Annotated in this window: 58 protein-coding genes and 1 pseudogene (2 of these 59 only partly in view); 40 read left to right on the top strand and 19 right to left on the bottom strand. The window is 41.7% G+C overall.

What is annotated here, in order from left to right; translation table 11 throughout:
- The 5 genes from B5D59_RS10365 to B5D59_RS10345 all read left to right on the top strand — a co-directional run.
- Positions 1-1,579: the 3' portion of a sensor domain-containing protein gene (locus B5D59_RS10365; protein ID WP_078817854.1), read on the top strand. 440 nt of this gene lie to the left of the window's left edge; only the last 1,579 of its 2,019 coding nucleotides appear in the window; its start codon lies beyond the left edge, outside the window; the stop codon is at positions 1,577-1,579.
- A gap of 76 nt (positions 1,580-1,655) precedes the next feature.
- A complete protein-coding gene (locus B5D59_RS10360) occupies positions 1,656-1,883 on the top strand; it encodes a hypothetical protein (RefSeq protein WP_009765674.1) in 228 nt (75 codons plus the stop codon).
- Between the two features lie 143 nt (positions 1,884-2,026).
- Positions 2,027-2,470, top strand: a complete 444-nt coding sequence (cbpB, locus tag B5D59_RS10355; RefSeq protein WP_009765673.1) for a cyclic-di-AMP-binding protein CbpB — start codon at positions 2,027-2,029, stop codon at positions 2,468-2,470.
- A 122-nt stretch (positions 2,471-2,592) separates the two neighbouring features.
- On the top strand, positions 2,593-4,032 hold the full coding sequence (locus tag B5D59_RS10350) for an MDR family MFS transporter (protein WP_139365998.1): 1,440 nt from the start codon (positions 2,593-2,595) through the stop codon (positions 4,030-4,032).
- On the top strand, positions 4,019-4,906 hold the full coding sequence (locus tag B5D59_RS10345) for a transcriptional regulator CcpC (protein WP_078817853.1): 888 nt from the start codon (positions 4,019-4,021) through the stop codon (positions 4,904-4,906). The genes B5D59_RS10350 and B5D59_RS10345 overlap by 14 nt, the downstream gene beginning before the upstream one ends.
- A gap of 315 nt (positions 4,907-5,221) precedes the next feature.
- On the opposite strand, the pseudogene B5D59_RS10340 reads toward B5D59_RS10345, so the two are convergent.
- The 4 genes and pseudogenes from B5D59_RS10340 to B5D59_RS10325 all read right to left on the bottom strand — a co-directional run bounded on the left by B5D59_RS10340 (position 5,222) and on the right by B5D59_RS10325 (position 8,130).
- Positions 5,222-6,411: pseudogene (locus B5D59_RS10340) on the bottom strand (MFS transporter).
- A 138-nt stretch (positions 6,412-6,549) separates the two neighbouring features.
- Positions 6,550-7,005 carry a TlpA family protein disulfide reductase gene (locus B5D59_RS10335; RefSeq protein WP_078817852.1) on the bottom strand — a complete coding sequence of 152 codons (456 nt, stop codon included), beginning with the start codon at positions 7,003-7,005 and terminating at the stop codon, positions 6,550-6,552.
- Positions 7,006-7,109: 104 nt separating this feature from the next.
- A complete protein-coding gene (locus tag B5D59_RS10330; protein WP_078817851.1) occupies positions 7,110-7,652 on the bottom strand; it encodes a peroxiredoxin in 543 nt (180 codons plus the stop codon).
- 175 nt (positions 7,653-7,827) lie between these two features.
- On the bottom strand, positions 7,828-8,130 hold the full coding sequence (locus B5D59_RS10325) for a hypothetical protein (RefSeq protein ID WP_078817850.1): 303 nt from the start codon (positions 8,128-8,130) through the stop codon (positions 7,828-7,830).
- Positions 8,131-8,332: 202 nt separating this feature from the next.
- Between B5D59_RS10325 and B5D59_RS10320 the strand changes: the two genes are divergently transcribed.
- The 5 genes from B5D59_RS10320 to B5D59_RS10300 are packed head-to-tail and all read left to right on the top strand — an operon-like array spanning position 8,333 to position 12,812.
- Positions 8,333-9,439: an ABC transporter ATP-binding protein gene (locus B5D59_RS10320; protein ID WP_009765664.1), complete on the top strand. Its 1,107-nt coding sequence runs from the start codon at positions 8,333-8,335 to the stop codon at positions 9,437-9,439.
- Positions 9,429-10,253 carry an ABC transporter permease gene (locus tag B5D59_RS10315; protein WP_078817849.1) on the top strand — a complete coding sequence of 275 codons (825 nt, stop codon included), beginning with the start codon at positions 9,429-9,431 and terminating at the stop codon, positions 10,251-10,253. Before B5D59_RS10320 ends, B5D59_RS10315 begins: the two co-directional genes overlap by 11 nt.
- Positions 10,237-11,037, top strand: coding sequence for an ABC transporter permease (locus B5D59_RS10310; protein ID WP_078817848.1), 801 nt, complete (start codon positions 10,237-10,239; stop codon positions 11,035-11,037). Before B5D59_RS10315 ends, B5D59_RS10310 begins: the two co-directional genes overlap by 17 nt.
- Positions 11,034-12,107 (top strand): ABC transporter substrate-binding protein, encoded by a 1,074-nt coding sequence (locus B5D59_RS10305; protein ID WP_078817847.1) that lies wholly within the window; start codon positions 11,034-11,036, stop codon positions 12,105-12,107. The genes B5D59_RS10310 and B5D59_RS10305 overlap by 4 nt, the downstream gene beginning before the upstream one ends.
- Before the next feature lie 45 nt (positions 12,108-12,152).
- A complete protein-coding gene (locus B5D59_RS10300) occupies positions 12,153-12,812 on the top strand; it encodes a potassium channel family protein (protein ID WP_078817846.1) in 660 nt (219 codons plus the stop codon).
- 54 nt (positions 12,813-12,866) lie between these two features.
- Here B5D59_RS10300 and rnjA read toward each other — a convergent pair whose 3' ends face one another.
- The 3 genes from rnjA to def form a co-directional block, all read right to left on the bottom strand.
- Complete coding sequence (rnjA, locus tag B5D59_RS10295) at positions 12,867-14,534, bottom strand: ribonuclease J1 (protein WP_009765658.1); 1,668 nt, start codon at positions 14,532-14,534, stop codon at positions 12,867-12,869.
- A 4-nt stretch (positions 14,535-14,538) separates the two neighbouring features.
- On the bottom strand, positions 14,539-14,748 hold the full coding sequence (locus B5D59_RS10290; RefSeq protein ID WP_040758295.1) for a DNA-dependent RNA polymerase subunit epsilon: 210 nt from the start codon (positions 14,746-14,748) through the stop codon (positions 14,539-14,541).
- A 241-nt stretch (positions 14,749-14,989) separates the two neighbouring features.
- Positions 14,990-15,547, bottom strand: coding sequence for a peptide deformylase (def, locus tag B5D59_RS10285; RefSeq protein ID WP_009765656.1), 558 nt, complete (start codon positions 15,545-15,547; stop codon positions 14,990-14,992).
- A gap of 98 nt (positions 15,548-15,645) precedes the next feature.
- Between def and B5D59_RS10280 the strand changes: the two genes are divergently transcribed.
- The 7 genes from B5D59_RS10280 (at position 15,646) to B5D59_RS10250 (ending at position 22,798) form a co-directional block, all read left to right on the top strand.
- Positions 15,646-16,281: a YkyA family protein gene (locus tag B5D59_RS10280; RefSeq protein WP_078817845.1), complete on the top strand. Its 636-nt coding sequence runs from the start codon at positions 15,646-15,648 to the stop codon at positions 16,279-16,281.
- A gap of 280 nt (positions 16,282-16,561) precedes the next feature.
- Entirely contained in the window at positions 16,562-17,677 is a 1,116-nt protein-coding gene (gene pdhA, locus B5D59_RS10275; protein ID WP_009765654.1) for a pyruvate dehydrogenase (acetyl-transferring) E1 component subunit alpha, read from the top strand.
- A gap of 3 nt (positions 17,678-17,680) precedes the next feature.
- Positions 17,681-18,658, top strand: coding sequence for an alpha-ketoacid dehydrogenase subunit beta (locus tag B5D59_RS10270; RefSeq protein WP_009765653.1), 978 nt, complete (start codon positions 17,681-17,683; stop codon positions 18,656-18,658).
- A 39-nt stretch (positions 18,659-18,697) separates the two neighbouring features.
- Positions 18,698-20,056 (top strand): dihydrolipoamide acetyltransferase family protein, encoded by a 1,359-nt coding sequence (locus tag B5D59_RS10265; protein WP_078817844.1) that lies wholly within the window; start codon positions 18,698-18,700, stop codon positions 20,054-20,056.
- Between the two features lie 5 nt (positions 20,057-20,061).
- Positions 20,062-21,474: a dihydrolipoyl dehydrogenase gene (lpdA, locus tag B5D59_RS10260; protein ID WP_078817843.1), complete on the top strand. Its 1,413-nt coding sequence runs from the start codon at positions 20,062-20,064 to the stop codon at positions 21,472-21,474.
- 76 nt (positions 21,475-21,550) lie between these two features.
- On the top strand, positions 21,551-22,513 hold the full coding sequence (locus B5D59_RS10255) for an NAD(P)H-dependent flavin oxidoreductase (protein WP_078817842.1): 963 nt from the start codon (positions 21,551-21,553) through the stop codon (positions 22,511-22,513).
- Positions 22,514-22,525: 12 nt separating this feature from the next.
- Complete coding sequence (locus tag B5D59_RS10250; RefSeq protein WP_078817841.1) at positions 22,526-22,798, top strand: UPF0223 family protein; 273 nt, start codon at positions 22,526-22,528, stop codon at positions 22,796-22,798.
- Positions 22,799-22,895: 97 nt separating this feature from the next.
- Here B5D59_RS10250 and B5D59_RS10245 read toward each other — a convergent pair whose 3' ends face one another.
- Entirely contained in the window at positions 22,896-23,528 is a 633-nt protein-coding gene (locus B5D59_RS10245) for a YktB family protein (protein WP_176132552.1), read from the bottom strand.
- Positions 23,529-23,687: 159 nt separating this feature from the next.
- Between B5D59_RS10245 and B5D59_RS10240 the strand changes: the two genes are divergently transcribed.
- Both B5D59_RS10240 and B5D59_RS10235 read left to right on the top strand, forming a co-directional pair.
- Positions 23,688-23,888, top strand: a complete 201-nt coding sequence (locus B5D59_RS10240) for a hypothetical protein (protein WP_009765647.1) — start codon at positions 23,688-23,690, stop codon at positions 23,886-23,888.
- 151 nt (positions 23,889-24,039) lie between these two features.
- Positions 24,040-24,831 (top strand): inositol monophosphatase family protein, encoded by a 792-nt coding sequence (locus B5D59_RS10235; RefSeq protein WP_078817840.1) that lies wholly within the window; start codon positions 24,040-24,042, stop codon positions 24,829-24,831.
- A gap of 67 nt (positions 24,832-24,898) precedes the next feature.
- On the opposite strand, the gene B5D59_RS10230 is transcribed toward B5D59_RS10235, so the two are convergent.
- Entirely contained in the window at positions 24,899-25,084 is a 186-nt protein-coding gene (locus B5D59_RS10230; RefSeq protein ID WP_009765645.1) for a YlaF family protein, read from the bottom strand.
- Between the two features lie 298 nt (positions 25,085-25,382).
- On the opposite strand from B5D59_RS10230, the gene typA reads away from it, so the two are divergent.
- On the top strand, positions 25,383-27,224 hold the full coding sequence (typA, locus tag B5D59_RS10225; protein WP_009765644.1) for a translational GTPase TypA: 1,842 nt from the start codon (positions 25,383-25,385) through the stop codon (positions 27,222-27,224).
- Between the two features lie 24 nt (positions 27,225-27,248).
- Positions 27,249-27,584, top strand: coding sequence for a YlaH-like family protein (locus tag B5D59_RS10220; RefSeq protein ID WP_245799498.1), 336 nt, complete (start codon positions 27,249-27,251; stop codon positions 27,582-27,584).
- Positions 27,585-28,443: 859 nt separating this feature from the next.
- On the opposite strand, the gene B5D59_RS10215 is transcribed toward B5D59_RS10220, so the two are convergent.
- Positions 28,444-28,647 (bottom strand): YlaI family protein, encoded by a 204-nt coding sequence (locus B5D59_RS10215; RefSeq protein WP_078817839.1) that lies wholly within the window; start codon positions 28,645-28,647, stop codon positions 28,444-28,446.
- A 13-nt stretch (positions 28,648-28,660) separates the two neighbouring features.
- Positions 28,661-29,161: a hypothetical protein gene (locus B5D59_RS10210; RefSeq protein WP_078817838.1), complete on the bottom strand. Its 501-nt coding sequence runs from the start codon at positions 29,159-29,161 to the stop codon at positions 28,661-28,663.
- Between the two features lie 351 nt (positions 29,162-29,512).
- On the opposite strand from B5D59_RS10210, the gene B5D59_RS10205 reads away from it, so the two are divergent.
- The 3 genes from B5D59_RS10205 (at position 29,513) to pyc (ending at position 34,486) form a co-directional block, all read left to right on the top strand.
- Positions 29,513-29,794: an Fpa/YlaN family protein gene (locus B5D59_RS10205; protein WP_040758289.1), complete on the top strand. Its 282-nt coding sequence runs from the start codon at positions 29,513-29,515 to the stop codon at positions 29,792-29,794.
- 64 nt (positions 29,795-29,858) lie between these two features.
- Positions 29,859-31,025, top strand: a complete 1,167-nt coding sequence (locus B5D59_RS10200) for an FtsW/RodA/SpoVE family cell cycle protein (RefSeq protein ID WP_009765638.1) — start codon at positions 29,859-29,861, stop codon at positions 31,023-31,025.
- Between the two features lie 14 nt (positions 31,026-31,039).
- Complete coding sequence (pyc, locus tag B5D59_RS10195; RefSeq protein WP_078817837.1) at positions 31,040-34,486, top strand: pyruvate carboxylase; 3,447 nt, start codon at positions 31,040-31,042, stop codon at positions 34,484-34,486.
- A gap of 119 nt (positions 34,487-34,605) precedes the next feature.
- Here the strand turns inward: pyc and B5D59_RS10190 are convergent, their stop codons facing one another.
- Complete coding sequence (locus B5D59_RS10190; RefSeq protein ID WP_040758288.1) at positions 34,606-35,514, bottom strand: COX15/CtaA family protein; 909 nt, start codon at positions 35,512-35,514, stop codon at positions 34,606-34,608.
- Between the two features lie 411 nt (positions 35,515-35,925).
- Here B5D59_RS10190 and cyoE point away from each other — a divergent pair, with 411 nt between their 5' ends.
- The 7 genes from cyoE to B5D59_RS10155 all read left to right on the top strand — a co-directional run bounded on the left by cyoE (position 35,926) and on the right by B5D59_RS10155 (position 42,540).
- A complete protein-coding gene (cyoE, locus tag B5D59_RS10185) occupies positions 35,926-36,843 on the top strand; it encodes a heme o synthase (RefSeq protein ID WP_078817836.1) in 918 nt (305 codons plus the stop codon).
- A 102-nt stretch (positions 36,844-36,945) separates the two neighbouring features.
- A complete protein-coding gene (coxB, locus tag B5D59_RS10180) occupies positions 36,946-38,013 on the top strand; it encodes a cytochrome c oxidase subunit II (RefSeq protein WP_078817835.1) in 1,068 nt (355 codons plus the stop codon).
- A 33-nt stretch (positions 38,014-38,046) separates the two neighbouring features.
- A complete protein-coding gene (locus B5D59_RS10175; RefSeq protein ID WP_078817834.1) occupies positions 38,047-39,924 on the top strand; it encodes a cytochrome c oxidase subunit I in 1,878 nt (625 codons plus the stop codon).
- Positions 39,924-40,550, top strand: coding sequence for a cytochrome (ubi)quinol oxidase subunit III (locus B5D59_RS10170; protein WP_009765632.1), 627 nt, complete (start codon positions 39,924-39,926; stop codon positions 40,548-40,550). Before B5D59_RS10175 ends, B5D59_RS10170 begins: the two co-directional genes overlap by 1 nt.
- A gap of 1 nt (position 40,551) precedes the next feature.
- Positions 40,552-40,899, top strand: coding sequence for a cytochrome C oxidase subunit IV family protein (locus tag B5D59_RS10165; protein ID WP_078817833.1), 348 nt, complete (start codon positions 40,552-40,554; stop codon positions 40,897-40,899).
- Between the two features lie 230 nt (positions 40,900-41,129).
- A complete protein-coding gene (gene ctaG, locus B5D59_RS10160) occupies positions 41,130-42,053 on the top strand; it encodes a cytochrome c oxidase assembly factor CtaG (protein ID WP_246602845.1) in 924 nt (307 codons plus the stop codon).
- 25 nt (positions 42,054-42,078) lie between these two features.
- A complete protein-coding gene (locus tag B5D59_RS10155; RefSeq protein ID WP_078817831.1) occupies positions 42,079-42,540 on the top strand; it encodes a DUF420 domain-containing protein in 462 nt (153 codons plus the stop codon).
- 50 nt (positions 42,541-42,590) lie between these two features.
- Here the strand turns inward: B5D59_RS10155 and ytvI are convergent, their stop codons facing one another.
- Both ytvI and B5D59_RS10145 read right to left on the bottom strand, forming a co-directional pair.
- Positions 42,591-43,646 (bottom strand): sporulation integral membrane protein YtvI, encoded by a 1,056-nt coding sequence (gene ytvI, locus B5D59_RS10150; protein WP_078817830.1) that lies wholly within the window; start codon positions 43,644-43,646, stop codon positions 42,591-42,593.
- A 104-nt stretch (positions 43,647-43,750) separates the two neighbouring features.
- Positions 43,751-44,110 (bottom strand): YugN family protein, encoded by a 360-nt coding sequence (locus tag B5D59_RS10145; RefSeq protein WP_176132551.1) that lies wholly within the window; start codon positions 44,108-44,110, stop codon positions 43,751-43,753.
- A 215-nt stretch (positions 44,111-44,325) separates the two neighbouring features.
- Between B5D59_RS10145 and B5D59_RS10140 the strand changes: the two genes are divergently transcribed.
- On the top strand, positions 44,326-45,393 hold the full coding sequence (locus B5D59_RS10140) for a CAP domain-containing protein (RefSeq protein ID WP_009765626.1): 1,068 nt from the start codon (positions 44,326-44,328) through the stop codon (positions 45,391-45,393).
- Here B5D59_RS10140 and B5D59_RS10135 read toward each other — a convergent pair.
- Complete coding sequence (locus B5D59_RS10135) at positions 45,390-46,121, bottom strand: amino acid kinase family protein (protein ID WP_009765625.1); 732 nt, start codon at positions 46,119-46,121, stop codon at positions 45,390-45,392. The two genes, B5D59_RS10140 and B5D59_RS10135, sit on opposite strands and share 4 nt — an antisense overlap.
- 117 nt (positions 46,122-46,238) lie before the next feature.
- Between B5D59_RS10135 and B5D59_RS10130 the strand changes: the two genes are divergently transcribed.
- Both B5D59_RS10130 and B5D59_RS10125 read left to right on the top strand, forming a co-directional pair.
- Entirely contained in the window at positions 46,239-47,669 is a 1,431-nt protein-coding gene (locus B5D59_RS10130) for a UDP-N-acetylmuramoyl-L-alanyl-D-glutamate--2,6-diaminopimelate ligase (RefSeq protein WP_176132550.1), read from the top strand.
- A 68-nt stretch (positions 47,670-47,737) separates the two neighbouring features.
- Entirely contained in the window at positions 47,738-48,175 is a 438-nt protein-coding gene (locus B5D59_RS10125) for a YlbF/YmcA family competence regulator (protein ID WP_078817827.1), read from the top strand.
- A gap of 623 nt (positions 48,176-48,798) precedes the next feature.
- On the opposite strand, the gene B5D59_RS10120 is transcribed toward B5D59_RS10125, so the two are convergent.
- Positions 48,799-49,677, bottom strand: a complete 879-nt coding sequence (locus B5D59_RS10120; RefSeq protein ID WP_009765622.1) for a glycerophosphodiester phosphodiesterase — start codon at positions 49,675-49,677, stop codon at positions 48,799-48,801.
- A gap of 246 nt (positions 49,678-49,923) precedes the next feature.
- Between B5D59_RS10120 and B5D59_RS10115 the strand changes: the two genes are divergently transcribed.
- Positions 49,924-50,196 carry a YlbG family protein gene (locus tag B5D59_RS10115; RefSeq protein WP_040758281.1) on the top strand — a complete coding sequence of 91 codons (273 nt, stop codon included), beginning with the start codon at positions 49,924-49,926 and terminating at the stop codon, positions 50,194-50,196.
- A 5-nt stretch (positions 50,197-50,201) separates the two neighbouring features.
- On the opposite strand, the gene B5D59_RS10110 is transcribed toward B5D59_RS10115, so the two are convergent.
- Positions 50,202-50,597 carry a DUF7147 family protein gene (locus B5D59_RS10110; protein WP_040758280.1) on the bottom strand — a complete coding sequence of 132 codons (396 nt, stop codon included), beginning with the start codon at positions 50,595-50,597 and terminating at the stop codon, positions 50,202-50,204.
- Positions 50,598-50,701: 104 nt separating this feature from the next.
- Here B5D59_RS10110 and B5D59_RS10105 point away from each other — a divergent pair, with 104 nt between their 5' ends.
- The 3 genes from B5D59_RS10105 to coaD are packed head-to-tail and all read left to right on the top strand — an operon-like array spanning position 50,702 to position 53,182.
- The gene (locus B5D59_RS10105; protein ID WP_078817826.1) at positions 50,702-52,144 is read left to right on the top strand and encodes a hypothetical protein; all 1,443 of its coding nucleotides are present in this window, start codon (positions 50,702-50,704) and stop codon (positions 52,142-52,144) included.
- Positions 52,141-52,695: a 16S rRNA (guanine(966)-N(2))-methyltransferase RsmD gene (gene rsmD / locus B5D59_RS10100; protein WP_009765618.1), complete on the top strand. Its 555-nt coding sequence runs from the start codon at positions 52,141-52,143 to the stop codon at positions 52,693-52,695. Before B5D59_RS10105 ends, rsmD begins: the two co-directional genes overlap by 4 nt.
- 4 nt (positions 52,696-52,699) lie before the next feature.
- A complete protein-coding gene (gene coaD, locus B5D59_RS10095; RefSeq protein ID WP_040758278.1) occupies positions 52,700-53,182 on the top strand; it encodes a pantetheine-phosphate adenylyltransferase in 483 nt (160 codons plus the stop codon).
- 779 nt (positions 53,183-53,961) lie between these two features.
- Here the strand turns inward: coaD and B5D59_RS10090 are convergent.
- Positions 53,962-54,849, bottom strand: a complete 888-nt coding sequence (locus tag B5D59_RS10090) for a hypothetical protein (protein ID WP_139365994.1) — start codon at positions 54,847-54,849, stop codon at positions 53,962-53,964.
- A gap of 128 nt (positions 54,850-54,977) precedes the next feature.
- Here B5D59_RS10090 and B5D59_RS10085 point away from each other — a divergent pair, with 128 nt between their 5' ends.
- Positions 54,978-56,024, top strand: a complete 1,047-nt coding sequence (locus tag B5D59_RS10085) for a SepM family pheromone-processing serine protease (protein WP_078817824.1) — start codon at positions 54,978-54,980, stop codon at positions 56,022-56,024.
- Positions 56,025-56,031: 7 nt separating this feature from the next.
- Here the strand turns inward: B5D59_RS10085 and B5D59_RS10080 are convergent, their stop codons facing one another.
- Positions 56,032-57,243, bottom strand: a complete 1,212-nt coding sequence (locus B5D59_RS10080) for a nucleotidyltransferase (protein WP_078817823.1) — start codon at positions 57,241-57,243, stop codon at positions 56,032-56,034.
- Positions 57,244-57,360: 117 nt separating this feature from the next.
- Between B5D59_RS10080 and B5D59_RS10075 the strand changes: the two genes are divergently transcribed.
- Positions 57,361-57,671, top strand: partial view of a YceD family protein gene (locus tag B5D59_RS10075; protein ID WP_078817822.1) — the 5' portion only. Its footprint extends 223 nt past the window's final position; the window shows 311 of its 534 coding nt (coding positions 1-311); its start codon is at positions 57,361-57,363; its stop codon lies off the right edge, out of view.

The raw sequence follows: 57,671 nt of genomic DNA, 5'->3' as shown, positions 1-57,671 counted from the left end.
TTGCAACCCTATGATAAAAAAACTACTTAATTATAAGCCGAAACAATTGATCGGCAAGCCGTTTCATCAGCTTGTAAGTGAAGTAGATCAGCTAAGTTTCAGGCAGTTATGGTCTTACGTGAAACTTGGAAAGACATTTGAATTGCCGCACATCGAGCTAATGCATCAAAAAGGCCATGAATTGCTGGTTTCGCTAAAAGCACTACCTGTTGTAGTGAAGGGAGAGCATCTGGAGACACAAGTCATCTTAAAGGAATTACCGAACTATTTGATCAGTAATTCTAAAAGGTATTATCTTTCATACCATGATCACTTGACAGGACTGTGGAACCGCCGAATGTTGAAAATTCATTTCGCCCAAGATTCACTTCAGGCTGTGAATGAAAAGGGGAAACTCCGCATTATTCATTTAGGTATTGATCGTTTTAAAGTGGTAGTGGAGTCACTAGGCTATATGGCAGGCAACCAAATCTTAAGGATGGTTGCTGAGCGTTTAAGAAAGATTTGTACAGCGGGTGAGAAAGTTTATCGTAATAGTGGAGATGAGTTTATTTTTCTCGTTCAGGAATACAGCTTCGCCCAAACGGAGCGAATTTGTAATGAAGTGTTATGTTCTTTTAAAAAGCCTTTTCTGTTTAACGGCCAAGAATATTATTTATCTATTTCTATAGGGATTTCTACGTTTCCTGAACACGGAAATACCATTGATGAGCTGACGGAAAAGTCCAAGCAAGCTTTGTCCGTCACAAAACAACGAGGCCGTGCTCATTTTCGATATTTTGAAGAGGATATGAAGGCAACGTTTACAAATGAAGCGTTGATGGAATCTCACTTACGGCGGGCAATTGAGTTTGATGAATTGAAAGTTTGTTTTCAGCCGCAAGTGGAATTAGAAACGGGGACGTCCACAAGCTTTGAAGCCTTACTGCGTTGGAATAATCGCAAGTTTGGTGAGGTTTCTCCAGCCGACTTCATTCCACTTGCTGAAGCTTCCGGTATTATTCATGTAATTGGGGACTGGGTTATCGATCAAGTGTGCCAGCATTTGAAAGAGTGGCAGAAAAAACAGTATAAACCTGTGAAAGTTGCGATCAATATTTCACCAAGTCAGTTCAGATCAGAAAATTTTTGCGTTAAACTGTTTGATACCGTACGTAAATACGAATTACAGACGAATTGTATTGAAATTGAAATAACAGAGAGTGCGCTCATGAGGCCGGATGAAACGTTAAAGTCTTTACGACAACTTAAAGAGATGGGCTTTACTATTTCCGTTGATGACTTTGGAACGGGTTATTCTTCATTGAGTTACTTAAAAAAATATCCGATCGATATAATTAAAATAGACCGTTCTTTTATACAAGATATCGAAATGGATGCCAAAAATGAAGCAATTGCCAAAACGATCATTAATTTAGCACATAGCTTAGGTATGAATGTGATTGCTGAAGGAATTGAAACCGTTTCACAGGCTGAAATTTTGAAGGAATCCAAATGCCGGATTGCGCAAGGATTTCTATACAGTAAGGCTGTGCCATCAGAAGTCATTGAACGAGACTATTTAGAAATTCATCAGTAATGTGTAAAGAGACACATAAATTTCTGCCTTCTGCACAAACTTTATTGTAATGGATGTGCAAAAGGAGTGATGGATTATGTGGGATATATGGCTATGGCCCATGATTTTTGTGAGTGCTATTATGCTGTGGATTTGTTTGGCTGCAGTCAGAAAATCGAGTCGTTCGCTGCAATTGAATGAAAAAGATCAAATTCCTGAGACGGTAGCAGAGCATCCTTATACGATTAATCCGATACTCTGGATCATACTTATCGCCACTTTCTTTGCCTTGTTTGTAATTTTTTATTATTGGGCCTCTTCCTAATGAAGGAAGAGGTTTTTGTTTTTGGAAACAATTCATCTTTTGAGGTGAAAAAAGGCTATTTGTGGTATGATGGAATGGAAGCGGATACTTTTACTTTTTCATTGATAGTTTAACGATTTGACGAACAGAAGGAGCGATTACGTATGGTTTCTATAAATAATAAAGAGTTTCTCTTTGCGCCGATTGCTGACCAAATAATTTCTTCAGAAAAAGTTGCTCATGTGCAAATCGGTAATAACGCAGAACACGCTCTTCTCGTTTTAACGAAGACAGGTTATTCTGCCATCCCTGTACTTGATCACCAGTATCATTTAAAAGGCTTACTCGGGATAGGTATGATTACAGATGCCATTTTAGGTTTAGAACGTATTGAATATGAACGATTAGAGAATATTAAGGTAGATGAGATTATGGAAACATCGCTTCCGACGATTCGAGTAAATGAACGTTTTCAACGAGCGATGGACCTGTTGATTAATCATCCATTTTTATGCGTGACAGAAGAGGATGGGACGTTTGCAGGTATTTTAACTAGACGAGTAGTTATGAAAGAGTTTAAGAAATATCTTTATAATGTTCAAGCATAAATTGATAGTTTGTATAGTTAGATGACAACAAGGCTCCTCTTATGGAGTCTTTTTCTATCTAGAATGGAGTTGAGCGCTCAGTGCAAAAGGAAACAAAGCGTCCGCTCGTGCTTGCGGCAGTGATGCTGGCAATGTTTGTCGGAGCTGTTGAGGCGACGATCGTTACAACTGCCATGCCGACTATCGCATCTGAGCTAGGCGGTTTTTCACGTTATAGCTGGATATTTTCCTCGTATTTATTAATGAGTACCGTCACCGTATTGATTTATGGGAAATTAGCAGATGTCTTTGGAAGGAAACCTATATTCTTTGTAGGATTGACGATTTTTTTGATAGGCTCCATATTATGCGGTTTTGCGGGTTCGATGGAACAATTGATCATTTACCGCCTTGTACAAGGAATAGGAGCAGGGGCTGTCATGCCTATTGCCACGACGATTGTTGGAGATATATACTCAACCGAGGAGAGAGCAAAGATTCAAGGATACTTATCAAGCGTCTGGGGGATTTCTGCGGTTTCCGGTCCCGTCATTGGTGGTTTGCTTGTTCAATACGTGAACTGGCAGTTTGTCTTTTGGGTAAATGTTCCGCTCGGAATTCTCGCCATGGCAGGCATTTTCTTTTTCTTGCATGAGCCAAAAGAGACGCACAACGCATCGGTTGATTATAGAGGAGCGGTTTTGCTGACGATCGCCTTGTCATCAATTTTAGTTTGGCTTGTGGAAGGTGGACAAGCCTTTGGACGGTTCTCTTTAATCGGTCTGCTGTTGTTAGCAGTATCTGCTGTCATTTTCTTTTTATTTTTTAGACAAGAACAGTTGGCAAAGGATCCACTCATATCGTTTAGTATCTGGAAGAATCCCATCATTTTGTATGCGAATTTAGTCTCCTTAACAACTGGCGTTATTTTAATCGGTATTTCATCCTACTTACCTACGTATGTATCTGGTGTAATGGAACAGAAGGCGATTATAGCTGGATTTGCATTGACCGCGATGTCTATCGGCTGGCCATTAGCCTCATCTTTAGCCGGGCATCTGCTCATTCGTTTTGGACCGTTTCTCGTATCGTTTGCCGGCGGTATATCCCTTGTGGTCGGCTCGATGATGTTCGTCTTCATGAATGCAGGTTTAGGTCCGATTTGGGCAGCGTGTTCGAGCTTCTTCATTGGGGTTGGGATGGGGCTGACGAACACATCGTTTATCGTGACGATTCAAGGTGCTGTATCGCGAACGCAAAGAGGTTCTGCCACAGCTGCAAATATGTTCATGAAAAACTTTGGGAATACGATAGGTGCTTCCGTCTTCGGTGCTATTTTGAATGGTACGCTGCTTACGTATTTTGCGGCAGAAAAGTTAACGTATTCCGTAGATAATGTAAATAGCTTGCTGACGGAAGAAAGTCGATCGTTGATACCGATTAAAGAGCTTGTAAGCTTGCAAACCGGTTTAGAAAACTCGTTGCATTGGGTCTATATTGCAATTGCCTTTTTTGCATGGATTAGTTTACTGCTGATTTTACGAATACCTCGAGGAAAGGTGTATGAACATGTCGACAACTGAGTTAGATATTATAAAAGCGTTGGCGGAAGAAGGAAATATGCGAAAAGCATCGGAGCGATTACATTTATCCCAGCCTGCGCTTTCTCAACGACTGCAAACAATTGAAAAGGAATGGGGAATGCAGTTGTTCATTCGTTCCCAGAAAGGGCTTGAACCTACGCCTGCCGGTGAGCATGTGATCGCCTATGCGAAAGAGTCTTTAGCAAAACGGGATGAAACGTTGGAGTTGATTGCATCACTTGAGGATAAAGTCCATGGAACGCTGAAGATTGCCTGTGCATCAATCATTGGCCAGACATGGCTACCACAAGTATTGAAAGATTATGTGGCTTTGTATCCGGATGCCAAAATTTCATTGATGACCGGCTGGAGTTCTGAAATATCCAATGCGCTGTATGAAGGAGAAGCGCATATTGGAATTGTCAGGGGGCAGACGGACTGGAAAAGTAATCGCAAGTATTTATTCCGCGATCAGCTGTATTTGGTCGATCGAGAAATCTCGACAATCGACGAGTTGAAAGATACGAATCGGCATTTTATCCAGTTTAAAAGTGATTCGAATTATTATATGGAAATACAGCGTTGGTGGAACAAGCATTTCAATCAACACCCAAGCCGCCAAATTATCGTGGATCAAATTGAGACGTGTAAGCAATTGGCTTTGAATGGGATTGGTTATGCGATCTTACCTTCCATCACGCTCTCGGGCGACGAACGTGTGAATCGTATTCCTTTGTTGAATAGTGAAGAGGAATTTGAGCTGACGCGAGATACATGGCTAATCGGCTACAACTCCACTTTTGAACTGAAGCAAGTAAAGGCATTCGTGGAAATCGTTCAAAAGCATGCCGAGATATTAACGAAGCAATCATAAAAAGCACAAATACTGTATTCACAGCACTTTGGGATTTCAGCTTTAAGATAAATAGCGGCATTGGTTCGGGAGTTTGAGCTAGAGAAGGGGTGCCCTCCGTGAAGCGTACCGTCTGGAATGCAAATCCCGATATACACACTATTGATATTCTACTTTTTTGCGTTTAGTTTGATAAAAAGCTTAATTGAAGTTTAGAAAGCATCCATTTGGAACGTAGGTCAACGGTTCTTTTACCATTCGCCCATTCTTCTGGCGTCTGGATGGAAAACATTAATAAAAAGGCCTTTCCATAGAGGAAGGCCTTTTTGCTGTGGATTAGGTAGTCCTTGAAGACTGCAGAAGCTCTTTGTTGCTCTTTGCCCAATAGGCTGCGAGAGAAAAGCATAGTAACAGGATGAACATACCGACTACGTATGGAGAACTCATATTGATGTCGAAAATGTAGCCGGCCGTAGCGGGACCGACCATATTGCCTAAGCTCATATAGGCATTCATCATCCCGGCGGCATACCCTTGCTCTTTTCCGGCTAATTTTGAAACGAGTGTATTGACTGCTGGTCGCAATAAGGAAGTGGCGGTAGAAAAGATCGTTGCCACCAACAAGATTGTGAAAAATGTATTGACGAACAAGATGCCGAGCATGGCGAATGCAGCGACGATTAAATTAATCAATATTATACGCATCTCACCAAAGCGCCTGAAGAGTCGATCGATGACGAAAGTCTGAATAATAACACCGACAAATCCACCGACTGTGATAATAACTGCGATTTGAGAAGGTGTATAACCGTATTTGTGATCGACATAGAGTGAAATGGTGATTGGAAGTTCGCTAATCCGAAAGAAAAGACGAACATAACAATGAGCATCACAAAATATGGGGTTTTTGTAGAACGCCACATTTGCTGTAATAGGTTTTCAGCAGTCGTTGCACCCTGTAAAACAGGTTTAGGGTTGGGCAAGAAAATTAGTGAGAAAATCGCAGCGAAGAAGGATGCACCCGTTGCCGCATAGAATGGAAAGACCAGACTAATTTTCGATAGAAATCCGCCGATTCCAGGACCAATCATAAAGCCTAATGACATGGATGCGCCGAGAAGTCCCATGCCGCGACCACGGTTTTCGAGAGATGTAATGTCCGCAACAAAAGCCATTGTCGGAGGGATGATAAAAGCAGCGCCGAAGCCGGAAAAGAAGCGGGCAATATACAACATCCAAAGATCAGTTGATAAGCTGAAAGCTAACTGAGATGATCCGTAAATAATTAAACCGATAATGATAATACGTTTTCTGCCGTGTTTGTCTGAAAGGTTTCCAGAAAAAGGAGAGAAAATAAATTGAGCAAATGAAAATATTGCAATTAAGAGTCCAAGTGCTTGTCCTGCTACTCCAAATGTTCCTAAGTATTCGGGCATGATTGGAATAATAAGTCCGACTCCTGCCATCGCGATAAACATGTTGAACATTAAGATGTAGAGGGCAAAGTTTTTTGATTGTATGGCCATTCGACTGCTCGCTTTCTAGGAACTTTTTGTCTATCGTATCATAAAGCAAAGAGGATGACACTTGCTGTGCTTGTAATTTTCTTTGGTTTGATCGAAACAGAAAAAACCGGTTCCTAGTCTAAGGAACCGGTTGCGTGATCAATCTTCTTTTTTCATTTCATCCAATACTCGATTGACACGCTTTTCGAGCATCTTCATACCGCTGCCGCCTGCTTGGAAATGGCGAAGCTGTCCATCTTTATCAAAGACATAATAAGCAGGCACATATTGGTTTTCGAATGCGTCGCTTAACTTTAGTTCACTATCTACGAAAATGGGTTGAGTTATATCATGCTCGGCTGCTACTTTTTTGATTTCTTCTAGATTGGTATCGTCTTCTGAACGCGGCATATGCACAGCTACTACGTTGAGTTCATCTTTATATTGATCTCTGAAGTTGTTTACATCTGGCATTGCTTCTTTACAAAGGTGGCAACTAATAGACCAAAAGTGAATCAGTGTCGGTTTTTCTCCAACTAGTTCAGATTTAGTAGTTTCACCGTTTAACCAAGTTGTCGCACCTTGGAGTTCAGGCATTTGTGTACGTAATTTCATCCAAAGTTCCTCCTAGCTAAGTGTAAAAGAATAAATTTTATAAAAAAATCCCCACGATTGGTGTCATGCGTGGGGGTGCTTATCCATCTTGAAATCGGAGTAAATTAAAGTGTTTCTTGACCCGGGCGCCAGTTTGCAGGGCAAAGGCCGCCAGTTTGCAATGCTTGCAGTACACGAAGAGTTTCATCCACATCACGACCAATGTTATTATGGAAAACTGTTTGGTATTGAAGTTCTCCTTCAGGATTGATGATGTAAAGACCGCGTAATGCGATTCCTTCTTCCTCTATCAATACGCCGTAATCACGTGATACTGCATGGTTCGTATCTGCTGCAAGTGGGTAGTTAAGTTGTTCAAGGCCATTATCTTTGCGATCTGTATTAATCCATGCAAGATGTGTATGGATGGTATCAGTGGATACGCCGATTACTTCAGCATCCAAGTCTTCGAATTCATCATAGCGATCAGACATCGCAGTGATTTCTGTTGGACAAACAAAAGTGAAGTCCATTGGATAGAAGAAAAGAACTGTCCATTTGTCGTTTTTAATGTTTTCTTGTAAACTAACTTTCCCAAAAGATTTGTCAGCTAATACTGCCTCCATTGTGAAATCTGGAGCTTGTTTACCTACCATGCGCTCAGCCATTTATAAACCCCTCCAATTAATCTTGTATGCAAAACCTAGTCTGTATTGCACAATTCTTATATAGACTATCAAATAGTGAATCCAAATACAATTAGATTGACTTGAAAATTATAACAATTAGTAAATGTTAGTGAAGATAGTATATGCGAAGAAATTGGGCAAGCTAAGTGTAAGCTTACTCAAAATCTTGTTGGCAGTCAGAGGGCTTCAATGGTCGCGATTGGCAGGTTTGGCAATTGGGATCACAGATCATTTCACGCCATTCATCGCAGTCTTTGCAGTAGCGTGCATCAAACTCATCGCTATAATGCAGAGGTTCCATACACTCAATACAATGAGAGGCCATTTCTTTCCAAGATCGGATTTTCTCCTTGTTTACAAGAAAGATTCCCTCTAGTTGATTTTCTCTCGTTGCTGGTTCTGTTTTCCGATTCCGCTTGGCATCAGAATCCAAATAAAAAAACAAATGGTCTTCCAACTGAATCCCTCCTTAATCAATGGCTTTATTTTACTATGCCCGTTGCAAAAAAACAATTTTCATGACTATTTTCCTGTATGTTATATTTTCGCTTGAAACCACGAGAATATTTGCTTTCGGGATTGTTTTGTGTATAATGATTAGGTTTATAAGTTTTCATGTAGTATATGTAATAAGTAGAGTAGTGTAAGGAGGAAACATATTGACAAATCAACCGATTATCCGCTTTGAAAATGTCACGAAGCGATATGACGAGTCGACGACTGTACTCAATCGCGTTTCATTTGAAATGGAGCGGGGGAAATTTTATACATTGCTTGGCCCTTCTGGTTGTGGGAAGACTACAATCTTACGTTTGATTGCTGGATTTACAGAAGCTACGGATGGCACAATTCTTTTCAATGGAAAGAAGATTAATTCTGTTCCGGCAAACGAACGACAAGTGAACACTGTATTTCAAGATTATGCACTTTTTCCCCATTTAAATGTATATGAAAATGTAGCATTTGGATTACGCATTAAAAAAGTAAAAAAGAATGAAATTGACCGCAGAGTGAAAGAAGCGTTGAAATTTGTCAATTTGGCGGGCTATGAATCTCGAGAAATCACAGAAATGTCAGGTGGCCAGCGTCAGCGTGTTGCTATTGCACGAGCAATTATCAATGACCCTGAAGTGATTTTGCTGGATGAACCTTTATCGGCGCTCGATTTAAAGTTGCGGTCAGAAATGCAGTATGAATTGCGGGAACTGCAGCAGAGACTTGGAAAAACATTCGTCTTTGTAACACACGATCAAGAAGAGGCGCTTGCGATGTCGGATGAAATTTTCGTAATGAACAATGGAGAGATCCAGCAATCCGGCACCCCAATCGATATTTACGATGAACCGATCAACCGTTTTGTTGCAGATTTTATCGGTGAATCAAATATTGTATCTGGAAGGATTATCAAAGATTATTTAGTGGAGTTTACAGGTAAGCAATTCGACTGTGTGGACGGTGGATTTTATCCGAATGAGAAAGTAGACATTGTCATTCGTCCCGAAGATCTGGAGATGACCACGATTGAAAAAGGGAAGCTGAGTGTCACAGTAGATACACAGCTATTCCGCGGAGTTCATTATGAATTATCTACTTACGACACGGACGGTAATGAGTGGTTGGTCCATTCGACGAAGCCTGCAGACGTAGGCACGATGATTGGATTGGATTTTGCTCCGGCGGATATTCATGTCATGCGATTGAATGAATCGGAAGAAGACTTTGATGCACGTCTGGAGTCGTTTGGAGTGGCGGAAGATGAAGAATAATCCGCTGCGCTTTGTTTATGCCGTGCCGTATGCTGTGTGGATGCTGTTATTTGTCTTGGCTCCGATAGCGGTCATAGTCTATTATTCATTTTTTGATTTGTCGGGGAATTTAACGCTAGGTAATTATCGTAACTTCTTCAGTTCAATCTATTTTAAGTTGACGATGAGTTCTTTTTGGTATGCATTTCTAATTACTTTTTTTTCTTTGCTGATCTCCTATCCGACGGCTTATTTCCTTACAAAAACAAAGCATAAGCGATTGTGGTTGCTGTTGATCATCATTCCGTCTTGGATTAATCTTCTATTGAAGACTTACGCATTCATTGGTTTGATGGGGCTGTATGGGCCGATCAATGGTTTTTTGGAAACGATCGGAATCGGCAGTCAGCAGATCTTATTTACAGATTTCAGCTTTGTATTCGTATCGGTCTATATTTTTATACCATTTATGATTTTACCGATCTTCAATTCGCTTGATAAAATCAACCCGACTTTGCTTGACGCTTCGAAAGATCTGGGTGCGAGCAGTTGGGTAACGTTTAAGCGGGTCGTATGGCCAATGACGATCGATGGTGTGAAGTCGGGTGTGCAGGTCGTCTTCATTCCTGCGCTTTCTTTGTTCATGATCACCAGGTTGATCGCGGGCAACAAAGTGATTACGTTAGGGACCGCAATTGAGCAGCAATTCCTAGTAACACAAAACTGGGGAATGGGATCGACGATAGCAGTGTTCCTCATTATCTTCATGTTTTTGATCATGTTGCTGACATCAGGAAAAGAGAAAGGAGCCTCCGCTAATGGGAAAACTAAGTAGTCTGCCAAGGATCTATTTGGCCCTAGTTTTTGTAGTTTTATATGCTCCTATTTTCTATCTCATTTATTATTCCTTTAATTCCGGTGGCGGGATGTCTAATTTTGAATCCTTTACTTTGGAATATTATCAAGCGGTGTTCCAGGACACACGCCTTTTGATCATCGTCATGAATACGATAATTATTGCTTTGCTGTCTGCCTTGTTATCTACAACCATCGGGGTAATTGGAGCGTTAGCAATTTATTTCATGAAAAATAAATCCATGCGGCAAACTGTATTGTCATTGAATAATATCTTAATTGTCAGCCCGGATGTAATCATCGGTGCATCATTTTTAATATTATTTACACTGATCGGTGTCAAACTGGGATTTGCTTCCGTCTTAATCTCACACATTGCGTTCAGTATACCGATTGTGGTGATTATGGTGCTGCCTAAGCTGCTTGAGATGAGCACTTCTCTAGTGGATGCTGCACTCGATCTCGGGGCTTCTCGCAGAGACGTTCTGACACGTGTAGTACTGCCGTATATTAAGCCGGGGATTTTCGCTGGATTCTTTCTTGCGTTGACGTATTCATTGGACGACTTTGCGGTGACCTTTTTCGTGACAGGGAATGGTTTCTCGACGTTGTCGGTTGAAATCTATTCAATGGCTCGAACAGGTATTACATTGACGATCAATGCGCTGTCCGGCTTGATTTTCGTTATTACCATGGTATTGGTGCTGGGTTATTATATCATCGGCAATAAAACGAAATCACCTAACCAGGGGGTGAAGAGATGAAAGGGCTTGTAAGCAGTGCGGCAACCATTTTGCTCGTTTCTTTTGTCTTATTGTTCATCAACCTCCAGCTTGAAAATAAACATGGGCGAGTAGGGAAAGATACGATAACCGTCTATAATTGGGGAGAATATATCGACCCGGAACTGTTGAAGCAATTTGAAGAACAGGAAGGTATTAAAGTAATATATGAAACGTTTGATTCAAATGAAGGAATGATGGGGAAAATTGAGCAGGGCGGTACTTCTTATGATATTTCGGTGCCTTCAGAATACGCTGTTCAAATGATGGAGCAAAAGGATTTATTACTGCCTTTGGATTTTGATAAAATCCCGAATATCAAGAATATTGACCCGTACTTTATGAATCTCGCGTTTGATCCGCAAAATAAATATTCGATTCCTTACTTTTGGGGGACGCTGGGCATTGCCTATAATCCATCTCTTTTGGACGGACAGACTTTCGAGAGTTGGGAAAGTTTATGGGACGCATCATTGCGTCAGAAGGTGATTCTAGTCGACAGTGCAAGGGAAGTACTTGGTGTCGCATTGAATTCATTTGGTTATTCATTGAATTCGACTAGCTTGCAGGAGTTGAAAGAGGCTACGGATAAACTTGAAACAATGGGCCCCAATGTAAAAGCTGTAATTGGTGATGAAGTTACCCAGTTGATGATTAACAACGAAGCTTCTGTCGCACTTACATGGTCGGGTCAAGCGGCAGATATGATCTCAGAAAACGAAGACATTGATTATATCGTGCCTGAAGAAGGATCGAATCTGTGGTTTGATAATATTGTTATCCCTCGCACTGCTACAAACATTGAAGGTGCCTATAAATTTATCAACTTCATGTTGGACCCTGAAGTTGCAGCGCAAAATGCGGAATACGTAGGTTACTCTACGCCGAATGTTAAAGCGTTATCCTTCATGGATGAGGAAATCACGGAAGATGAAAGATTCTATCCGGATGAAGAGGCGAGAGAACATTTGGAAGTGTATAAGAATTTGGGACTGGAGACGCTCGGAGTGTATAATGAGTTATTCCTGAAATTCAAAATGGGATTACGATAAGGCAAGGGAGCCGGATGGTTTCTACGTAATGTGAGGAGCATGGATATGAAAAAAGAATTTGTGGTCATCGGTTTAGGGCGTTTTGGCGGCAGTATTGTCAAAGAACTGATCGAACTTGAAGCGGATGTTATGGCGATTGATAAATCACAGGAACGAGTGGATGAGTTTGCGAACATTGCTACACAAGCAGTAGCGGTCGATACGACAGATGAAGCGGCTTTGAGATCTTTAGGTATTCGAAATTTCGAGCATGTTGTCATCGCGATTGGTGAAAACATTCAAGCTAGCATTTTAACCACGTTGATTCTCAAAGAAATTGGTGTCTCTCGGATCACAGTCAAAGCGCAGAATGATTATCATGAGAAAGTGCTGCGGAAGATAGGGGCAGATCAAGTCGTCCATCCTGAACGTGATATGGGGAAGCGTATTGCAAATAATTTAGTTTCCAATAACATACTGGACTACTTGGAACTGTCGGATGAATATTCCATCGTGGAGATACAAGCAAACGATCATCTTGCCGGATCTTCCCTGATTGATTTGGATATCCGTGCTAAGTTTGGAGTAAATATCGTCGCGATCAAAAGAGGTACGCACATTCTGGTGTCCCCTCAAGCGATAGAACAAATCGAAGTCAATGATATATTGATTGTCATCGGTTCGGATTTAGATATTCATCGTTTTGAACGAAAGGCGCTACACTAATACTTAACAAAAAAGCAAGTGCAGATTAGATGCGCTTGCTTTTTGTATACCATTTTATAGTTCCATAATAACCGGAAGAATCATCGGCTTACGTTTTGTTTTTTCGTAGAGATACGGAACGAGTGTGTCGATAATATCGCTTTTCAATTGATTAACGGAATCTGGCTTAGTTTCCAATTTCCGTTTCAATGTTTTGGATAGCATATATTGGGCTTCGTTGATCATGGCGCCTGATTCACGCATGTAAACAAATCCGCGGGAAATCAAATCAGGACCGGATACAAGGCGGTTTTTCTTCGTATCGATCGTTGCGACAACGATGACTAAACCGTCTTCTGATAAAATTCGGCGGTCGCGCAATACTACATTGCCGATATCGCCGATGCCGCTTCCGTCAATGTAGACATCCCCAGAAGGAACTCGGCCGGCAAGTCTGGCTGTTTGATCAGTAAGTGCAAGCACATCACCGTTCGCCATGATGAATACATTTTCACGCTCTACATCGCAATCTACAGCGAGTTGTTCATGCATCGTCATCATACGGTATTCACCGTGAATCGGCATGAAGTACTTCGGCTTGATCAGACGCAGCATCAACTTCTGTTCTTCTTGTGATCCGTGACCGGATGTATGAATATTATTTAACGGACCGTGGATGACTTCTGCTCCTGCGCGGAATAACGAATTTATCGTCTTGTTGACGCTGAGCGTGTTGCCTGGAATCGGAGAAGATGAGAAAATCACCGTGTCACCCGGCTGAATTTGTACTTGTCTATGCGTACCATTTGCAATACGTGATAGTGCCGCCATTGGTTCCCCTTGGCTGCCCGTACAAAGAATCATCACTTCATTTGCAGGCAGGCGATTGAGTGATTGGGAATCGACGAATAAATCTTTTGGTGCATCGATATAACCTAGTTCTCGTCCGATCGTGATGGCATTGTCCATACTGCGTCCGAAAACAGCAATCTTCCTGTTGAAGTTTTGAGCGGCTTCGATCACTTGTTGCAAACGGTGGATATTCGAAGCGAAAGTAGCGAAAATGATTCGTCCATCTACAGTACGGAAGATATCATTCAAGCTTTCTCCGACTTTTCTTTCGGACATTGTAAAGTTCGGCACTTCGGCATTTGTACTATCTGATAGAAGACATAGCACGCCTTCGCTTCCTATTTTTGCCATCTTGTGCAAGTTCGCAGGTTCTCCTACAGGCGTGAAATCGAACTTGAAATCTCCTGTGTGCACGATATTGCCGGATGGTGTTTTGATTACAACACCAAAAGCGTCTGGTATACTGTGCGTTGTTCTGAAGAAAGATACGGCTGTTTTACGGAATTTAATAAAATCATCTTCTTCGATTTCATGTAGCTTCGTAGTACGAAGCAATCCGTGTTCTTCTAATTTATTACGTAATAAACCAATCGCAAGTTTTCCTCCATAGACTGGGATATTTACTTTGCGCAATAGATAAGGGATTCCGCCGATATGGTCTTCATGTCCGTGCGTGATAAAAAGTCCTTTGATTTTGTCGACATTACGTTCAAGATATGTGTAATCAGGAATTACATAGTCAATGCCTAACAAGTCATCTTCAGGAAATTTAATCCCAGCGTCAATGATGATAATTTCATCTTGGAATTGCACACAATACGTATTTTTACCGATTTCACCTAGTCCGCCTAGGGCAAATACGGCCGTTTCGTTATTTTTAATCGACTTCATTTATTTAGACCTGCTCGACCTGGAAGTGAGGGGAAGCTTGTTCGTACTCTAAATGTTCGCCTTCCAGCTTTTGAATGTATTCGATCATAATCTGGCGGTCTTGCAACTGATCGCGGACGGCCTTCTCTGTTTCGGCTTCAACGTATAAGCTCTGTGTGTTTTCGCGGACTGGAACTTGGTGTACGTTTTCATGGTAATAAACTTTAAAAATCATAATGAACTCTCCTTTTTTACGTTCGATATAAAACATATTCTTCATAATAGCACTTAATTTCTTTAAAATAAAGAAAAGCCCACCAATTGCTTGGCGGGCGTAAAAGTCTAGGCAATAGTCTTTTTACCGAGCAGGCCATTCAGTCGTCTAAGCAATTTGCGTTTAAGACGTTTGTACATGGCTTCATCACTCCTTGACAAGACTATACCATAATCTGAACTCTCTGTCAAGTTTTATTCCTTTACTCTCTTTCGAACGGGATAGCACCTGGGATATCTTTATAAGGAGCATTCTCATCAATATGGTCATAAAACATAATGCCGTTTAGATGATCCAGCTCATGCTGAAAAGCGATGGCAGGTAACCCTTTTAAACGTTTCTTTATTTCATTGCCTTCTTTATCATATGCTTTAATTGTGATGCGCGAATAACGTGGGACATATCCTGGTACGTCACGGTCTACAGATAAGCAGCCTTCTCCAGAAGAAATATACGTTTTTTCTACAGAGTGGCTTACGATTTTCGGATTAATGGCAATGAAGTTCGTCAAAGGTTTTTCATCGTCAGGTATATGCAAAGCAAATACTCTTTTTGAAGCATTCACTTGAGGTGCTGCTAGACCGATTCCTGAACGTAAGTTATATTTTTCACAGAGCTCTTCATCTTGACTGTTTACTATATATTCTAATAGGTCATCACATAATTGTTGATCTTCAACACTTAATGGGAAAGTCATCTCTTTTGCTTTCGCGCGCAAGGTTGGATGCCCCTCACGAATAATATCTTTCATTAAAATCATTTCTACTCTTCCTTTCGGATATGGTTGTTACTAGTATAAACGAACCTGAAAAATGGTGAAAGAGAAAAGTACGGAGAATAGTTTAGGAGGCTTCTTCTATGAAGAAAATAATATTGATAATTGCAATGGTCTCAGTGTTGAGTGCATGCTCTGAAGACCAGACAGTGGAACAGCAGCTTACAGACACGCTGGCCGACGTAAATGAAAAGGAGAAACAAGGAATAAGCTACGTGAAAAAGCTGAACCAGCAAGAATTAAAAGAACAAAAACGCTTCACCGATACGATGGAACTAACCCAAGAACAATATCCAGAAGTGAAAAAGCAAGTTGCTTCTTTGAAAAAATCAGCAAGAGAACGAACGATCATAATAGAAAAAGAAGAGAAAGCTTTAAGCGAGGCTAGAGAAGCGGCAGACAAGTTGTCTGCGTTGATTGACATAGTGGACAAAGCAGAAAAAGAGACGTTGGAAAAACTAATTCAAGCTTTAGAAGAACGTTTTGAAAAACATGAGCAATTGATTTCGGATTACAAAAACCTCATTGATGCACAAACTCAGCTGTATACTCAATTGGAAGACCGAGAAATTCGCTCCAGCCAATTACAAAAACAAGTTAAGGAAGTGAATATCTTAACTTCTGGTCTTCAACAGAAAATAGACGAATTCAATAAATCCACAAATGAGGTCAATCGATTACAAACACGTGCGTTTGGAAGTTTAGAGAAAGCGAAATAAGGAAAGAGAAAAGCAGGGAGAATATACCCTGCTTTTTTGGAGAGTCTAATTTCGGGAGGAATATTGACTAGTCAAACAGTGGAATTGCAGCATCTGTACCAATACAGAAGTCATATTGTTTTAGTACAGAGTGTTTTTTGAAAAGACAGGTAATGAGCGGAAACTCTTTAAATACAATGTTTGACCAAGCGCTCAGTTTTGAGTATACTTGGAAATATAGTTAGTTGTATTAATTTTATTCGAAAACAATATAATACAGATACGAAGGAGAGATCAAGATATGGTAGCTAAAAAAGGAAATCAGTATGATCCGGTGAAAGCGCTTCAACTGATTGAAAGCCAATTTGATATGGTGCAAATTCTCAATGAAGAAGGAAAAATCGTAGATAAGGACCTAGATCCGAAACTTCCTGACGAAGAATTAGTTGAATTGATGACTCGCATGGTTTATACACGAATTTTGGATCAACGTTCCATTTCTTTAAACAGACAGGGGAGATTAGGTTTCTATGCTCCTACGGCAGGTCAAGAAGCTTCTCAGCTTGCTTCTCAGTATGTTTTGGAAAAAGAAGATTTCATTCTTCCAGGTTACCGTGATGTGCCTCAATTGCTTTTCCACGGCTGGCCGTTAGATATGGCGTTTTTATGGTCAAGAGGCCATTATGAAGGCAGCGTTATTCCGGATGGTTTAAATATTTTCCCTCCTCAGATCATCATTGGCGCTCAATATATACAGGCAGCGGGAGTCGGTCTGGGTTATAAGAAAAAAGGAAAGAAAGCAGTTGTTATAACATATACAGGTGACGGTGGTACTTCTCAAGGTGACTTCTATGAAGGGTTGAACTTCGCGGGAGCTTACAAAGTACCGGCAATCTTCATTATCCAAAATAACCAATATGCAATTTCTACTCATCGGGATGTGCAGACGGCTGCAAAGACACTAGCTCAAAAAGGCGTGGCTGCAGGCGTGCCAAGTGTTCTGGTTGACGGCATGGATCCGTTGGCGGTATATGTAGCGACTCGTGACGCAAGAGAGCGTGCAATCAATGGCGACGGTCCAACATTGATCGAGACGATGTGTTACCGTTACGGACCGCATACAATGGCTGGGGACGACCCAACACGCTATCGTACATCTGATATTGACAGCGAATGGGAAAAACGTGACCCGATCGTTCGTTTCAGAACTTACTTAGAGGGCAAAGGCATCTGGTCTAAAGAACAGGAAGAAAAAGTTATTGAACGGGCGAAAGAAGAAATTAAAGAAGCAATTAAGAAAGCAGATGCGGCTCCAAAACAAAAAGCAAGCGATTTTATGAAAATCATGTATAAAGGCGATCTGCCATTTAATTTACAAGAACAATTGGATGTGTATGTTGGAAAGGAGTCGAATTGATCGATGGCACAGTTGACAATGATTCAAGCAATTACAGAAGCACTTCGCACTGAACTAAAAGCGGATGAAAATGTTTTGTTGTTCGGGGAAGATGTAGGTGCAAACGGAGGTGTCTTCCGGGCGACGGAAGGCCTTCATAAAGAGTTCGGGGAAGAGCGTGTATTCGATACGCCGCTTGCCGAATCAGGAATTGGCGGATTGGCAATCGGGCTGGCGTTGACCGGCTTCCGTCCCATCATGGAAATTCAATTCTTTGGCTTTTTATTTGAAGTAATGGATTCCGTTAGCGGACAATTGGCTAGAATGAGCTTTAGAACGGGTGGCCACTTCAATGCACCTGTAACGATTCGTGCGCCGTTTGGCGGCGGGGTAGCTACTCCGGAAATGCACGCAGATAGTTTAGAAGGCCTTGTGGCAGCGCAGCCTGGTTTAACAGTCGTCATTCCTTCTACACCTTACGATGCAAAAGGCTTGTTGATCTCTGCGATTCGGGATGATAATCCTGTAATATTCTTAGAGCATATGAAATTATATCGTTCATTCAGACAGGAAGTACCTGAAGAGGAGTATACAATTCCGTTAGGGAAAGCAGATGTTAAGCGTGAAGGAACAGATTTGACGATCATTGCCTACGGTGCGATGGTTCAAGAAAGCCTGAAAGCTGCGGAAGCGTTGGAAAAAGAAGAGTATTCTGTGGAAGTAATCGACTTGCGGACGATTCAGCCACTCGACATCGAAACAATTATTAACTCTGTCGAAAAAACCAATCGCGTGATCGTTGTTCAAGAAGCGCAGCGTCAAGCAGGGATCGCAGCGAATGTCGTAGCGGAAATCACTGAACGAGCAATTTTGAGTTTGGAAGCGCCTGTATTGCGTGTAACAGCGCCAGATACTGTTTATCCGTTTGCAGCTGGTGAAAATACATGGCTTCCGAATGCGAAAGATATAGCAGCAAAAGCAAAAGAAGTACTGACATTTTAATCAGACCAATTGTAAGACAATCCAGAAAGGGTGAATTACGTGACCTATGAATTTCGTTTACCGGACATTGGGGAAGGTATACATGAAGGAGAGATCGTAAAATGGTTTGTGAAACCAGGCGACTCGATCCAGGAAGATGATACATTGCTAGAAGTACAAAATGATAAAGCCGTGGTGGAAATCCCATCACCTGTATCAGGTACAGTTGAAGAAATCTATGTCAATGAAGGCACAGTGGCAGTTGTTGGCGATAAGTTAGTTCGTTTTGACGCACCGGATCATGATATTCCAGATCATGATGAGGGCGCTGGTCAAGATTCTTCATCCGAAGAAGCGAGCGCTGAAAAATCACATGAACAAGTGGAAGAGGCGTTTGGCGCAGCCGAAGCGAAAAAGCCGGAGCAGCCTGCTGATGATCAGCAACCTGTCGGAACAAAACAAGAGGGTTCTTCACAATCTGCTGATGAACATCGCAGAGTAATCGCTATGCCTTCTGTCCGTAAGTATGCAAGAGAGCAAGATGTAACGATTTCAAGCGTTACAGGCAGCGGGAAAAACGGCCGGGTACTTAAAGAAGATATCGATGCATTTAAAGCAGGCGGTCAGCAACAGCCAAGCGCAGAAGCTCCTCAAACAGAAGAGCCTGCGGTGGATGAAACTGTTTCAGAAAAACAGAAACCTGTATTTGAAGGTGAATTCCCTGAAACACGTGAAAAATTGTCTCCTATACGTAAAGCGATATCGAAGGCTATGTCGAATTCCAAGCATACAGCAGCGCATGTTACATTGCTCGATGAAGTAGATGTCACAGCACTTGTTGCACACCGAAAAGAATTCAAAGCGATTGCAGCGGAAAGAGACATTAAGCTGACGTACTTGCCGTATGTTGTCAAAGCTTTGGTAGCGACTCTGCGTGAATTCCCGCAACTGAATACATCACTGGACGATGCGACGGAAGAATTGATTCAGAAACATTATTACAATATTGGGATTGCGGCAGATACAGATCGTGGCCTTTTGGTACCTGTCGTGAAGAATGCAGATCGTAAATCCATGTTCTCTATTTCGAATGAAGTAAATGAATTGGCTGAAAAAGCTCGTTCAGGTAAATTGCAAGCTTCAGAAATGAGAGGCGCGTCATGTACGATCACGAATATCGGCTCAGCAGGCGGCCAATGGTTTACACCAATTATTAACCATCCAGAAGTAGCTATTTTAGGTGTCGGAAGAATTTCTGAAAAACCTGTAGTAAAAAATGGTGAAATTGTAGCAGCACCTATGTTAGCATTATCTTTAGTGTTCGATCACCGAGTAATTGATGGCGTAACGGGGCAATTAGCGTTAAACTATCTTAAGGAATTACTAGGTAACCCATCACTTTTATTAATGGAGGCGTAAAGCACATGGTAGTAGGAGATTTTCCAATCGAAGTAGACACACTCGTAGTCGGGTCAGGCCCAGGAGGGTATGTAGCAGCAATTCGTGCAGCTCAACTGGGACAGAAAGTAACAATCGTAGAAAAAGAGACGATAGGCGGCGTTTGTTTGAACGTAGGATGTATTCCATCCAAGGCGCTGATCTCTGTCGGACATCGGTATGCAGCAGCTCAAGATTCTGATTCTATGGGGATCACTACTGAATCTGTCAAATTAGACTTCTCAAAAGCTCAGAAATTTAAAGACGGAGTAGTTTCTAAATTGACAGGCGGCGTGGAAGGACTCTTAAAAGGCAATAAAGTTGAAACTGTTAATGGTGAAGCATACTTTGTGGATGCTAATACAGTACGTGTGATGACAGATAACTCTGCACAAACATATAAATTCAATAATGTGATCATTGCAACAGGTGCACGCCCTGTCGAAATCCCATCGTTCAAATTTACTGACCGTGTAATTAATTCAACAGGAGCTTTGAATCTGAAGGAATTGCCTAAAAAACTTGTCGTTATTGGTGGCGGATATATCGGCACTGAGCTAGGTTCGGCTTATGCGAACTTAGGTTCCGAAGTGACGATCATTGAAGGGGCAGATGACATTCTTGCAGGCTTTGAAAAACAAATGACTCAAATCGTTAAAAAAGGCCTGAAGAAAAAGGGCGTTGAAGTTGTCGTTAAAGCATCTGCTAAAGGTGTGGAAGAGACAAAAGATGGTGTAGTAGTAACGTATGAAGCAAACGGTGAAGAAGTAAAAGTCGAAGCGGACTATGTTCTTGTGACAGTTGGCCGCCGTCCGAACACTGACGAAATCGGTCTTGAAGGACTAGGCTTGAACATGACAGACCGCGGCTTGATTGAAGTGGATAAACAGTGCCGTACGAATGTTCCGAATGTCTATGCAATCGGTGATATCGTACCAGGTCCACAACTTGCTCATAAAGCTTCCTATGAAGCGAAAATTGCAGCTGAAGCAATTTCTGGTGAGAAATCTGAAGTAGACTACTTGGCTATTCCGGCTGTCTGCTTTACAGATCCTGAACTTGCTACTGTTGGTTTGAATGAACAACAAGCAAAAGATGAAGGTTATGACGTAGTAAGCGGTAAGTTCCCGTTTGCTGCAAATGGCCGCGCACTTTCTTTGGATGCAACAGACGGCTTCGTGAAGCTTGTTGCACGTAAGGAAGACGGTTTGCTTCTAGGTGCACAAATCGTTGGTGAAAATGCTTCTGACATGATTGCTGAAATGGGACTAGCCATTGAAGCGGGAATGACTCTTGAAGATATTTCTATGACGATCCATGCGCATCCTACACTTGGCGAGATTTCCATGGAAGCAGCTGAAGTTGCTCTTGGTAAGCCAATCCATATGATGACGAAATAAAACAACTAGAAATTAAACAACTCATGGGGATTACTTTCTCATGAGTTGTTTTTGAATTGAGAAAAGGGGTGGAGTTGTGATTTGGAAAACAAGGGTGACTGAGTTGTTTGGAATTGAATATCCAATTGTACAAGGAGGTCTTGCGTATTTAGCTTATGCAGATTTGGCTGCGGCAGTTTCGGAAGCTGGAGGTTTAGGGCAAATTACCGCAATGAGCCTACCTTCGCCGGAAGCATTGAAACAGGAAATACGCAGTGTACGAAAGAAAACAGCTAAGCCGTTCGGAGTGAACTTCGCAATTGGTAATCACGGCAGAGCGTATGAATCGATGGTGGAAGCTGCCCTTGAAGAAGATGTAGAGATTCTTTCGGTGACGGGTGGAAATCCGGCGCCTTTATTTGATATGCTAAAAGGAACGAGCGTTAAAAAGATGGTATTGGTAGCTGCAAGGAGACAGGCACAAAAAGCAGAAGAAATTGGTGCGGATGCAGTTATTGCTGTCGGACAGGAAGGCGGAGGTCATCTAGGGCGCGATGATATTGGAACAATGGTGCTGATTCCTCGAATTGCAGACGCTGTGAGTATCCCTGTCATTGGTTCAGGTGGAATAGGAGACGGCCGCGGCTGGATGGCTGCGCATGCTCTTGGCGCGGAAGGTATTGAGATGGGTACCAGATTTATCGCCACAAAAGAATGTGTTCATGCATCTGAAGCTTACGTTCAGTCCTTGCTGGACAGCACGGAGCAAGATACTACGATAATTAAAAGAAAAATAGGAGCACCGGCACGTGCATTGAAGAATGAATGGACGGAGCAGATTTTGCGGTTAGAGGCTGAGGGCGCCGATTATGAGGGATTAAAATCGTATGTCAGCGGCGAAGCGAACTGTAAGCTCATCCACGATGGAGCTGCAAGCGAAGGCTTTGGATGGGGCGGTCAGATCGCTGGAATGATTGACGACGTCCCGAGTGTTTCTGAGTTATTTGCTCGAATGAAAAATGAAGCTGAAAACATCCGAGAAAAATGGTATATCCAATAAGGGGAGAGCTAAATGGCTGAATATCAATATCCGCTGCGAGCAGATTGGTCTACGGAGGAAATCGTGTCAGTAATCGATTTTTTCACTAAAGTAGAACAAGCCTACGAGTCTTCTGTTGAGCGAGAAGATTTTATGAACCATTATCGTTCATTCAAGAAAGTTGTGCCCTCTATGGCGGAAGAAAAGACGTTGTGTAAAGAGTTCGAGGAAAGCAGCGGTTATGTCGCTTATCGAGTTGTAAAGTTAGCGAGAGAACGCAAAGCTGGAGAGTTGTTAAAAGTGTAATACTTATAAATCTAACACTGCTTGCATTGAAAAAAACATACTGAAAAACACGGTATCAGAAGTAAATTACTGATACCGTGTTTTTTTGTTCAACATATCAATCATAAGAATTTATCACAATATCATAGACAGGCAGAAGGTGATTGAACGTATCTGTGGCAAAGTTGTAAAATTGCTGCTCTGTCATTTCTGCTGCATCCTCTTTAGATAGATGCCGTCCGACTAGAAATTCAGCTTTCTTCACTGTCTGCAAGCGCTCCAACAGCTTTTTAAGGCCTTCTGTACGTACTTCGCTAATTAAGTCGACGTCCGGCTTCATATGATCCCCCGAAACAATGAAATCATTCGGCAAAGACGTCAAAACTTCCAAGTTTTTTTCTAACCGTTCTGCAATCCCTTTTTTATCAGGATTTTCATAAATAATTGCCAGCACGATGAATAAATGAGTGCCCCACAAGCCAATCTGAAAGTGAGGTAACGCTTTGTATCCTCTTTTCGCGGGAGCGAATGCCACCCAGCTATCTTTTGGTGGATTTACTGTACGTCTAGCATGTTTTGCAACATGAGGGAAAAATTCTCCTTTACCGTGAGTTGAAAGGGTGTGTGAAAAATGGTCTCCTAATTCCTTGAATTTCGGTTGAATTTTTTGTTGCAGTGCAGCCATGCGTTGATCAAGGCCTTCTATCGTAAAAACATTGAAATCTGTTGCTGACCAATAATTTTGAGTCAATGAAATTCTCCTCCAGTTTGAAATGTCTACGTTTATCTTATCAATAAACGGGGAATAATTTAAAATAACAAGGCTTCTAACCACTTAAAGTCGGAATTTTCACATACTATGATATAAGGCGGTTAGTGAAAGCTAATTAATTAAAAGGGGTGCTTACTCATGAAACAAGTTGTTCATTTCATACGCAAAGAAGATGTGGAAAGAGAATATGTCCGAACGCTGAATTTAGAACTTGATTACGAATTGGCGACTCTGTATGATGCATTGCAAGAAGAGGATTCAAAACAAGTTGAAAAAAGTAAACAACGGCTTGCTGAAATCCACAGCGAGTTGGAGACGCTAAATGTTTTCACAGCGTGAGTGTCGAATTGTAAAAGGCATCCCCATTTCCTTCAGATTTGAAGAAAATGTGACGGATGCCTTTTTACTTAACAGGCTGTAACCGTATTCTCTTCTGTTCTTTCTACTGTATGTTATACTAACACTAGTCGGAATGGGAAGAGGTGGCAAGATGAATCTTAATGCGATCGATCGATATGCAAAATCGTTAATCAAAGAGGCTGGCCACAAAATACGTGTGTCTTTTTTTAATACGATAGACATCGATTCAAAAGCAGATGCAAATGATTTAGTTACAAATATCGACAAGGAAATCGAAAGGTTCGTTGTGGATCGAGTGAAACAAGATTTTCCGGAACATAAAATTGTTTCTGAAGAGGGATTTGGAGATAAAATTACTTCATTGGACGGGACTGTATGGTTCTTGGATCCAATAGATGGGACGATGAATTTCATCCATCAAAGAAGGAATTTCGCTATTTCCTTGGGGATTTATGTAGACGGCGTGGGGATGCTGGGCTACATATATGATGTAATGGGTGATGATTTATATCACGCTGCAAAAGGCGAGGGAGCTTACTTCAATGATGAGCGACTTCCACAACTTGAAATAACGCCTCTTGAGGAAGCGTTAATTGGTATTAATGCAAGTTGGGTGGCGCCAAACACTAAGGTAGATAATGATAAAATTATTCAACTCGTAACTCGTTGTAGAGGAACGCGCTCTTATGGCTCTGCGGCGATTGAGTTAGCATACGTTTCATCAGGCAGGATCGATGCCTATATCTCGATGCGATTAGCGCCATGGGACATAGCGGGCGGCATCGTAATTGCCCAAGAAGTAGGAGCTGTAGCAACAAGCTTGCAAGGCGAAGCGCCTCATTTACTTGGGACGGATACATTTATTGTAACACGACCAGGTTTGCATGAGGAAATACTATCAAAATATATCCGACTAAAATAAAAAAGGGGCTGTTTGTTAAACCGGTTTGGTTTAATGTACAGTCCCTTTACCTGTATGTAAAATATAGTTACAATGTACCTTGTTCGCGCATACGAGCTTTTGTTTTAAAGCCATTCCCCATGATTAGAATAAGGGCGACGATGGCAAGAACGACAACAAAAATGCTCCGCATGCCTATCCCAATGCCGATCGCAGACATAGATAAAACGGCCCCAAGTGAATAAAGAACAAAAATCCACTTAATATCTTTCAAGAAAATCCCTCCTTATCAATTATGCCTCGGTGTAATTGTGTCCAGATTTTGAATTGTGCTTAGGCCTGCGTGACGCAGGCAGTTAACCTTTAACACCATCAAAATCGGAGGCTATCTCTTTGTTCAGCAAGCATTTGAGCACCCGCTGAACAGGAAATAAAACTGCAATCATCCCAACCACCTATAGAGGTGGAAGTCTTCTGCTGAAAAAAGATAAAATTAAATATTATTGAAATGAACTATCTTGTGCTATAATAACACAGTTGAACATCTGAAAAAAGATAAACGGAGTGAAAAAATGACAAACGAACGAGCAGATCTTAGAAATATTGCAATTATAGCCCACGTTGACCATGGTAAAACTACATTAGTTGACCAGTTGTTAAAACAGTCAGGTATTTTCCGATCAAATGAGCATGTAGACGACCGGGCGATGGATTCTAATGAATTGGAACGTGAACGCGGAATTACGATATTAGCTAAAAACACAGCTATTGAATATAAAGATACGAAAATTAACATCATGGATACACCAGGACACGCGGACTTTGGTGGAGAAGTGGAAAGAATTTTACGAATGGTAGACGGCGTAATCCTAGTTGTCGACTCGTTTGAAGGGTGTATGCCTCAAACTCGCTTCGTTTTGAAGAAAGCATTGGAAACGAACTTGAAACCAATCGTTGTAGTAAATAAAATTGACCGTGAATTCGCAAGACCTGAAGAAGTGGTTGATGAAGTACTGGAATTATTCATTGAGCTGGATGCGAACGATGAGCAATTAGAATTCCCTGTAGTGTATGCATCAGGCTTTAATGGTACTGCGAGTCTTTCGCCGGATCCAGCAACACAGGAAGATACTTTGCGTGTTCTATATGATGCGATTTTGGAACATATCCCGGCGCCGATCGATAATCGTGATGAGCCTTTACAGTTCCAAGTGTCTCTATTGGACTATAATGATTATGTTGGCCGTATCGGAATCGGACGAATTTTCCGTGGAACGATGAAAGTAGGCGAGCAAGTCTCCGTATTGAAACGTGACGGGTCTGTGAAAAATCTACGCGTGACTAAATTATATGGATTCATGGGTCTAAAGAGAGTGGAAGTTGAGGAAGCTTTTGCGGGAGATCTCGTGGCGGTTTCAGGAATGGGCAATATTGATGTCGGAGAGACTGTATGTCCGACGGATCATCAGGAAGCTCTACCAGAACTTCATATTGATGAGCCGACGCTTCAAATGAGATTTTTAGTGAACAACAGTCCATTCGCAGGTCGGGAAGGTAAATGGGTTACAGCCCGGAAGATTCAAGAGCGTTTGGATCAACAATTGGAGACGGACGTTTCATTACGTGTAGATCCTACTGATTCCCCGGACGAGTGGATCGTTTCAGGACGCGGTGAGCTTCATTTATCCATCCTAATTGAAAATATGCGTCGCGAAGGATATGAATTGCAAGTATCGAAGCCGCAAGTCATTATCCGTGAGATTGACGGTGTGCGTTCCGAGCCTTTTGAGCGTGTTCAGATCGACGTTCCAGAAGATCATACGGGTTCGATCATCGAGTCGATCGGTGAGCGAAAAGGTGAAATGTTAGATATGATCAATAATGGGAATGGACAAGTTCGTCTAATTTTCCTAGTGCCTGCGCGTGGGTTGATCGGTTACACAACTGAATTCCTTACATTGACTCGTGGTTATGGTATCTTAAACCATACATTTGATAGCTATAAACCGGTCACTTCAGGTAAAATTGGTGGAAGAAGACACGGAGTTCTAGTTTCTATGGAAAATGGAACTGTGACGGGCTACGGAGTTATGCAACTAGAAGACCGTGGTACAATGTTTGTTGAAACAGGTGCTGAAATCTATGCAGGTATGGTAGTGGGCGAGAGCAATCGTGACAGCGATTTGACGATTAACTTAACAAAAGTTAAGCACGCGACTAATGTCCGTTCTGCTACGAAAGATCAAACGGTTACGACGAAAAAACCGCGTATTATGTCACTAGAAGAAGCTCTTCAGTATATTGGGGACGACGAGTATTGTGAAATTACCCCACAAACGATTCGTTTACGAAAGAAAATTCTCGACAAGAGTGAACGTGATCGCGCAAATAAAAGGAAAAAACTTGGGGAATAATATAGATAGAAGGGAATGTATGGAATGAGAGTAGAGGATTCGGAAATGGTCTACAATCGGATGTCGGGAATCGCACGGATGGTCTATGAACTAGCTCCTAATTTCGACATCGCGGGCTATATTCTGTTCGCCCTCGTTTTCATCATGTCTGCTATTGTTTATAAGCTTGGATTTGCGAAAAAAATCAATTTTTGGCAGAATGTCGTAATCTATGCATTTTTGTTTATAGGGTGCTTGGTTTTGACTTTCTTGGCCTTCTTCCTTCCAATCGTAGAAGGATTGATCGTAGCCGCTGCCATTCTTATTATTTACCGTGTTCGTCGTTTAAATGAACATAAAAAAGACTCCGTTGTGCAATGACAACGGAGTCTTTTTATGTGAATAGAAGAATTCGACAGAGGGTACGGCACCGTTGATTTGCGTTCCGGGTGGACGCTTTCCGTGGGGCGCTCGGTGAGCCTCCTCGTCGCTTCTGCGGGTTCTCACCTGTCGCGCTGTCCCCCACAGGAATAGCCGTAACGTGGAACTACTTTTGCGAACAAAAGCGTAGCGTTGAGAGCATATCTTTGCCTTTCGCCACCCTGCACTCCGATCAACTGCGTATTTAACTGAAGTTATTGAGTGTATCTTCGCGCTCAGAAAGCTATAAAACAAGGAAGAACATCTCGGGACTTAAAGGCTTTTCATTACGAGCAAGCAAACACTTGCTGTAAACGAAGAATTCAATACGTATCCGAGCTAACTATCTAGATTGGAACAAAAGCAAAGTGTTAGCGGCACATTTCGCTTAATGTCTTTGAACATAATCAAGGAAAGATGCCCGTTTTATAATCTGAGTAAGGCTATTCTTCTTAGATTTTAAGAAAAAATCCAGTGAGATTGCTATATGCTTCTACATTCGAAGTAAGGATTGGAGCGGAAGATGGGGCGACTTCGGGAGGATCAGCGTTCTTCTTGTGGCCTTGGACTGTGCAAAGCGTTAGGAGTATGTGCTGTAAAAATTCTGCAAAGAAACACAGTAATTTTACAAATCGGACCCTTCGCTGTTCGATTAGCTCTAGCCACTCCCTACGGAAAATGTCTCCATTTGGAGCGCAAATCCTGAACCGCAATCCCAGCTTTCTTTTATTGATTTTAAACTCCACTACTCAGCACTTAAAATATCTATAAAGCAAAAAACTCCGTTGTGTGATGACAACGGAGTTTTTTGCTTTAAAAATCAAAAATCTTTTTCAGTTAAGTGTGAACTTCGATGGAAAACGAAGTTGCCTGTTGCTATTCTCGACTCGGTTAATTCGCTGATTCGCAGCTTGCATGTGGGACACATATATGTGTGAATGGGCCGATTTCGCAGCTTTTTAGCATGAGGATCATCATCTGCTAACTGGTCGATTTGGTCGCATAGGACGCATTTGACACGCATGCGGTCATCTCCTTCAATCCACTTCGATTGCTTGAACATGACGGATCGGGGAGTGTTGATTCGAGCCGTCCTTAAATAGTACATGTACAGGCCCGTCTTCTCTCAGAGGTTTGCCTTCATGACTGAATTTAAAAAGAATATTTGTAGCATCGGAAAGTGGATACGTGTATTTTTCATTGTCTTTTGTAATGAGTGAAAACGTTGATGCGCTAGCATTCGGCACTGCATTGTGAATGAAAGGCTCTAGAACCATAGCGAAGCTGCCTGTCAACATTTTATCTTTTTCATATCTTTTTTCACTTTTTAAAGTTGGCGGATATGTAGCACCTTCCATGATTTCTCTTGACCAGTGCTTGCCCATTTTTTCTTTATACTCTTCCATTTCATCTCTTTCAACAAAATCCTCTGTAAAGAAAATATCTAGATCTATACGCCGATCGTCAAATATCCAAACTGTAGGGTCCAATGTGATAGCGTGCTTCACATTACCTCTAATTGGTACAATTGATTCCAAAATTCTTCCCCCTCAATCATTATCCATTATGCCACGGCAGAATTATATCCGGATTTTTCGAGCTTGCTCTAAATCTCTGTGACATTCGCCGGAAGCTTTATCTGAATTCAACAAGCGTTTGAACACCATCTGAACAGTAACAAAATTGCATTTCCCTCACTGCCTTTAGAAGTGGAAGCTTTCTGCTGAATTCAAATAAACTATTTTAAGTATACCTTTTCATCATAGAAGTGAAAAGGAATTCATTTTGGTTATATATTTTCATCGGGTAATACTTGCAATTTTTAATTGCAAAAGATACAATTTAGACATCAACACCTTGCGGGAATAATGAATAATGGGGGCGTCTCCATGGATATAGAAGTTCAAGATACTTACAAAGAAAAAGCGATGAAGCAGCTGCATATAGATGCGGAGAAGATTGCTAAGTTGATAAAGGTTCAGATGGACAACTTAACTATGCCGCAATGCCCGCTTTACGAGGAAGTGCTCGATACGCAAATGTACGGGCTATCTCGTGAAATTGATTTTGCTGTGAAACTCGGTCTGGTTGAGCAAGAAAAAGGCCGTGAGATACTCGCGTTGTTGGAAAAAGAGTTGAACGTCTTGCACGAACTGTATACAAAAAAATAAATGAAAGACTCAAACTTCTCATACGGTTTGAGTTTTTTATTTAGGACGATGAGGTAGCTAGTACATGAAGACTTATGTAAACCGAATTCTACGAAACTTTGATTATCCGCTATTTGCAGTCTATTTGATGCTCTGTTTATTCGGATTAATTATGATTTACAGCGCTAGTATGGTATGGTCAGTAAATATTTATAATTTTGAACCAACTCATTTTTATCGAAAGCAGTTAATAAATCTGATTATTGCTATACCTGCATTTCTTATAACAGCCATCATACCTTACAGACATTATCGAAATAAAAAATTCTTGTATCTCACAGTTGGAGTAATGTTTGCTCTATTAATTCTTGTCAAGATGATTGGTTTCGGAGATACGGTAGGCGCGAAAAGTTGGATAGCAATTCCGGGATTAGGAAATCTTCAGCCGACAGAAGTAGCTAAAATTGCATTTATCATTTATTTCTCAGGTGTATTTGCGAATAAATATTATGCAGGTACGCTTGATGAAATTAAGACTACCATCATTCCGACATTCTCCGTATTGACCGCTTCACTTGTTCTAGTCATCCTGGAGCCTGACTTTGGAGCGACTATGATTTTGTTCCTTGTTGCGGTGTCAGTAATTGCAGCAAGTGGAATGAATATGAGGAATTATTTGAAAATTAGTAAGTTTTTTGCTGTATTAGGGGTTGCGTTGAGCCTCCTTTTATGGATAAAGTGGGATGACGTCATGACGGGTTCCCGTATCGGACGTTTTCTTGCATTCACCGATCCGTTTGAATATATTCAAGGGTCGGGTTTACAAATTGTCAACGGTTATATTGCAATAGGTGCCGGTGGCTTGAAAGGGGTGGGGCTTGGAAACTCTATACAAAAACTTGGTTATTTACCTGAACCTCATACAGATGTCATAATGGCAGTAATCTCAGAGGAAACTGGTTTGTTGGGTACGACGGCTGTTCTAGGAGGTTTGCTTTTCATTGTATCGAGGGCGTTTATTGTCGCCTTGCGCACGAAAGATGCACATGCAAGAATGTTGGCAGCCGGTGTCGGTAGTCTGATTTCCATTCAGACACTAGTAAACTTAGGTGGTTTAACAGGATTAATTCCATTAACAGGTGTCACGCTGCCGTTTATTAGCTATGGCGGTACGTCTGTTGTCTTCTTGTCGATTGCGCTTGGTATACTGATGAATGTATCTATGTTTGTGAAGTATGAGAAATCGAAGTAGAGAGGATTGTGTTGTTGGTGGAGAGAAGAGAGATTAAAAAAGTGCTGGTCGCAAACCGCGGGGAAATTGCGATCCGAGTGTTTCGAGCATGTACAGAATTAGGTATTGCTACAGTTGGTATTTATTCAGCAGAAGATCGTGCATCTTTACATCGATATAAATCCGACCAATCGTTTTTAGTAGGTGAAGGAAAAAAACCGATCGATGCCTATCTGGACATTGAAGGGATTATAGACATTGCAAAGAAAGCAAATGTTGATGCGATTCACCCGGGTTATGGATTCCTAGCAGAGAATGCAGAATTTGCGGCTCGGTTGGAAGAGGAAGGTATCATTTTTATCGGGCCAACATCTAAACACTTAGAGATGTTCGGGGATAAAGTGAAGGCGCGCGAGCAAGCAATTGCAGCGGAAATTCCAGTCATTCCAGGAACGGACGGACCGGTAACTTCTGTCGAGGAAGTAGAGGCTTTCGGTGCGCAGCATAAATACCCAATTATTATAAAGGCTTCATTAGGCGGAGGCGGACGTGGCATGCGTATCGTGGAATCTGCAGATGAAGTACAAGAAGCGTATAATCGTGCGAAATCTGAAGCGAAATCAGCTTTTGGTTCGGATGAAGTATATGTAGAAAAGTATATTAACCAGCCAAAACATATCGAAGTGCAAATACTTGGTGATACATATGGGGAGATTGTCCATCTGTATGAGCGTGATTGTTCGATCCAGCGACGTCATCAGAAAGTAGTAGAAATTGCACCTTCCATCTCTTTAACAAATGAATTAAGAGAATCTATTTGTGAAGCTGCTGTCAAGTTGGCTAAAAATGTAGGCTATATAAACGCTGGAACCGTTGAGTTTTTAGTAGCAGACAACGAATTTTATTTCATAGAAGTCAATCCGCGTATTCAAGTGGAACATACTATAACTGAAATGATTACAGGTATCGACATTGTCCAATCGCAAATTCATATTGCAGGGGGCGAAGAACTTCATTCTGGCAAAGTAAATATTCCTGAACAACAAGACATTCCATTGTTCGGTTATGCGATTCAGTCTCGTGTAACGACGGAAGATCCGCTAAACGATTTCATGCCGGATACTGGAAAGATGAGCGTGTATCGTTCCGGAGGCGGATTTGGGGTTCGGTTAGATACAGGAAACGCATATCAAGGCTCTGTCATCAGTCCATACTACGATTCATTGCTAGTCAAAGTTTCTACGTGGGGACCGACATTTGGCGATGCTGCAAGCAAAATGCTCAGAAATTTGAAGGAATTCAGAATCAGAGGGATTAAAACTAACATTCCATTCCTTGAAAATGTAGTATGCCATGAAGACTTTTTATCTGGCGAATACAATACGAGCTTTATTGATGAAACACCCGAGCTATTTGTCTTTGATAACAGACAAGACCGCGGTACGAAAATGCTATCCTATCTTGGAAACGTTACCATTAATGGATTCCCAGGCATTGATGACCCGACACGACCTGTTTTGCACCCGGTGAGGATTCCTGAGATTGACAAGAATGCTCCGCTGCCGAAGGGGACAAAGCAAATATTGGACGAGCAAGGTCCGGATGGGTTGGTCGACTGGATTCGCAAGCAAGAAGATGTGTTACTGACGGACACGACTTTCAGAGATGCACATCAGTCTTTGTTAGCAACACGCATGAGAACATCTGAATTGACTAAAATCGCTACGGAAAGTGCGCATCTACTGCCAGATTTATTTTCCTTTGAAATGTGGGGAGGCGCCACATTTGATGTTGCTTATCGTTTCTTGAAGGAAAGCCCGTGGGATCGTTTGGAAAGACTTCGTGAGCAAATTCCGAACGTATTGTTCCAAATGCTCTTTAGAGGTGCTAACGCAGTCGGTTACACGAATTATCCGGATAATGTCATACGGGAGTTCATTAAGGAATCTGCGGCATCTGGAATTGACGTGTTCAGAATATTCGATAGCTTGAACTGGATCAAAGGAATGGAAGTTGCCATAGATCAGACGCGCGCGTCAGGCAAAATTGCAGAAGCAGCAATTTGCTATACAGGTGATATTCTCGATGATAATCGTGCCAAGTACACGGTCAATTACTACAAAGAAATGGCGAAAGAATTAGAAGCAGTCGGTGCTCACATGTTGGCAATTAAAGATATGGCGGGGTTATTAAAGCCTGAAGCTGCCTATCGACTAGTATCCGAATTGAAAGCTACTACTGATCTTCCAATTCATTTGCATACACATGATACAAGCGGAAACGGAATTTATATGTATGCCAAAGCGATTGAAGCAGGTGTGGATATCGTTGACACGGCAATCGGCGCAATGTCTGGCATGACATCTCAGCCTTCTGCTAACTCACTGGCATATGCACTGCAGGATAACCAGAGGAAAGTTCGTGCGGAAACAGAGTCCTTAGAAAAACTTTCTCATTATTGGGAAGACGTAAGAAAGTATTACAAGCCATTTGAGAGTGGTATGAATAGCCCGCACTCCGAAATCTATGTTCATGAAATGCCGGGAGGCCAGTATTCCAACTTGCAGCAACAAGCGAAAGCGGTCGGTCTTGGTGAGCGCTGGGAAGAAGTAAAGAAAATGTATTCTCGTGTAAACTTCCTGTTCGGAGATATTGTGAAGGTAACTCCATCTTCTAAGGTAGTAGGGGATATGGCACTTTTCATGGTTCAAAACGACTTGAATGAACACTCAGTCATTTCTAAAGGTCAGTCAATTGATTTCCCGGAATCGGTTATTGAATTCTTTGAAGGCTCGATCGGACAACCTTATGGCGGCTTCCCGAAAGAACTGCAAGAGGTAATATTGAAGGGCCGAGAAGCGATTACAGTTCGTCCTGGTGAGCTGTTAGAACCTGTTAATTTTGAAGAAGTATTGAGCGAACTGACGGAAAAGATGGAGAAGCCTGCTACGATGCATGATGCGCTAGCTTACGTCTTGTATCCGAAAGTGTTTGAGGAATTTATCGAAACGAGAAAACAATTCGGCGATGTTTCGGTAATTAATACGCCTGAATTCTTATATGGTCTTCGTTTAGGCGAGGAGATCGAGATTGAAATTGAAATCGGCAAGACTTTGATTGTTAAGCTTGTATCGATTGGAGAGCCGCAGCCAAATGGAACTCGAGTACTTTACTTTGAGTTGAATGGTCAGTCGCGTGAGGTCGTCATTCAAGATTTCCAAATCGAGACGAAGGACGTGAAGAAACAAAAAGCAGACCCTTCAAATGAGACTCATATCGCGGCTACAATGCCAGGAACTGTACTTCAAGTAGCTGTGTCATTAGGCGCTAAGGTGAAACGTGGAGAACATTTGCTGATTACAGAAGCGATGAAGATGGAAACAACGATCCAAGCTCCATTTGATGGCGTCGTGAAAGCAATTTACGCTGGTCCAGGAGACTCTATCTCGACTGGTGACTTACTAATTGAAATAGAACACTAAGAAACAGCTCCTACAGCCTTATGTGGCTGCAGGAGCTGTTCTATGGTCAAACATCCATATGAAAAAGCGTACAGAGCTGTTAAACAACTTTTGTACGCTTTATAGTGAAGTTTAATTGATTACTTCGAACGACTTCTTGAAACAAGGAGCACTAAATACGTCAATAAACCAAATAATAATGTGATGAAAAGCGAATGCAACAAGGCAATGTAAAGGTTTAATTTCGTTAAAACAACGATCATCCCTGTTGTCGCTTGTGCGAGTACTAAAGCAAATGCAGAAATCCAGCCCCAATAAATCACGCGCTGATCGCTATAGTGCTTAATAGCCTTAATCGCGATAAAACCGATCCACACAACAATGAGAGCCGCAGCCAAACGGTGTCCCATTTGAACCCATTCATACATATTAAGAGGTAGGCTGAATTCGTTATTTCGACAAAGCGGCCAATCCGAACAGACGAGACCGGAATTGGTGTGACGAACGAGCGCCCCTGTATAAATAACGAAATAAGAATAAATGGTTACTCCGATTGTATGAAATCGTAATGAGGAACCTATCCTGATTTTATCTGCGTCAAATTTTTGGTCGACCTCGAAAATCAGTAATGTCAACAAAAAGACAGCTGCGAATGAAATAAGGGAAATCCCGAAGTGCAAGGCAAGAATAAAATCACCTTGACCCCATAAAACTTGAGCTGCTCCAATTAATGCTTGGAGTATTAAAAAGAATACGGCCATAAAGGCTAAAAATTTTGTTTCACGTATATGACCAAGAGATTTCCATGACCATACCGCCAAGACTACAATGAAAATTCCTACGCCGCCTGTTACAAGACGGTGGGAAAACTCAATGAGTACTTCAGCAGTAATTTCATCCGGAATCAACTGGCCGTTACAGCCGGGCCAGTGTCTGCCGCACCCCATCCCGCTGTCTGTTTTTGTAACGAGCGCTCCTCCGAGCAAGATTGCAAGCATGCCAATAGTTGAAGCGACTCCGAACCATTTTAAAAATCGATTGTATTGCAAGTATGAGACACCTTCTTCTATGATTTGACCATTTGCATCAGGCCAATCTAAATGATGTTTTGCCCAAAAACGCAAAAACTTAGTAAAGTATATGACTTCGCAAAAGTATAGAAATAACTTGTGTTTCGGGCACACGTTCCAAACATTATGATATCTAAAAAAACAATGAAACACAATGCCGTAGGTCAATAAACCAGCAAGGTGAAAGGCTTTTCACAAATTGTTCATAAAAAAGCCTCTTTAACTTCACAAATGCCCTGTAGAAATGCTTTACTATATAGTAGGTGAAGGACAAAGACGCTTAGGTTGCACTAAACAGCTATAAATTGCGAAATGGTCTAGAAATTTTCGACGAATTTCGATATAGTAAGTGTTAGGGTCTTTGCTGAAAACTTTGAAAGGAGGGTTATTATGTCAAACGGTCGAACGCTTTCGACGGTTGCAAATCCCAAAGTGGAGACAATTACATTATGGAAAGACTTTTTGGCGCTTATCAAAATAGGTATCGTCAATTCAAATTTGATTACTACGTTCACCGGTCTATTTTTGGCATTTCAATTCACTGGGAAGAGTTTTCTCCATAACATCGATCTATTGGTATTTGCAATTTTGGGTACTGGGTTAATCATTGCAGCTTCTGGAGCTCTGAATAATTTGATTGACCGGGATATTGATCCAATCATGTCGAGAACGAAGTCTAGACCGACAGTAACTGGAAGATTTAAAACGCCTGCTGTATTGACATTGGCGATTGTTTTTCTAGTAGCTGGAGAAGTTCTATTGTTCTCTGCTTCCGGGATGGCTGGTTGGCTTGGAATCGCTGGCGTATTAGCTTACGTCGTTCTATATTCCATGTGGTCAAAACGTCAGCATGTCAGCAATACGGTTGTGGGAAGTTTATCGGGTGCAATTCCACCCCTTATTGGATGGGCAGCGGTCGATCCTACACTGCCGATGGGAGCCTGGGCATTGTTCCTGATCATGTTCATATGGCAGCCACCCCATTTTTATGCGTTGGCTATGCGCAGAACTGAGGAATATCGTGCAGCGAACATTCCTATGCTACCTGTAGTAAAAGGGTTTGAACGGACCAAGAAATCCATGCTTATGTGGGTATTATTGCTTTTTCCACTGCCTTTCTTACTTCAAGGACTCGGCACGGGGTTTGTGGTATTTGCAACTTTGTTGAATGTCGGTTGGCTTTATTTAGCTATTAAAGGATTTAAAGCAAAAGAAGATTTGAAATGGGCAACATCTATGTTTGTGTATTCATTGAACTACATGACTATTTTGTTTGTATCCATGATTATTTTCTCACTATTCATCTGAAATACGGAATTCTTTCTTTAAAACAGGAATTCATCATAGAGAGGCTCAAGTCCTCCATTAAGTAGAAAAACATTTTTTTAGAAAGAGAGGTATTAGTTAGCGATGATTAAAGGACTCAAAAAGTGGCGTCTCTTTTCTTTATTAGCGGTTTTCGCAGTGTTCTTAGCAGGTTGTGGACAAGAAGAAATCTCAACTTTCCAACCAGCTGGGCAAGTCGCTAAAGATCAGTTCAACTTGTTGCTGTTAGCTTCAGGAATCATGTTACTAGTCATTATCGTAGTAGTAGCAATCTTTTTAATTGCACTAGTACGCTTCAGACGTTCCAAATTGGGTGAAGATCATATGCCTGAGCAAGTGGAAGGGAGTCATACACTAGAAATGGTGTGGACGTTCATTCCAATTCTATTGGTTCTGATCCTTGCAGTCCCGACGGTTTACTACACGTACAAACTTGGTGACGTAAAAGCAATGGAAGCGGTCGATGAAGATGGAAATGCTGAAAATCTAGTAGTAGATGTTACAGCAAAATTGTATTGGTGGGAGTTCGAGTATCCTGACTTAGGAATTGTTACAGCTCAGGAGCTAGTCGTGCCTACACACGAAAAAGTTTATTTCAACTTGATCGCTGCAGATGTAAAGCACTCATTCTGGATACCTTCAGTAGGAGGTAAACTAGATACGAACGTTGAGAACGTGAATAAATTTTATCTATCATTCGAAAAAGAATCTGAAGGCTTGAAGGATGGCGTTTTCTACGGAAAATGTGCGGAGCTTTGCGGACCTTCGCATGCTTTGATGGACTTCAAGGTGAAAACTTTACCGAGAGACCAGTTTGATGACTGGGTTGCTTCAATGCAAAAAACAGCTGATGAGCCTGTCGTTGCTAATGCTGACGGTGAAGAAGTATTCGCACAGAGCTGTATCGGATGTCACGCAGTTTCAGGAGTAGGGGAATCTGGTGCCCAAGGTCCGAACTTAGCTACATTTGGAGATCGTAACCGAGTAGCTGGTTTCCTAGAGCACGATGAAGAGAATCTGAAAGACTGGATTCGTGATACACAGAAACATAAACCAGGCAATATAATGCCTTCATTTAGCGAAGATCAGATTTCTGACGCGGAGCTAGATGCATTGGCGGATTACTTAATGGGCTTAAAAGTCGAAAAATAATTTTCAAACGGAAATTGAATAGGAGGTAACACAGTGAGTTCAGTTGCTCAAAAAAGAGGCTTTGGCGCAACACTCTGGGATTGGCTGACGACAGTCGACCATAAGAAGATTGGAATTCTTTATCTCCTTGGGGGATTATTCTTCTTCGTCCTTGGTGGTATAGAAGCGATGATCATTCGTCTTCAATTGATGACGCCAAACAACGATCTCGTAAGTGCAGGGCTTTTTAATGACTTAATTACAATGCACGGAACAACCATGATATTCTTGGCAGCGATGCCGATTTTATTTGGTTTTATGAACGCCATTGTTCCGCTTCAAATCGGGGCACGTGACGTAGCGTTCCCATTCATCAACTCATTAGGCTTTTGGATGTTCGCCTTTGGTGGATTATTCCTAAACATTTCATGGCTTTTCGGTGAAGTTCCAGATGCTGGTTGGACATCGTATGCGTCCTTATCACTTCACTCACCGGGTCATGGCATTGATTTCTATGCAATTGGGTTACAAATCGCCGGTGGTGGTACATTAATGGCAGGGATTAACTTCCTTGTTACAATTATCAACATGCGTGCACCAGGGATGACGTACATGCGTATGCCATTGTTTACATGGACTACGTTTGTTGCATCAGCGATGATTTTATTCGCTTTCCCTCCATTAACAATTGGATTGTTCTTCTTGACGTTTGACCGTATGTTCAGTGGTAACTTCTTTGATCATACAATGGGTGGTAACACGATTATTTGGGAGCATATTTTCTGGATATTCGGTCACCCTGAAGTATATATCTTGATCTTGCCCGCATTCGGTATTTTCTCTGAGATCTTTGCGACATTCTCACGTAAACGTCTCTTTGGTTATACAGCGATGGTATTCGCTACAGTATTAATCGGTTTCTTAGGATTCATGGTATGGGCTCACCATATGTTTACAGTTGGTCTAGGACCGACAGCAAACGCGATTTTCGCAGTTGCAACTATGGCGATTGCTGTACCGACAGGTGTTAAGATCTTTAACTGGTTGCTCACAATTTGGGGCGGTAGCATTAAAGTTACAACGCCAATGTTGTATGCTCTAGGATTTATCCCTTCATTCGTAATGGGTGGGGTTACTGGAGTTATGCAAGGTGCTGCACCACTTGACTATCAATTGCACGATACGTACTTTATCGTAGCTCACTTCCACTACGTTATCGTTGGTGGGGTTGTATTAGCAATTTTCGCGGCACTTCACTACTGGTGGCCGAAAATGTTCGGTACGATGTTGCATGAAGGCCTAGGAAAAATAACGTTTGTATTCTTCTTTATCGGCTTCCACATGACATTCCTAATTCAACACTGGTTAGGTTTCTGGGGAATGCCACGTCGTGTTTGGACATTTATGGACGGACAGGGCTGGAATATGGCGAACATGATCAGTACGATCGGTGCGCTCTTGATGGCGATTGGTTTCACTGTAATGGTCATCAATATCGTTATGACAACTATTAAGAACGAGCGTGTTGGAAATGATCCATGGGGCGATGGACGTACACTTGAGTGGGCGATCCCTTCACCTCCAGTGTTCTATAACTTTGCTCAAACTCCATTGATTCGTGGTTTGGACACATTATGGGTTGAGAAGATGGACGGAAGTAAAGAAATGATTACGCCGGCTGAACCTGTTACGGATATTCATATGCCGAATGGTTCAATCATTCCATTATTGATGACATTAGGATTGTTCATCGCAGGATTTGGTGCGATGTTCCACCAAGAGACTTCTTGGGGACTTCCTGTATTGATATTTGGTCTAGCGTTTACATTTGTTATGATGGCTGCACGTTCATTGAAAGATGATCTTGGATTCTATGTAACAAAAGAGCAAATCCTTGAAGATATGAAGAATGAAAAAGGGGGGCGTAACTAATGGATTTGAACAAGAAATTCACCCCTGAAACATGGCCGGCTCATCCTGAGAAGGCTACCCTGGAAGCAAAAAACAAGTTCGTTGGTTTTTGGCTTTTCCTTGGCGGAGAGACAATTCTATTCGCTACTTTGTTTGCAACGTATATGGCGCTGAAAAATAAAGGGCCAAGCGGCTTTGGTTTTACTACGCAAGAGCTGTACACATTGCCATTAGTATTTGTTATGACGATGTTGCTTCTGACATCTTCATTGACAAGTGTTTATGCGATGTATCATTTGAAGAGTTTCAATTTCAAAAAGATGCAATTATGGTTAGCCCTTACTGCATTTTTAGGACTTGGATTCTTGATGCTAGAAGTCTATGAGTTCTCTCACTATGTTCAAGAAGGCTTTACGTTTAATAATAGTGCGTTCAGTTCCTCTTTCTTTACACTAGTAGGTACACACGGTTTTCACGTAGCAATTGGTTTGGTTTGGGTTACATTATTAATTTTCCGTAACTCCAAACGAGGACTGAATTTGTATAACGCAACTAAGTATTATACATTCTCACTATACTGGCACTTCATTGACGTAGTTTGGGTATTCATCTTCACTGTAGTCTACTTGATGGGAGTGATTGGTTAAGATGGCGGATATTCAAATTATTAAAAGATCTCCAGCTGAACAGTCATTGGCACAACGTCGTGCGAAAGAAGCGATGCGTAATCAAGTTGCAATGTTTTCTTTGATGATCTTCTTAACCCTCATTTCATTTTCGATGGTAGTTGCTCATCTATCTGACGTCGTTGGTTTTTCTAAATTCTTTGTCATTCCAACATTATTCCTCTTTGCAGCGGTTCAAGTTGGGTTACAACTTTACTACTTCATGCATATGAGTGAAAAAGGACATGGCATTCCACAAATGTTTATGTTTACAGGCGCAGTACTAGGATTTTTAATTCCATTAACGTTTGTAACAATCGTTTGGTGGTAATTGTACTAAAAAGAGCTTATGGATTCTTCCATAAGCTCTTTTTTTGTTGATCGTGAAATTGTCAAAGTTCGTACATTGAGTTATGGTTTAGTTGCTCGTATAATGGAAAGAGGGATGTTATCCGGGTAACCTTGCTGTGCGAACGTATTGTTTTGCATAATATATACAGCTTAGATTGATACTTAGGAACGCGGATCCAGCAGCTTGATTATAAAAGGAGAGTGACTGTATTGCCATTAAGTATTTTTGGTTTTCGGGCGTTGTGGAGCCCTTATTTCTTATTAGCTATCGCACTTGGCATAGTCCTATATTATCTTATCACCGTTAAATGGAGAGATCGTTTTGAAGGGTCTGAACCAGTAACTAAGCGTCAGATCAGCTACTTTCTAGCTTCGATGGTTTTGTTATATATAGTTAAAGGCTCGCCAATGGATTTAATAGGTCATATTCTGTTCTCTGTTCATATGGCACAAATGGCATTATTGCTTCTGGTGGTAGCACCATTTTTCATAATTGGTATCCCCAATTGGGTATGGGAAAGACTGTTAACTGTTGCGATTTTTAAAAAGCTTTTTATGCTGCTAACTAGACCTATAATTAGCTTATTGTTATTCACCCTTATGTTTTCGATGTACCATTATCCACTTATTTTGGATCAAGTGAAGTTAAGTTTGCCGTTGCATACCGTCTTCACAGTGACACTTTTCATTTCTGCTATCTTTTTATGGTGGCCAGTCGTTAATACAGTAAAAGGGCAACCTCAATTGCATGGTTTGAAGAAAATTGGTTATGTCATATTAAGTGCTTTACTGATCACGCCTGCTTGTTCATTGATCATTTTCGTGGACGTCCCGGTTTATGAGACGTATAGCAGTGGAGAAGCGTGGCTAAAAGCAATGGCATTGTGTGTGCCTAGCAGTACACTTGCCGGGTTATCAAACATCGGCTTGTCAGGTCCTGAGCTTTTTACGGACATGCCGACACTTTATGATCAGCAATTAGGCGGTATTCTGATGAAAGTCATTCAGGAGATTATATACATTGTAGTAATCGGACGTATTTTCATGAGCTGGGCAAAATATGAAAGAGAGAATGCTGACGAAATTACACGTCAAGATTTGCTAAAGCGTCAGAAATTAACGATGCATGGCTGACTGAGAACAAAAGGGGTTAATAGGGATGGAACTTCCGTTATTACCGACTATTAGTACATTTTTCATTGTATTATCAGCAATTTTAGTTGCAATTGGCTGGTATTTAATTCTTCAGAAGAAAAAGCTGGCTCATCAAAAAACTATGGTTGCGGCAGCTGTATCTGCTGTACTGTTCTTTATCATTTACATTTCACGGACCATATTTATCGGTAATACTTCTTTCGGCGGACCTGATCATCTAAAGATTTATTACACTGTATTTCTGGTCTTCCATATCATCTTGGCTACAGTAGGGGCTGTATTTGGGGTTATAACGATTATTGCCGGATTTAAGAACAACTTGGCGTTGCATCGGAAAATAGGTCCTATTACAAGTATGATTTGGTTTGTCACAGCAATTACTGGGGTAGCTGTCTATCTGCTTCTTTATGTTTTCTATAAAGGCGGCGAAACGACTTCTATGTTTAAAGCTATCTTGGGGATTTAATTGAATAATAAAAGGGTATATCTCATATTCCGAGATATACCCTTTTTGCATTAAATCTTGAAATTCAATTTGATGATGCCAGCTTCCCTCGCTGTATTGAAGAGAATGACGATCATAGGTCCGATAAAAAAGCCCAGGACTCCAAATAACTTCAATCCAATGAACATGGCAATTAAAGTAGGCAATGGAGACAATCCGATTTGTGAACCCATTACTTTCGGTTCGACTGTACGTCTGATGATCAGCAGAATAATCGCCAATATCGCGAGTTTTGTACCCAATGCTATGTCCCCTGAAACGTACTGATAGATTGACCAGGGAGCCAGAATAATGATGGAACCTAGTATGGGAATGATATCAATGATCCAAATGACAAGGGACATCACGACTGCATACTTAGGGGCAATTAACAATAATCCAATAAATGAAACAACAAGAATGATCAGGCTTACCAACAGTTGTGCTTTAGCAAAACCTAATATCACGCTGTTTAATTTATTCGTCATATAGTGAACTTTTTGAGCTGTCGTCTCAGTCAAATGCCGATAAAAAGTATTCTTCAAATTTGGCAGTTCAAGCATGAATAAGAATAAAGCAATCATAAACACGATGAAACTGACTAAGAAATTCGGTATTTCGGAGATCAATCCCAAAATTTTATCATAGCTCAAAAGTGTAATCAAAGAAACACGGAAGGATTCAATAATCTCGTTAAACTCATTCTCAAGCATTTTAATAATATCTTCGGGCATTCCTACTGTGTATTGAAAAAGTTTACTTTGTGTATTAATCCAAACGCTAGAAAGGGAATTCAAGTAGTTAGGAATCTCTTTAGTGAAATGGACGATTTTCCCTATGAGTGTATTGACGGTATAGAAAAAGAAAAATATACTGACACCCACAAAAGCAATAAAATTCACTATAACGGATACTTTTCTTTTCCATTTAAACTTGCGCTCCACCCACTTCACGAGAGGGTCTAGAAAAAGAGCCGTTAAAAATGCTAAAATGATAGGTATTGAAACAGGCAAAATAAAAAACGCAATTACTAATAAAACAACAGTAGTTAAAACAATCATCAAATTTCGTTTCGTGAGTAATTTCAAAAGTCATCGTCCTCCACATAGGTACTGAGTTTATTATAACCAAACAAGTGGAGTAATAATAGGAAAAAGCCGAAGAACATTATGCTCGTCGGCTTTTTTCATTGTTACACACTATATTGCTTTAGCTCGTCATACACTGCTTTAGCAGTTAGTTCACAATCTTTGACTAAGCTTGCGGGAAATTCTTCACCTTCGCCGTATTCGACGCCAAAAGGATAATAATACTTACCAAGGACAGGTTGCTTCAAGCGAACCGTTGCTTTTCTGCCGTCAATATCGCCTTCGACCAATTCGCCGAAAATGCGTAAGTAATATGTACCTTCTCGAATGACATACTTTTTGTCAAAAGTTACACGCTCATAATCCCATTGTCCTTCAAGAACAAGACCATTCTTCAACATAACTTCTTCCATTAACTTTAGATCCGTTACAAGGCCATCAATGCCTATATTTTCAACATACATCTGTAAATCCCCTTTCATGTTCGTCCAAACGAATACTTATACCATTATATCATAGAACAAATTAAATTTACTTGCAATGACAACATTGTGTCAACGCTTTCTGTACCATCTTATATAGGTGACTACAGCAGTCGGATTCTGTACAATAAGGGAAAGAAACGTTCTAGGGGAGATAACGGTTTAAGTATACTAGTAATAAAGGAAAGGGAGATTACATGTGGAGAGTAGGTTGGAAAATACTTCTCATTTTAGTTGTCGTTATGGGAATTTTTTATGTGATGAGTGACAGGATTAGTGAAAACGAGCCGCTTGAATCACCTGTCCAGCATGGCTCTCCCATTGCTGTACCTGAAAAAGGCCAATCGATGGGAGGGCAAAATATGCCAAGACCCGAGGAAGGAATATCTTTACTTGTCGGGCAAAAGTCAGAAAAGCTGGAGGAAAAGTTCGGCAAGCCCGCACGGATCGAACCTTCGAGCTTTCAATATGAATGGTGGGTATATACGGGCGAGCCGAGTTTTCTGGCGGGAGTTCTAAATGGAAAAGTGAACCAGATCTATACATCTGATGAAATTGCAGACGTTGCACCTTTCACGATTGGACAAAATGTACAGGAGATCCATCGTTTCACACCCATAGAGTCAGAAATAGATGTAGCGATAGAAGAGAATGTATATACTTTTTCATTGAACAGTGAAGATATTAAAAACCGAATTTTGATCCCGTATGAAGGCTTATATGTACAGCTTTATATCGACCAAGTGGATGAAGAGTTAGAAGGGGTCCGGTTCCTCAGCCCAAGTACGCTAGTGAAGCATCAGCCTTATGATATGACGTATTTAGGAGAAATAATTGAAGCTCCAAAGCCTTCCTCTGCTGTTCAGACAGAAGTCGATCGGTCGATGGAGCGGCAAACATTTGAGCTAACGAATCAACTGAGAGAGAAACATGATCTGCCCATTTTGGAGGAAGACACGAAATTGGCTACGCTATCGTGGGAGCATAGCCAAGAAATGATTTTCCAGAAGTACAGCTCACACAGTGAAGAGCCAGTGGAGAATTTTTCCGAGCGTTTGAAAGCGATGGAAATTCAAGCGAATAAAGCTGGAGAAAATACTGCTTTTAATTATATTGATGCGATTGAAACAGTTCATGGCTGGCTGAATTCACCGAAACACAGAGAAGTTTTACTCAATCCATCTTTCACGCATACAGGTATCGGAGTGTATAACAAATACTACACCCAATCATCCATTGCAAAGACACAGGAATTAACTGACTAAGGAAGAATCCAAGTACCTTCCTCATTAGACGCGATGCCTCTTATATGGAGAGGCGTCGCTGTTTTTTTTGCATGAATGGCGGCTTTCTTCTGAATAATGGGCCGGCTGCAATCTAATAATGGGAGAAATTCGTCGAAGGTTAGTTTATCAAAACGTTCATAATGAGTTACTGTGCGCGGATCTGCAGACATGACGGCCGGCACATCCTTATAAAATTCTACATGGCTTGCTTGGAGCGCGGCTGCGAGAGCGATAGCCGTTAAATCACTTCCACCCCTTCCGAGTGTCATGAATTGCCCTTGTTTATTCATCCCTTGAAAACCCGGAACAATTAAGCAAGAATGAGTCTCCAGCGTTTTCAACAAATGGGATGTATTAATTTTTTCAATTGCTGCGTTACTGAAATCACCGTTTGTCCGAATGCCTGTATTTTGTCCATAGATGATCGTGTTGTCTATTCCCTCACTTACTAATTCCGCGGACATCACGGCGGATGCGATGAGTTCTCCGCAAGCAGCGGCTAAGTCTTTTGCTTCGCTGGATTTTTCGAAAGCGTCTGTTACGTTCAGCAATCGATCCGTTGAATACGCATCATCCCCGCGCCCCATTGCAGAAACAACTACGACTACTGAACGATACTTTAATAAAGCTTTTTTAATATGTTGAATGCACTTCGCCCGTTGTTGCTGATTCTGCATAGCGACACCACCGAATTTTTGGATAATCATAGAATCCCAACTTTCTTCGTGACATTCTTCTTACAGCCCTCATAAGATACAGTGAAATTATGTTTCGTTTCATTATATTCTGCTTTGAACAAAATGTTCGGGAAGGGGCGAGACTCCGTGCTTTTATCTGAATTAATGAAGGATTGGCCATGTACGTTGCTTAAAGGTTCTATCCGTCAAAAAATTAATGGTATCACTGAATCTTCAGAATGTATTAAGGAGGGATATGTGTTTGTAATAAGGAAAGGCACTGTACGCGATGGATTGGACTTTGTTGAGGAAGCATTAATCAAAGGGGCGAATACGATCGTAGTGGATCGAGTCAATTTGGATCTTTCAAATATTCCTTCGGAGATCACCGTTCTACTGGTTCCGGATAGCTCCTTATTTATCTCTTATGGAAGCGCGAAATTGGCTGGGACCCCAGGTGAGGAACTGACGATCATTGCGGTTACAGGGACGAATGGAAAGACGACTGTCAGTCATTTCATTGGTCAATTATTAATGGCTGCAGGATGCCGGACAGCTATAATTGGTACGACGGGGGTTTATATGAATGGAGAACTGACAGAGACCATACAAGATTCCATGACTACAATGCCGGCAGAACGTTTGCATCCTATTCTAAGACAATGTGTAGATCGACAAATTACTCATGTTGTACTTGAAGCTTCTTCTTTAGGCCTATCTTCTAATCGATTGGCGCATTGTCCTATTTCAATTGGCATCCTCTTGAATATAGGGGTTGACCATTATGCTGAACACGGAGGAAAACAGCAATATATAGAGGCGAAAAAGCGTTTGATTCTGTTAGCTGAAAAGCTGATTGCCAATGAAGACGACCCAATTTGTTATGAGATGAGCAAGGACTCAGCGAGCAAGCCGATGTATTTCAGTGTTGCGCATTTGAATGGTAAGCCTTATCCTGCCGACAAACTTAAGGAGTCTTCTTTTTCTGTGTTGGGAAAGCATAATGAAATGAACGCAAGAGCAGCTATTTGTGCATTATTGGCATTAGGGTATTCATATAATGAAATCCATTCCAAATTGTCTGCGTTGTGCTTGCCAAAAGGGCGACTTGAGAGATATAGCCAAGACGGGGTAGAAATCTATGTAGATTATGCGCACACACCGGATGCTTTGCAAGTCGTACTAGAGGCTTTGTGTGCGCATGCAAGCCAGAGGGTAATCACGGTGTTTGGTTGCGGCGGAGATCGGGATCATGAAAAGAGACCTCAAATGGGGGCGATAGCTGCACAGTACAGCACGCATGTCATACTTACTTCAGATAATCCGAGGTCTGAGGAACCTTCGCAGATCATCTTAGACATCTTGGCAGGTACTACAGGCTTTCCTACGCCGATAGATGTCCTGCTCAATCGAAAATATGCGATTCAGTATGCGATACGAATAGCTCAAGCTGGAGATGTCGTATTGATTGCTGGGAAAGGTCATGAACAGACACAGCAGATTGGCGATAAAGTTTATCATTTTTGCGATATGGAAGAAGTAAAGCATGCTTTTTTCGAAAAAAACCGTTTGGATTGAAATTCTTAATGAATAGGCGAACGGGTTCTTTTTTGGTATGATGGTGGAGATAGGAGGTGCGGCAATTTATGATGATGACGGATGAATGGATGCGTGTCATCGATATGGCGGAAGAACTTTCCGATATGCTGCTGCGTTCTGAGGTTGTGAAAACCTATCAAGACGCGTACGCCCGTGTGTATTCAAATTCTGATCTGCGGAAAAAGATCATTGATTTTAATAAAATGAAAGAACAATATGAAGAGGTTCAACGTTTTGGACGATATCATCCTGATTATAAAGTGATCATGAAGGAAATACGTCTTCAAAAAAGAGCCTTGGATTTGCGCGAAGAAGTGGCGGCTCTACGTTTGGCAGAAAACGATGTCCAATCGCTTTTGGATGAAGTCGGTATTCTGATCGGAAACTCCGTGTCAGAAGCTGTGAAAGTTCCTGCTGGAGACGGAGCATTCACAAACAGCTCCTGTGGCGGAGGTTGCAGCTCAGGCGGCAGCTGCTCCTGCTAAGCGTAAATACTTCTACAATTTCTTTCTACGAGAAAACCCTGCATTTAAAATGCAGGGTTTAGTTTGTTGGCGAACATTAGAGTAATAAAGTCGAATTAATGCCGGAGAAAAATAAAGCAAGAGGAAGTAGGCTTGCGTTCCGGAGATTTGCGCTCCAGATGGGACGCTTTCCGCGGGGCGTGCGGTGAGCCGCTTTCCTCGCTTCGCTCAGTCCAGGGTCTCACCTGTCACGCTAATCCCGCAGGAGTCGCCCATCTTCCGCACCAATCTCTAAAAGTGAATTGTGACACATAGTGAACTCTCTGTAGATAGTGTGAAGTGCGAGTTAGAGCCTACCTAAACAGAAAAGAAAAATACCAGTGCTTTCACTTGGACGTTACTTCTTGTATTTACAACAATCTTAGGATAGACGGTCAACTCATTAAAGTTAGGAAGATACGCTAGTTGATCGTAGTGGAAGGCGACTCCTGGGGGATCAGCGTGCGCCTTGAGACCCCCAGGAGAGGAGGCTCAAGCCACGCCCCCCGGAAAGCGTCCGCCTGGAACGTAGATCAACGGTGCCGTACCCACTTGCCAAATCTTTTGTTAAAAAGCTTAACCCTTGCAAAAACCATGCAACTGTTTTAGTTTTCATTGAAATAGCTCAAGACCTGTTTAGGTTCTGTTGTGATAAATCCGGCGATTTCCAGTTTAGATAGTTTTTGAATATCAACTGTGTTGGTTAACTCATATAGCACTGTGATATTCAATTGCTGCAAAAATTGCACGAACCCATCCGATGCAAGAGGGAATACTCCGATTTTCTCCGGCAGGCAAAATAAGTCCGCGTTTGGTTTGTATAAATGACCAAATTTACTCGAATACGCCACGTAAGCTTTTTTAATTTCCTCGTTGCCGGCACCCAACGCAACAGAGTTTTGTGCATATAAATTAAAGCGATCGATTTGTTCATCATATGAACTTGTCACTACAACCCGATCTGCAGCATCCATCTCTTTCAGCAATCGCCACAACTTCGAAGGGATTAAGCTGCCTTCATATGTATCAGGCGAGTCACTCATTGAAATGACATGCAAAAGCTGCGGGAACGTTTCCAGCAGTTCGCGCAGAGATACAATAGATGAGGCCTCTTGATCTGCAAGCGATTCGGAATCATCAATAACAGGAAGTTTCTCATTCTGTAATTCTGCTAACGTATAGTCTGCAATAACACCGGTAAGCTGTAGATCATGGCTCGGTGCTAAAATAATTTCTTCATCTTTTGTAAGCCGGATATTCACTGCAAATCCATGTACGCCCAAATCGGCTGCATTTGTGTATGCTGTGAGCAAATGGACGGAAGGGTCTTCGGCAATATCGACATTTGCTAATACTGCTATTTCAGAAAATTGAAGCGCTTTCTTCTCTGCCCGCGGCTCTTGTTTCACAACAACTTTTGAAGCCGCCCAAGCAGCAACACTCGCGGCTCCTACAGTTAAAGCAACTTTTGTTTTCCTCCCCACTCAAAAACCTCCTCAGTAGTCAGTCATTCTCCACTGTATTTTTTTCTCACCCAGCTTTTACTGAATATATACCTTACCTAGTGTAACTCATTCATTGGAATGTGCGCAATCATTGATTGATGGATATTTAGCCGATGAAGATGTCCGCTCTCATGGTATGCAACATAATATAAACATTAATCATGCAAGGTTGCAGGACTTTTCTCACCTATGGTATTGTATGGAGTAAGAAAGAGGGGGAGAATTATGATTGATCGGCAAGGAATAATTGTCTATCTCCATCATTTAAAACAAGCAAAATCATTGCGTAAATTTGGGCATGTTCACTATATTTCTAAAAAAATGAAATACGTCGTCCTATACTGTGATCAAGACGACGTGGAAGCTACGATGGGCAAATTGGAACGTTTGCCCGCTGTGAAAAAGGTTTTGCCTTCCCAGCGGCCGTTCGTAAGCACCGTATATGAAAATGCCAAACCTGATAAAGCCAAAGAATATGATTATAAAACTGGCCTATAATGTTTTCACTGAAGTGGCGGCAACAAATGATTCAAACGTAAAATGCCGATAATGTACTGGTAAAACAAATCTTTTTCAGCAAATTGAGATGAATGCTTAACTTCTACTCTAATAGGTGATGCATTCATCGCTTCTGCATGCTCAACAAACAAATTATACCGTTTGGATGGTTTATCTGCGGAATATGTGATGCCTTCACGGCAAATATAAATCGGCATATAATGGCTGTCGGCACGTGCCGGTGAAAATGATACGGCAAATGAAAGACGTTCAGCCGGACCGTCTCCGGATGAAAAAATATAGGATTTATAGATCCTGTGGGAATTCGTAGACATTAACTCAAGTAATTCGTAAATGTCACTATAGCCTTCTCCCAATTCGATAAAACGTTGTTGAATCATTTTAAAATTCTTCCTTTCATGCAATTGGTTCATGCAACTGCCGTTGTAGTTATAGTCTTGTGAATGGATCTTATCCATCATACCATGTGATGAGGTGTTGTACTTTGAAAATCATCTTGAGAATTTTGCTTCTTTTACTAGGAGTAAATGCAGGTCTTCTTTATTTGCATTATAGTCAGTCGGCTGCAGCAAATGGGGCGAAAGATCATCCGGATACGTACCGCCAAGAAATAGAAGTCATTAATCGGGCAGATGGATTATACATCCGTCATCACTTTTATGACTTAGCAACAGGCCGATATGAAATAATTTGGCCTGAGGGGAGTGTAGAGCAAGAATGTTTGACTGAGGGATCTGTTTCCTGCTCTCGATTGAATGAAGCGGGTATCGCTTTCGATGAAGGAGAAGGAGATCAGCAGTCCATAGCGTATAAAATACCGAAAAAAGAGTCGTTAAAAGATCGGAAGTTATTCAAACGACCTTTTGTGTTGCTTCAAGATGCCAAACCATTGACAACGGTCTTTCATATGACGGATGAACAAAATATCGGTGGCATGTGGGTGAATGGTCTGGAACGAGTCGGCAAAGCGGATAAAGAGCGGATTTCCTATCGATTATATCGTGGAGTCGGCTTTGTTAATGAGTTGTATTGGCAACCGCAAGATGTACCGATTGCGTATTCCGGTAATAAGTTGTCTGTATACGGCGAAGGAATCAAAGAGAAGCAAATCAAAGAGATGGAGAGCATATTGGAGGAGATCGGCGGTGATCACGTGAGCGTGGTATTGTCGCCTCTCAATAAAACTCTATATGCGCAGCGCTTTGTAGTAGAGAAACCGATGAATATGGACCAGGTAGTAAAGCAAGTAGCTCGAATGAGTGTCCAGTCGCGTTTTATGATACCGGCGAATGAGCCATCGATGAATAGTATGCTGGCATCCATTCTTGGCGATCAGGCAATTGGGACGAAAGCTGAACAAGGTGCTTTTAATCGTCTGAAGGAATCATTGGACGAAAAGAAATACAGCGCGTTCCGTCAAAAAGTACGTGGGCGAATTGGACAAGAATTGTCGGCTGCGCAGTTAGACGAGGAATTGCAGAATGTAATGAACTTTGATTCGCAGTATTTCCAAAAAACGATGCATGAACAGCAATATAGTTATCCATTTTTGTTGTTGGACTCGCGAAATGTGTTGTTGGATGGAGAAGAAATAAAAGATCTAAAAGCGGTTGTTCAAGATGAGAAAAGCTTTTATCCGGCAGACGAATTATTAACACGGATGGGTTATCAAATCACTTCAAATGATCAATCCATCTATATTGAAAGTCCAAAACGTAATTACCGCTTTTCCAGGATCGAACCTTTTTACGTCATGAATGACCGGAAATACGACTACCAAGAAGAACCGTACAAGTATATCAGCGGAAAGTTATATTTCGATGAAGTTTGGTTAAGACGGATATTTTTAGTGTTAATTGAGAAGTCCGATGAGTCAATCGCCATTGAACAGATTGAACAGCTAATAAAGGAGATGGAAAAAGAGTGAGGGTCATTTCTGGTTCCAGAAGAGGTACGCCGCTAAAATCTTTGCCGGGTACTTCCACGCGTCCGACATCCGACAAAGTAAAAGAATCAGTATTCAATAAAATTGGACCATACTTCGATGGAGGGACTGTCGTCGAACTCTTCGGCGGCAGTGGCTCTATTTCAATCGAGGCGTTATCTCGGGGAATGGATCAAGCGATTGTTTTTGAAAAAAATTCGAAAGCCTGTGCAGTCATTAAAGCCAATGCTGAAAAATGCCGATTGGAACAGCAAGTACATATTGAACGAAAAGATGCAAGACAAGCTGCTGCGGTCCTGAAGCAAAAGAACGTGCGGATTGATTTGTTATTTGTCGATCCGCCTTACGCAGCAGTGGATTATTATGATGGTATAAAAGAACTCATCGATCAGGGCCTGGTAGCGGAAGATGCAACGGTGGTTTGTGAACATGAGAAAGAAGTAACATTGCCTGAACAGTATGAAGCGTATACCCAAATAAGCTCTAAAATATATGGAAATACAGCTATCACAATTTATGAGAAAAGAGGATAATCGCATGTCAAAAATCGCAATCGTACCGGGAAGTTTTGATCCGGTGACGAATGGACATTTAGATATTATACAAAGAGCAGCCAGGACATTCCCGCAAGTGCATGTGGCGGTCATGAATAATTCTTCTAAGAAACCGCTTTTTACAGTGGAAGAACGGATTGCACTAATCCATGAAGTAACTTCTCAGTACGACAATATAACCATCGATTCATCTTCAGGACTACTCATTGATTACGCGCATAAAATCAATGCATCTGTTATCGTCCGTGGCTTGCGGGCGATCTCAGATTTTGAATATGAAATGCAGATTACGTCTATGAATAGAGTGCTTGATGAGAGTATTGAGACGTTTTTCGTTATGACGAAGAGCCAGTATTCTTTCTTGAGTTCTAGTATTGTTAAAGAGGTTGCTCAGTACGGCGGTGATATCTCTTCTCTCGTTCCGCCACATGTGAATAAGGCATTGATTGAGAAATTCCGTAAGTAATAGATAGTTGAAAATGCGATATACTACAGAATGAGGCTAGGACAGAAGGTTTCATAACGATAAAAAAACCGAACGAATACAAAACATTCAATCAAAGTTTTGTAAAATAGTTCGGTTTTTTCTACTGCAAAGGTATTGTAGACTTGGAGCTGCCTATGGAATTTCCGCTGCGGGCAGGGACGCTTTCTTACCTCTAGTCAAGGGTTTTGTTAGAATAAAAGATACGTACTATGATTTACTATCCGAATAGGCGTGTGAAACCACAGCTAGTGAGCACCCCGGGATTTCCGCTCCAGACGGTACGCTTTCCGGGGGGCGTGGCCTTGAGTCTCCTCGTCCGCTTCGCTTCCTGTGGGGTCTCACCATATGCGCTACATCCCGCAGGAAAAGCCGTGACGAAGAAAGGCTTTTGCGAGCATAAGCGAAGCGTTGGGAGCACATCTTTGCCTTTCGCCCTGCCCTCCGCTCCAATCCTAATTTTTGTATACAAGGCAGTTTGTTAGCAATTTACATTCTTAAAAATCCCAAATTATGAATTAAGCACTGGGTTTCTATGCTTCAAAATTGAACATAGTAAAACTATCTGTATTCGGGGCCAAGACAACTGTCCTACCGTACAAAATGTAGGATTTGCCCGGAAAGCGTCCCTGCCTGGAGGGCGAATCCCTAACCGCACACTAAGTAACCCACACCTTTTTGTGTTTTTTGCGATTGTTCGTCTTTCATTATGACCAAATTAGTTTTGTCCCGGTCCCATTTTTCGTCAGTACGGTAATTACTTAATAAATCAAGATAAACAGCAGAGGGACCAGAACGGTATTCCAAGCTCTTCCGATGATGTAGGGTAGGATGCTGATGCCAGCACCTTTTGCCAGCGTCATGACTTGTATGTGGATGCTTAGACCGTTAATTGAAATGATGGCAGCTATGAGCATCGGATACATTGCGTCACCGCTAAAATGTTCCGTGGCGGATTGAACACCAGAAGTCATTTCAAAGACCGCTAATAATAAGGTTTTCGAAATACCCATATCGATAGGGAAAACACTCGAGACTAAATGCGACAGGACATTTCCCAATGAAGAAAAGAAAATCACTGTGGTGGCTACCAACAAAATGACTGAAGAGCTATCTTTAATTGAACCCAGCAGAGGAGATGTCTTTTGATCGCGTTCAACAGGTGGCTGCGGCACTGTCTTCACCCGTTGTTTCCTCAAAAACACTAGCAGTACAAGGAAGAACATAATATTAGCCAAATGTATGGCGATAAGCAGTTTCCAGCCGCTCGCTACGCTGCCGAAAAGTTCATTCCCAACAAATCCGATTATAAACATCGGTCCAGGCGCATGACAGGCCGCGAGCAGCAAACTGCTTTCGGTTGTAGAAATTTCACCGTTCTTCTTCATTTCGCTGACTGTCACAGCACCAACCGGAAAACCTCCGAAAGAACCGAGTACATACGCTTTTATGTATCTGCTCCATTGACTCGAAGGAAGATGATTGCTGGGCATTTTCAATAGCCATTGCGTTAAAATGATATAGGGCAGCAAGTAGGGCAGCAGGGCATGGACAAATAATTGAGCACCTGAAACAGCGCCTTCGTGTGCAATATCGGGCTGGATAATGAAGAGGATGATCAAAGCCCAAATGACCGTAACATTTATCATAGGCAAGTGTGGCGGATAGGAAAATGGCTATTCAAATCTCTCTCTCCTTCCTATATTTTGAACTACAATGAAATCTACCGTAATATATATGTTGTATTCGTACAGGCTATTAATGGAGGTGTGCTTTTATGAAGATGCGTAAGTGGGGGATATTGGCTGTAGTCCTTGTCCTCGTAGCGATTCTGGCCTTATATCCATTAGATATGTATATTTCCCGGCCGGGAGGCGCTTATAATTTGGAGCCGCTTGTAGAAGTGGAGGGAGGAGATTCAGACGATCGCGGGACTTTTAGTCTTATGACCATCGCAATTGGGAAAGCAACGCCTATTACTTACGCGTTTTCTTTTGTGTCAGATAAAATGAAACTGATGCCTGCCACGAAAGTGAGAAGGCATGGGGAAAGCGACGAAGAATACTCTGTGCGGCAAAAAAAATTAATGACAGACTCCAAAATACATGCGATTTCTGTCGCGTTTGATAAAACGGGACTGCCGATGGAACGGATTTTTAAAGGTGTGTATGTTGCTGGAGTGATTCCGAACGGGGCCGCTGACGAAAAATTGCAAATCGGTGATTTGATTGGGTCAATTGATAAAAAAAAGCTGTCTTCTGCTGAACAATTTATGGATGAAATTAGCGCCAAAGAAGAAGGAGCCGAAATAAGCCTTCAAGTAAAGCGTGGAGACCAGGAGTTGACAATTCCTCTGCAATTAAAAAAACTCCCAGGAACTGATCAACGCATAGGTCTCGGCATTCAATTCGAAGAACAGATTGAGCTCCAGACAGAACCGAAAGTGGATATCTTTACAGAAGATATCGGTGGTCCTTCGGCAGGATTGATGTTCACGCTAGAGCTAATGAACCGCTTGTTGGATGAAGATTTGACGAAAGGTTATAATATTGCTGGAACAGGAGAAATGTTGGAAGACGGATCGGTTGGGCGAATCGGTGGAATCGACTTTAAAGTGATTGCGGCAGATCGCCAGGACATCGAGATTTTCTTTGCACCTGACGATGACCTGCCTGAAGAAGTTAAGAAGAAAAATCCACAGTTGGTGTCCAATTATGAAGAAGCAAAAGCGACTGCAGAAAAAATTGGTACCAAAATGAAAATCGTACCCGTAAAAACAGTGGATGATGCGCTGCGCTATTTAGAACAGTTAGAAGAAAAGTAAAAGGGCGTTAGACAAAAATCGGCGGCGTCCTATAATCCTGTCCGAGTGTAGGGGCAGGTGATTGGATGCCGGACATGTAAATATCCGTACTTTTTATATCCATCAGCAAAGAAGGGTCGGACAGCGAAGCCACTCTGCTGACAAGGGGTAATGGCAGTTGTTTCTTTATGGAACGTAAATAGCATCGTCCTGACTCTGTCATGCCGAGCAATCGGATATAAGAGGGATCTGTGATTTGCTCGCGTGTAGCTTTCCGATAACCTGTTAAAATATGAACGAGCATTCGTTGGATGCTCGTCCATGTGTAACGTTTGGATTTGACAGCTTGCATAAACCCTTGAAAAGTGGTCTGTTCTTTTGCTGCGCGAAAAAATGAAAATTCAATGCCTTCTCTAATGTCCGCGATTTCTGTAAGCCGTTCTGGCTCCTCGCGAAGAATGCTATAACGCAGAAGAGGATAAAGCGCATCCCAACTTTGAAAACCATTCAGATCTTCCCAGTTTTTCAATAGACGATAGCTTGTTGGCGGCATAAAAGGTTGCACGTCTTCAGCCGATTCGTTTGTGAAAATGGACTTCCGGATGCTTGTCGCACTCGCTACGGAGTCGGCAGGCAAGGCGGGATCATGGTAATGCGTTCCTATTCGCTCGATTGTCAGCGGAATCATGGAAGAGTGGATGTCATTTGCTGCTTGCATATAATGAAATCCTAAAATGTTATTTGGTTCGGATAAATCGGCTAAGTCGATCGATGTATCATGGGATATGGCTTCATAGCCTTTTCGCAATGCGTTCGGATAGCTTATCCCTTCTCTCATCGCTTCTTTTATCGCACTTTCGTAAAGTTGCTGCTGTGTAGAAATTAAAGTGAGACTGTTCGTAAAAGGTGCAATGGATCCTTCCTCGCTGCCAAAACAAAAATAACTGCAATAAAGCGCGTCAAGAAGTTGGATGGCACCTTTGGCGAACTGAGGAGCATGAGCAGTAGCAAATGCATACGGCAGTTCGATGACAAGATCAGCTCCACCGGCAAGTGCCATCCTTGTCCGCGTCCATTTGTCCACTATGGCAGGTTCTCCACGTTGCAGAAAGTTTCCGCTCATGACGGCAATAATGGTGTCGGCGTCTGTTTGTCTTTTTGCCTCTTGCAAATGGAAAAGATGGCCATTATGAAATGGATTATATTCGACTACAATTCCAGTAGCTATCAATGTAATCATCCTTTCTGCTTGTGTATAGTGAATTATAACGTTAAGCTTGATGAAGTGACAAGAAAATATCTTGACATCCATTATTTAAAATACTATAATCAACATTGTTGTCTTGAGGTGATAGACATGAAATGGTCCATTCATCAATTACGGAAACATAGGCAAGGCCCGCTACTGCTTGACGAAGCAGTAAATTTAGATTCCGTCAAAAAGCGGAATGAAGAAATTAGGGCAATTCAGCCTGTTCGAGTAAGCGGAACATGTTCAATTGGTGAGAAAAAGTTAACATGCCAGCTCCGGCTAGAAGGTTCGATGATTTTGCCTTGTGCACGTACGTGGGAAGATGTCGATTATCCTTTCTCCATTGAATCGATAGAACAATTCAGTTGGGATCAGGAAACGCTTTTGACAGATGATGAAATTCATCCTGTTGAAGG

Source organism: Sporosarcina newyorkensis (assembly GCF_900167515.1).
GTDB classification, from domain to species: Bacteria; Bacillota; Bacilli; order Bacillales_A; family Planococcaceae; genus Sporosarcina; species Sporosarcina newyorkensis.
This window is presented reverse-complemented; position numbering and strand designations above follow the sequence as displayed.

Bases quoted from the DNA above. Each gene is read 5' to 3' on its own strand.
- B5D59_RS10360 (WP_009765674.1), top strand. From the start codon at position 1,656: ATGTGGGATATATGGCTATGGCCCATGATTTTTGTGAGTGCTATTATG.
- cbpB (WP_009765673.1), top strand. From the start codon at position 2,027: ATGGTTTCTATAAATAATAAAGAGTTTCTCTTTGCGCCGATTGCTGAC.
- B5D59_RS10350 (WP_139365998.1), top strand. From the start codon at position 2,593: ATGCTGGCAATGTTTGTCGGAGCTGTTGAGGCGACGATCGTTACAACT.
- B5D59_RS10345 (WP_078817853.1), top strand. From the start codon at position 4,019: ATGTCGACAACTGAGTTAGATATTATAAAAGCGTTGGCGGAAGAAGGA.
- B5D59_RS10335 (WP_078817852.1), bottom strand. From the start codon at position 7,005: ATGAAATTACGTACACAAATGCCTGAACTCCAAGGTGCGACAACTTGG.
- B5D59_RS10330 (WP_078817851.1), bottom strand. From the start codon at position 7,652: ATGGCTGAGCGCATGGTAGGTAAACAAGCTCCAGATTTCACAATGGAG.
- B5D59_RS10315 (WP_078817849.1), top strand. From the start codon at position 9,429: ATGAAGAATAATCCGCTGCGCTTTGTTTATGCCGTGCCGTATGCTGTG.
- B5D59_RS10310 (WP_078817848.1), top strand. From the start codon at position 10,237: ATGGGAAAACTAAGTAGTCTGCCAAGGATCTATTTGGCCCTAGTTTTT.
- B5D59_RS10305 (WP_078817847.1), top strand. From the start codon at position 11,034: ATGAAAGGGCTTGTAAGCAGTGCGGCAACCATTTTGCTCGTTTCTTTT.
- B5D59_RS10300 (WP_078817846.1), top strand. From the start codon at position 12,153: ATGAAAAAAGAATTTGTGGTCATCGGTTTAGGGCGTTTTGGCGGCAGT.
- rnjA (WP_009765658.1), bottom strand. From the start codon at position 14,534: ATGAAGTCGATTAAAAATAACGAAACGGCCGTATTTGCCCTAGGCGGA.
- B5D59_RS10290 (WP_040758295.1), bottom strand. From the start codon at position 14,748: ATGATTTTTAAAGTTTATTACCATGAAAACGTACACCAAGTTCCAGTC.
- def (WP_009765656.1), bottom strand. From the start codon at position 15,547: ATGATTTTAATGAAAGATATTATTCGTGAGGGGCATCCAACCTTGCGC.
- B5D59_RS10280 (WP_078817845.1), top strand. From the start codon at position 15,646: ATGAAGAAAATAATATTGATAATTGCAATGGTCTCAGTGTTGAGTGCA.
- pdhA (WP_009765654.1), top strand. From the start codon at position 16,562: ATGGTAGCTAAAAAAGGAAATCAGTATGATCCGGTGAAAGCGCTTCAA.
- B5D59_RS10270 (WP_009765653.1), top strand. From the start codon at position 17,681: ATGGCACAGTTGACAATGATTCAAGCAATTACAGAAGCACTTCGCACT.
- lpdA (WP_078817843.1), top strand. From the start codon at position 20,062: ATGGTAGTAGGAGATTTTCCAATCGAAGTAGACACACTCGTAGTCGGG.
- B5D59_RS10250 (WP_078817841.1), top strand. From the start codon at position 22,526: ATGGCTGAATATCAATATCCGCTGCGAGCAGATTGGTCTACGGAGGAA.
- B5D59_RS10240 (WP_009765647.1), top strand. From the start codon at position 23,688: ATGAAACAAGTTGTTCATTTCATACGCAAAGAAGATGTGGAAAGAGAA.
- B5D59_RS10235 (WP_078817840.1), top strand. From the start codon at position 24,040: ATGAATCTTAATGCGATCGATCGATATGCAAAATCGTTAATCAAAGAG.
- typA (WP_009765644.1), top strand. From the start codon at position 25,383: ATGACAAACGAACGAGCAGATCTTAGAAATATTGCAATTATAGCCCAC.
- B5D59_RS10220 (WP_245799498.1), top strand. From the start codon at position 27,249: ATGAGAGTAGAGGATTCGGAAATGGTCTACAATCGGATGTCGGGAATC.
- B5D59_RS10215 (WP_078817839.1), bottom strand. From the start codon at position 28,647: ATGCGTGTCAAATGCGTCCTATGCGACCAAATCGACCAGTTAGCAGAT.
- B5D59_RS10205 (WP_040758289.1), top strand. From the start codon at position 29,513: ATGGATATAGAAGTTCAAGATACTTACAAAGAAAAAGCGATGAAGCAG.
- B5D59_RS10200 (WP_009765638.1), top strand. From the start codon at position 29,859: ATGAAGACTTATGTAAACCGAATTCTACGAAACTTTGATTATCCGCTA.
- cyoE (WP_078817836.1), top strand. From the start codon at position 35,926: ATGTCAAACGGTCGAACGCTTTCGACGGTTGCAAATCCCAAAGTGGAG.
- coxB (WP_078817835.1), top strand. From the start codon at position 36,946: ATGATTAAAGGACTCAAAAAGTGGCGTCTCTTTTCTTTATTAGCGGTT.
- B5D59_RS10170 (WP_009765632.1), top strand. From the start codon at position 39,924: ATGGATTTGAACAAGAAATTCACCCCTGAAACATGGCCGGCTCATCCT.
- B5D59_RS10165 (WP_078817833.1), top strand. From the start codon at position 40,552: ATGGCGGATATTCAAATTATTAAAAGATCTCCAGCTGAACAGTCATTG.
- B5D59_RS10155 (WP_078817831.1), top strand. From the start codon at position 42,079: ATGGAACTTCCGTTATTACCGACTATTAGTACATTTTTCATTGTATTA.
- B5D59_RS10145 (WP_176132551.1), bottom strand. From the start codon at position 44,110: ATGTATGTTGAAAATATAGGCATTGATGGCCTTGTAACGGATCTAAAG.
- B5D59_RS10140 (WP_009765626.1), top strand. From the start codon at position 44,326: ATGTGGAGAGTAGGTTGGAAAATACTTCTCATTTTAGTTGTCGTTATG.
- B5D59_RS10135 (WP_009765625.1), bottom strand. From the start codon at position 46,121: ATGATTATCCAAAAATTCGGTGGTGTCGCTATGCAGAATCAGCAACAA.
- B5D59_RS10125 (WP_078817827.1), top strand. From the start codon at position 47,738: ATGATGATGACGGATGAATGGATGCGTGTCATCGATATGGCGGAAGAA.
- B5D59_RS10115 (WP_040758281.1), top strand. From the start codon at position 49,924: ATGATTGATCGGCAAGGAATAATTGTCTATCTCCATCATTTAAAACAA.
- B5D59_RS10110 (WP_040758280.1), bottom strand. From the start codon at position 50,597: ATGATTCAACAACGTTTTATCGAATTGGGAGAAGGCTATAGTGACATT.
- coaD (WP_040758278.1), top strand. From the start codon at position 52,700: ATGTCAAAAATCGCAATCGTACCGGGAAGTTTTGATCCGGTGACGAAT.
- B5D59_RS10090 (WP_139365994.1), bottom strand. From the start codon at position 54,849: ATGATAAATGTTACGGTCATTTGGGCTTTGATCATCCTCTTCATTATC.
- B5D59_RS10085 (WP_078817824.1), top strand. From the start codon at position 54,978: ATGAAGATGCGTAAGTGGGGGATATTGGCTGTAGTCCTTGTCCTCGTA.
- B5D59_RS10080 (WP_078817823.1), bottom strand. From the start codon at position 57,243: ATGATTACATTGATAGCTACTGGAATTGTAGTCGAATATAATCCATTT.